The following is a 54,140-nucleotide window of genomic DNA, read 5'->3' as shown; positions in this document are numbered from 1 at the left end:
GCGGTAGCGGTCTTTCGACGCTTGGAAAAACGTCTTGCCGATGCGGCCGCAGGCGCCGGTGAGTAGTACGTTGAGTCCGTTCATTGGGTAGTCCTTGTTTTTAGTTGTGGCCGTTGAGGGCGAAGGTTTTGAAGCCGGGGCGTTGGCTGAGGGTTTCGTAGTAGGCGCTGACCGCCGGGTAGGACGGATGCTCCATGGGCGTCATCCACCAGCGGTGCACCGACAGGCCGATGAGGATGTCGGCGAGTGTGAAGTCGTTACCGGCGACGTAGGCGCCCGTTTTGATCAGTTGCTCTTCAAGCAGGCCCATCTTGTCGTTCCAGCTTTTTACCCCGGCTTTGATGCGTTGCGGGTCCTGGTAGTCCGGGTTCTTGCGTACCAGAGCGTGGAAGGCGTAGCCCCACGACGGGTTGAGTTCGGTGGCTTGCCAGTCCATCCATTGCTCGACCCTCGCACGGGCGACCGGCTCGGTGGGCAACAGGTCGTGGCGTTGGTGCAGGCCCACGAGGTAGCGGCAGATGGTATTGGATTCCCACAGCACGCCGTTGTCGTCGATGATCACCGGGACTTGGGCGTTGGGGTTCAGGGCCAGGAATTCGGGGGACTGGGTGGAGGCGAAGCCGATGCCCCAGTCTTCGCGGTCGTAGGGGATATCCAGTTCCTGGCAGGTCCACAGGACTTTTCGCACGTTGATGGAAGAAGTGCGACCGAGGATTTTCAGCGAATGGCCCATGGTGCTTTCCTGACGAGGGTGAGAAGGCAGGGGGCAATTTAGCAGGGGCCAGAAGGCACGGCGAGGTTGTTAAGTGGGCAGGATCAAAAATGTGGGAGCGGGCTTGCTCGCGAATGCGGTGTATCAGTGATGGAAAGCTCGGCTGACACACCGCATTCGCGAGCAAGCCCGCTCCCACAGTTTGACCGCGTGCGGTCTGTTAGATCAGTGGTGATTCCAGGTCCATCAGCTTGCCCATCAGCAATACGCCCAACTCACTCAACTGGTGAATCGCCAATGCGGTGTCGCGGTCTTTGCCGGTGAGTTCATCAGACAGGTCGAGCAATAATGTGCTGACCGAGGAAAACGTCTCGTAGCTGTTGGCGATCAGGCTTTCGCTGCTGGCGTCGGGGCTGACGGTGAATAAGGAAGGAGGATTGGGAGTAACTTTGAACATAAGCGTGACCTCTATCTGGGCCATCACCTGATCGCTACTAAACGAAAGGGTGGCGGCTGCACGCAGGTTAGTAGACCGGCAAAGTCACACAAAAATCCGGCGCGCCACAAGGGCGCCCTGCGCACAGCCACCATCAAGCACAGACACGTAAGTCTGATAGATGAAGCTCATGCTCATTCTGTATGACTGTCCAGGCTACTAAACCCGATCACTGAGAAATTCAGCGACCGGGCAACCTTAGAGAGCCCTACCCAGGCGCACAAGCCGGCGGATTCTGACGTACCTGTAGGTAACGGAGCAAGGCGCTGCCAGCAACACCAGCCACTTCCTACAGCTACCGCCTAGGTACTCTCGCGCACCTTCAACTCAAACCCCATGTCCACCACCGGCCGGGCGATCTTGTTGCCGGCCATCACCGTCAGCAAATGCTCTGCCGCGCGCCGGCCAATGGCTTCACGCGGCGTACTGATGCTGCTCAGTCGCGGCACCATGAACGAGGAGGAGGGCAGGTCGTTGAAGCCCAGCACCGAGATCTGCTCCGGCACCTTGATGCCATGGCGCAGCGCTTCCAGCAGCGCACCTTGAGCCAGGTCGTCGTTGCCAAAGAAGATCGCGTCCACATCCGGATGGCTGGCCAGCAACTGCAGGAACAATTCACCACCCAGGCCCAGCGACGATGGCCTTGGCGTCAGCACTTCGAGTGCCGGGTCGTACAACCCCGCCTGCTGCAACGCCCGGCGAAAGCCTTCGCCGCGCAGCAAAGTCCGCTGGTCCAATTGCGCGCCAATGTAGGCCAACCGCTTGCGCCCCCGTGAGATCAAATGCGCCGCCGCTGTTTCCCCGGCGTTCAATTGCGAAAATCCTACGCAGTTCAGTCCGGCGCCCGGGTCCAGGTCCATCATGTACACACACGGCACATTGCTCGATTCCACCATGCGCCGGGCGCTTTCCGTACGGTCAAACCCGGTCAGCAGCAACCCCCGTGGCTGGTAGGCCATGTAGTTGCGCAGCAGGTCTTCTTCTTCGTCACGGGAATAGTGGGTGTTGCCGATCAGCACTTCAAAGCCCTTGGGCCGCAGCACCTGGTGGATGGCTTCCAGGGTTTCGATAAACAGCAGGTTGGACAGCGACGGCACCAACACCACCACCGACTGGCTCTGGGCAGATGCCAGGGCACGGGCGGCCGGGTTGACCACGTAGCTCAGTTCGGCGGCGGCTTTTTGCACTTTTTCCACCAGTTCGGTGGCCACGGTGCTGATGCCACGCAAGGCCCGGGAGGCGGTAATCGGGCTGACGCCAGCCAGGCGGGCCACTTCATTGAGGGTAGGGCGGCCCGTGGTGCGGGTATTTTTATCGTTCTTGGGAGTCATCAGGCGGCTTGCCAAACAAAAATCGAGGCACTAAGGTAGCGCTGTCTCCAAGACCCTGCAAATTCTTGAACGTCGGGATGCCTGTTCCCGTGCAAACCTTTGGAGCAGATGCACGCGTCACTCCATAAAAATGACAAGACGGCGCGGGAAAAGCCTGTTTTTGCACTAGCCTTACAGCGTGCAAAGGTAGCGCTATCTGCGTCTTGAGGTGTTTCATGAGTCAACCTGTTACTGCCCTCGTGATCATGGGTGTTTCCGGCTGTGGCAAGTCCAGCGTCAGCGAGGCCCTGTGCCTGCTGAACGGCGCCACCGCCATCGAAGGCGACAGCTTTCACCCCGCCGCGAACATCGAGAAGATGAGCGCCGGCCATCCCCTTAACGACGAAGACCGCGCCGGCTGGCTCGACATCCTGTGCGATGAGCTGCGCCGCTCGCTCAAGGCCGGCGAGCATCCGGTGCTCACCTGTTCGGCCCTGAAGAAGAAATACCGCGACCACCTGCGCGAAGCCGCGCCGGGCCTGGGGTTTGTGTTTCTGGAGCTGACCCGCGAAGTCGCCGCCGACCGTGTATCCCATCGCCCCGGCCATTTCATGCCGGCCAGCCTCATAGACAGCCAGTTCGCCACCCTTGAATCGCCGGTGGGCGAGCCGTTGACCCTGGCGCTGAACGCCAGTGAAGACAGCGTTGAAGAACTGGCCGAGCAAACCAATGCCTGGTGGCTCGAACACGGCTTTGAACCAAACAAATAATTTTTTGCCGGACAAGATAGCGCTGTCCGCCTGCACTGAATTTTTTACCGGCTTTAATAACAACAACAAACAGGAGAGACCCCCATGTTTGGCTTGTCCCACGATACCTATCTGCTGCTCGATGCAGTGGTGACCATCATCGGCCTGATCGTGTTGATCACCCGGTTCAAAGTCCACCCGTTCATTGCGCTGATCATCGCCGCAGGCTTTCTCGGCCTGACCTCGGGCATGCCCGTGGACAAGATCATCAAGGCCTTCCAGGACGGCTTCGGCGGGGTGCTCGGCTTTGTCGGGATTATCCTCGCGCTGGGTACGATGCTCGGCAAGATGATGGCCGATTCCGGCGGTGCCGATCAGATCGCGCAAACCCTGGTGCGGGCCTTCGGCAAGGAGAAGGTGCAGTGGGCAATGATGTTCGCCGCGTTCCTGGTGGGCATTCCGCTGTTCTTCGAGATCGGTTTTGTGTTGCTGATCCCGCTGGTGTTTATCGTTGCGCGCCGTACCGGTGTGTCGCTGATCAAGATCGGCATCCCGCTGCTGGCGGGCCTGTCGGCGGTGCACGGCCTGGTGCCACCGCACCCGGGCCCTCTGCTGGCGATCGGCGTGTTCGGTGCCGACATCGGCAAGACCATTCTCTACGGCCTGATCGTCGCGCTGCCTACGGCGATCATCGCCGGCCCGCTCTACGGTTCGTTTATCGCCAAGTACATTCCGGGCAACCCGTCCCAGGAACTGGTAGACCAACTGGCCAGTGAGCAACCGGAATCCAAGACCCTGCCGAGCTTCAGCATCACCCTGATCACCGTGCTGTTGCCGGTGTTCCTGATGCTGCTGAAAACCTTCGCCGACGTCGCCCTGCCGGACGGCCATGTGATCCGCAACTGGATGGACATGATCGGTCACCCGATCACCGCCTTGCTGCTGGCTTTGCTGCTGTCGTTGTACACCTTTGGTCATCGCCAGGGCATCGGCTCCAAGCAAATCCTCAAGCTGCTCGACGCCAGCCTGGCGCCGACGGCAGCGATCATCCTGATCATCGGTGCCGGTGGTGGTTTCAAGCAGATGCTGGTGACCAGCGGCGTAGGTGATGTGATCGGCCATATGGCGGTGACCGCGCAGATCAACCCGATCCTGCTGGCCTGGCTGGTGGCGGCGGTGATTCGTGTGGCTACCGGTTCTGCGACGGTGGCGACCATTACCGGTGCCGGCATTGTAGTGCCGGTGGTGGGGATGATTCCGGGGGTGAACCGCGAGTTGCTGGTATTGGCGACGGGGGCGGGCTCGCTGGTGCTGTCTCACGTCAACGATGCGGGGTTCTGGCTGGTGAAGCAGTACTTCAATATGACCGTGGCCGAGACGTTCAAGACCTGGACGGCGATGGAGACCATCCTGTCGGTGGTGGCGTTGGGCTTTATCATGTTGCTGTCGCTGGTGGTCTAACAGGCACACCGCAAAACAAAATGTGGGAGCGGGCTTGCTCGCGAAGGCGGTGAATCAGTCGACATATGAGTTGACTGAACCACCGCCTTCGCGAGCAAGCCCGCTCCCACATTGATTGGGTTCCTGCCGTTGGATCGGGTCAGGCGTCAGCTTTCTTGACCAGCCCATCCGCCCGGAACATCGCCCGGATGCCCCGCACCGCCTGGCGAATCCGGTCCTGGTTTTCGATCAGTGCAAAGCGCACGTGGTCGTCGCCATACTCACCAAAGCCAATCCCCGGCGACACACACACCTTCGCCTCAAGCAGCAGCTTCTTGGCAAACTCCAGCGAACCCATTGCGGCGTACGCCTCGGGAATCTTCGCCCAGACGTACATCGACGCCTTCGGGTTCTCGACCATCCAGCCCAGCTCATGCAGGCCTTTCACCAGCACGTTACGGCGTTGACGGTACTGCTCGGCAATGTCTTTCACGCACTGCTGATCGCCTTCCAGCGCCGCAATCGCCGCCACTTGCAGCGGGGTGAAGGTGCCGTAGTCGTGGTAACTCTTGATCCGCGCCAGGGCGTTGACCAGTTCCGGGTTGCCCACCATGAAACCAATGCGCCAGCCGGCCATGTTGTAGCTCTTGGACAGGGTGAAAAACTCCACCGCGATGTCCTTGGCGCCCGGCACTTGCATGATCGACGGAGCTTTCCAGCCGTCGTAGACGATGTCGGCGTAGGCCAAATCATGCACCACCAGCACGTCGTACTGCTTGGCCAGGGCGATCACCCGTTCGAAGAAGTCCAGCTCCACGCACTGCGCGGTGGGGTTGGACGGGAAGCCGAGGATCATCATCTTCGGCTTGGGGATCGAGCCACGAATCGCACGTTCCAGTTCAGCGAAGAAGTCCACCCCCGGAATCAGCGGCACCGAACGCACCTGGGCGCCGGCAATCACGGCACCGTAGATGTGAATCGGGTAGCTGGGGTTGGGCACCAGCACCGTGTCGCCCTGGTCCAGGGTGGCCAGCATCAAGTGCGCCAGGCCTTCCTTGGAACCGATGGTCACGATGGCTTCTGTTTCCGGGTCGATGTCCACTTCGTAGCGGTCTTTGTACCAGCGCGAAATCGCCCGGCGCAGCCGCGGAATGCCTTTGGAAGTGGAGTAACCGTGGGTGTCTTCGCGTTGGGCGACGGTGACCATTTTTTCCACGATGTGCGGTGGCGTGGCGCCGTCCGGGTTACCCATGCTCAAGTCGATGATGTCTTCGCCGCGCCGACGCGCAGCCATCTTCAGCTCGGCAGTGATATTGAACACGTAAGGGGGGAGTCGATCTATGCGCGCAAAGCGGCGCGGCGAACGGGGTTCGGCCATTGTTGCCTCGAAATACGTAAGCGCCCGGAACCGTCCGAGCGACGTCGGCCACTGCGGTGGCCTGCGGGGCAGACAATACGGTCGATGATGGCCAATTGTCCAGATGCTGCAGGAAAAATTTCTGTTTGGAGTGCGACGGGGATATGCCCCTATACTCGACGCGGGTTTGTTCCCTCATAAGAAGGAGACTGTTCAGATGGATCAACAGACAAAACTGCCGTTACAGCCGCGCATGGAAGAGGGCAAGGCCCTGGTGATCGCGGGTGTGCAAGGGCGTTATTCAAAGGCCACGATTGGCGATATTCCCAAGTTGTGGGAGCTGTTCGACAGCTGCTTCACAGAGATCAAAAAACGCGTCGGCGGCGTGACCTATGGCGTGTGCTACAACGCCAAACACGATGAATTTGACTACCTGGCCGGCGTTGAAGTCCCGGCCAAGGGCGATGTACCGAGCAACTTCCAGTCGATTGAAATCCCGGCCCATCGCTATGCCGTGTTCCCGCATTTTGGCCCGGTGCAGGCGCTGGCGCAGACCTATGAACGCATCATGTTCGAATGGCTGCCGGCCTCCGGGTACAAGGTGGTCGGGGCTGATTTTGAGCGCTACAGCGCCGATTTCGATGTGGGTAAAGGCACGGGGTCCGTGGAAATCTGGATCCCGATCAACGCCGAATCCGCCTGACCGCGCCACTGGCAGGAGCGAGCACGTTCGCTCCTGCAATGGCCTCTCAATACAGCGTGGCCTTGACCCGCTCCGGCATCTCGCGGTCATAGGCTTCGGCGTCGAACGCCCCATCATTCAAGCGCTTGTGAAACGCCCCGGCGGAGGGCAGTGCCGAGCGATCCAGATGCTTTTCCGGGTTCCAGCAATCGGAGCGCACAAAGGCTTTGGAGCAATGAAAATATGCCGCCTCCACCTGCACCAGAATCACCGAACGGGCCGCTTTGCCATTTACCGCAAAGCTCTCCAGCAACTCAGGCTCGATGGAAATCTGCGCCCGGCCATTGACCCGCAACGTCTCGCCAATGCCCGGGATGATGAACAGCAACGCTATACGCGGGTCCACCACCAGATTACGCAGGGTGTCGAGGCGGTTATTCCCCGGCCGATCCGGAATCGCCAACGTGCGCTCGTCGATGATTCGTACAAAACCTGGCACATCGCCACGGGGCGAACCGTCGATGCCGTCCGGGCCGGATGAACTCACCACCACCAAGGGTGACGCGCGGACCATGGCCTGGTAATCCTCGTTGAGAAACGGGATTTCCTTGCGCACGGCCCGTTCGTGGGGCCGGCCGTAGAGGGATTCGAGTTGTTCCAGGGTTGTTAGCATCTTCACCAGCTCCTTATTGTTTAAAACACCCACGCCAACCGGCGCTCATACCCAATCCGCCCCTTATACGCCTCCCCGCTGTCCACCCAGCCCTGCTGCAAATACAGCCCCATCGCCGCCACATTATCCGTGTCCACCGACAGCTCCAGCGCCTTGATCTGCGGCCAAACCAGGCGCGCGGCGGCGGGGAGGGCTTGCAGGCAGGCTTTGCCAAACCCCAGGCCTTGCTGATGGCGATCGACTTGCAACGCGTGCAGCGTGGCGCTGTGTTCATCCGCCCAATGGGGCAGGCAGGGTGGGCGTTTGAGCAGCAGGAAGGCCACGGGAATCTCGTCGGCGAGTAACGCAAAGCCTGCCACGCCGGGATTCGGATTGACCAGCAGGGTGTTCAGCGCACAGTAGATATCGCCGGAAAAACCCAGTTGTTCGGGATGCACTTCCAGGGCGTTGAGTTGCTGTTGTTGCAGGGCAGTCAACGTCTGATAGGCGACGAGGCGGGTTTCCATCGGCGTAGCATCCGAAATCCTACAAAGAAGCGCGGATTCTAGCGGGTTTGCGGTAGTCGCAATTATTTTTTGCGGGACTGTCGATTGGCCTGGGGCTCAGTCGACTAAGGGTGTCTTCCGTGATTTTTCCCGCAAGGAGTATCGCCATGAGCACCGCAATCAGCAGCTTGATCGAACAATGGAAACAGGCGGTCACCGCCAAGGATGTCGAGAAAATAGTCAGCTTTTACGCAGACGATATCGTCGCGTTCGACGCCGTTAGCGCCCTGCAGTTCAAGGGCAAGGCCGCCTATCAGGCGCACTGGAAGGCGTGCATGGAGTTCTGCCCGGGCCCTGGGGTCTTTGACTTCCATGAGATGCGTATCGTCGCCGGCGATAACAGCGCCTTTGCCCACTGGCTCGCGCACTGTGGCGGCACCGGGCCCGACGGCGTACTCAAGACCTGCTGGATGCGCGTCAGCGCCGGCTACCAGCGCGTTGGCGGCGAGTGGAAAGTGGTGCATGAACATTGGTCGGCACCGTTCGACATGGAAACCGGCGCCGGTCTGTTCGACCTGAAACCTTGAGCGCCGCGAACTATAGTCAGTTGTCCGAAAACGGAGAATCCCATGAAATACCTCTGCCTGATCTATAGCAACGAACAGGTGCTGCACGATTCGCCCGACAGCCCCAAGGACCCGGAATGTTTCGCCTATGGCCAGTCCGTGCAGGCCAGCGGGCGCATGCTCGCCGCCGAGCCGCTGGAGTCGGTGAGCACCGCCACCACCGTGCGCATGCGCAACGGCAAGTTGTCGATCACCGACGGACCGTTTGCCGAAACCAAGGAGCAGCTCGCCGGGTTTTACCTGATCGAAGCCAAGGACCTGAATGAAGCGATCCAGGTGGCCGGCGGCATACCGGCGGCCCGGGTCGGCAGTGTGGAAGTGCGCCCCGTGCGTGAATTGAATCTCTGATCACAACAATAAAACCCAGGAGGTTTCCCATGAGCATTCAACCCAAACCCGCCGAATTTGAACTGTCCATCAGTCGCTTGATCGATGCCCCTCGCAGCCGCGTGTTCCGCGCCTGGACCGAGCCGGCCTTGTTGCAGCAGTGGTGGGGCCCACACGGGATGACCACTCCCGAGTGCGAAATGGACCTTTGGGTGGGTGGGCAATTTCGCACGCTGATGCGCGCGCCGGACGGCAGCGAATACCCGACCCAGGGCGTATTCCTGGAGATTACCGCCCCCAGTCGGCTGGTGTTTACCGACGCCTTCACCCCCGGCTGGATCCCTTCGGGCCAGCCATTCATGACCGCAGAAGTTACCTTTGAAGACGTCGACGGCAAAACCCTCTATACCGCCCGCGCCATGCACTGGAGCGCCGAAACCAAGCAGGCCCACGAAGCCATGGGCTTTCACGAGGGCTGGGGACAGAGCCTCGACCGGCTGGTGACGCTGGTGACCGAAGGCCTGCGCGATTGACGGTGCAGGCCCGGGTTGAAGCGGTTTATCGCAGCGAATCGCGGCGCATCCTGGCGACCCTGATTCGCTTGCTTGGCGATTTCGACCTGGCTGAAGAAGCCTTGCACGAGGCGTTCTTCGTCGCAGTCGAGCGCTGGGGGCAGGACGGTGTGCCGGATAACCCCCGGGCCTGGCTGGTCTCGACCGGGCGCTTCAAGGCCATCGACCGTTTACGTCGCCAGGCGCGTTTTACCCCGTTGTTGCAGGCGCAAGCTGATGCGCTGGAAGCGGCAGACTGGAGCGTTGAAGACGTGGAAGACGACCGCTTGCGCCTGATCTTCACCTGCTGCCACCCGGCGCTGGCGGCGGATGCCCAGGCGGCGCTGACCTTGCGTGAGATCTGCGACCTCACCACCGAGGAAATCGCCCGGGCGTTTCTCGCCACGCCCACTAGCATCGCCCAGCGCATCGTGCGGGCCAAGGGCAAGATCCGCGAAGCGAAGATCCCCTATCAGGTGCCATCCCTGGCGGAGTTGCCCGAGCGCCTGGACAGTGTGCTGCGGGTGATTTACCTGGTGTTCAACGAAGGCTATTCGGCGTCAATGGGCGCCGACCTGACCCGTGAAGACCTGACCCGCGAAGCGATTCGCCTGGGCCGCTTGCTGATGGAGTTGTTGCCGGAGCCGGAAGTGATGGGCTTGCTGGCGCTGATGTTGCTCCACCAATCCCGGCGCCCGGCACGCACTTCGGCCGGCGGTGAGTTGGTGTTGCTGGATGAGCAGGACCGTTCGCTGTGGGATGCGTCGTTGATTGCTGAAGGATGCGCCCTGGTGGAGAAATCCCTGACCACACGCCGCTTCGGGCCCTACAGCCTGCAGGCAGCGATTGCGGCGGTACACGCTGAAGCCGTGAGCGCCGATGAGACTGATTGGCCGCAGATCGTCGGGCTGTATGACGTGTTGCTTGGAGCGATGCCATCGCCGGTGATCGAGCTGAATCGCGCGGTGGCCGTTGCGATGCGCGATGGGGCGCAGGCCGGTTTGCAATTGGTGGACGGCATTCTGGCGCGGGGGGAGTTGGTGGACTATCACCTGGCGTACTCGGCGCGTGGCGAGTTTTGTCGGCGATTGGGGCGAGTGGAGGACGCGCGGCGAGCGTTTGAACGGGCGCTGGCATTGACCCAGCAAGTGCCCGAAAAGCGCTTTATCGAGCGGCGTTTGGCCGAACTCAAATAGTGCAGGCGCCGGAGATCCAAATGTGGGAGCGGGCTTGCTCGCGAATGCGGTGTGTCAGTCAACATTTCAGTGACTGATCCACCGCGTTCGCGAGCAAGCCCGCTCCCACATTTGTTCGATGTTGTCTTGATGAATGAGTTACGGCTGCTGACGCGTCGCCGCCAACACGATCTCGCGAATGCACACATGCTGCGGCTGCTGGTAGGCATAGGCAATCGCCGAAGCCACATCATCGGCGCTCAGCACGGTGCCGCCCATGTCCTGTTTCCACGCCTGGTAGCCGGTCTTGATGGCTTCGTCGGTGGTGTGGCTCAGCAGTTCGGTTTCCACCGCGCCCGGCGCAATGGTGATCACACGCACATTGTGAGGCGACATTTCTTCCCGCAGGTTTTCCGAAATTCCATGCACGGCGAACTTGGTGCCTACATAGGCGACGTGGTTGGGGAAGGTCTTGCGCCCGGCCACCGAGCTGACGTTGATGATGGTGCCGCCCTTGCGCTTGACCATGCTGCCAGCCACCGCATGGATGCCGTTCAGCAGGCCTTTCACGTTGACGTCGAGCATCTGCTCCCACTGTGCCGGGTCCTGTTCGCTGACCGCGCCCAGCAGCATCACGCCGGCATTGTTGATGAGTGCATCGGCCGGGCCGAATTGCGCTTCAGCTTCCTTCACCGCCGCCACCAGCGCAGCGCGATCGGTGATGTCGACACCGCGACACAAGGTGTTCGGCAACTCCAGCGCATTCAGCCGGTCGATGCGGCGGGCCAGCAGCAACAGCGGGTGGCCGGCGGCCGACAGCAAGCGCGCAGTCGCTTCGCCAATGCCCGAACTGGCACCGGTGATGATGATCAATGGCTTGCTCATGGTGGAACTCCTGAAATAAGAAAAACAAATAACTGAACGTGGAGCGCAGTATATTTAGCCCTCGGCTGGCTGAAAAATGCCTTATTCCTCTGTCTGTCATCGGTATTAACTATGGATGTGCGTCATCTCAAGGCGTTTCTCGCGGTATTCGAGGAACGCAATATCACCGCCGCCGCCCAGCGCCTGTTCATCAGCCAGCCGACGTTGTCGGTGACCATCAAGCAACTGGAAGAAGAACTGGGCGTGGCGCTGTTTCTGCGCCAGCCTCGTGGGGTCGAGGTCAGTGACGAGGCGCGGGTGCTGTACCCGCAAGCCCGGCGCATGGTGGCCGAGGCCGATGCGTTGAGCCGCTTGTTTCGCGGGCGCGAAAACCGCATCGCCCTGGAACTGGGTGTGGAAGGCGATATTGCCGACAGCCAGATCGAAACCTTCCTGCGCATGGCGCACCAGGGCCTGCCGGGTTTGCTGCTGACCTTGCAGGAAGGCTGCGAAGGAGAGGGGCGCCTGGCGGTAGAGGAAATGTGCTGCGAGGACGAATTATTCCTGCCGCTTTGGGAAGAGTCCTACGTGATGGCACTGCCGATTGCGCACCCGATGGCGGCGGGCGGCAAGGAGCAGGCCTGGGCGCCGATCGAAGACTGGATCACCTGCCCGCAGCATGATTCCCACCAACGGCTGATGGCCTTGTACGGCCGCTCGCCCCAGGCGGTGGCCGGGCATGCCGGTTCGTTGACCCAGGCATTGCACATGGTGGCGGCCGGTGTCGGCGTGGCGATGTTGCCGCAGTCGCTGGCGGCGGAGCGGGCCGGGGTGGTGATTCGCCCTTGGCACCTGCCGGCACCGACGCGCCGGGTGGGGTTGTGCTTTGCCGCCCAGGCCCTGGAGTTGCCGGCGTTGCGGGCCTTGCATGAGTATTTCCAGAACAACCGCCCGCCGCAGATTGAAGCCGCCTGACGGCGCCTTTGAATTCACCGCAAATTCAATGTGGGAGCTGGCTTGCCTGCGATAGCGGTGGTGACTGACACACCGCTATCGCAGGCAAGCCAGCTCCCACATTTGATCTTCATTGTTGCGAATAGTGTGTTTCGGCGTTATTCCAGCATCTTGCCCAGCAACCAACTGCCGGCCGGGCCGGGCGGATGCTGGCGTGACCACAACGCGTCCACCGCCACCGAGCGCGGCCAGCCCCGGGCCTTGATTTCACACAGGTGGTCGCCGCCAAACCGCTCCACCAGCCAGCGCGGCAGCGGTGCCCAGCCAAAACTCAGCTGCGCCATTTCCATCAGCATCAGGTAACTGGGCGCTGACCACACTCGGCCCAGGCCGCGGGTTTCATTCGGGTTGATGATGCTCGCCAGGCGCAGTTCGCGGTGTTGTTCCAGGGTTTGCTGGTCGATGTCCGCAAGGTTCGCCAGCGGATGTCTGGGTGAGACAAACAGCGCGATTTCCGTGCGCTCTTCCACGGTGGTGCTGGTGAGGTCCGGCGGGTAAACCTCCTGCATCTCGATAAACGCAATCTGCGCCCGGCCACTTTGCACCAAGGCGATCAAGTCTTCGCATTCGGCGATCAGGCATTCCAGCTCCAGGTCCGGGTAGCGCTGCTCGAAGGCGCTGAGGGCGGTTTCGAAACGGTCCGACTGGTACGTATCGGACATCGCGATACTCAACTTCGGCTCCAACCCCTGGGACAACTGGCTGGCCGCCAACTCCAGGCGGCTGCTGGCTTCCAGCACCTGCTCGGCGCGTTGCAGCAGCACGTGCCCGGCCGGGGTCAGCGTGGGCTTGCGGCTGCTGCGATCAAACAGCACCACATCCAGGTCAATCTCCAGGCTGGCCACCGCCGCGCTGACGGTGGACTGGCTCTTGCCCAGCTTGCGCGCCGCCGCTGAAAACGAACCGTGGGTCGCCGCCTGCACAAACGCCTGAAGCACTTCGTGGGATGCCATGACTATCGCCTTGATCGATGGTTACTGGTTATGAAGTATCGAGTCAAAGGGTAATGATGGCAACCATCGTCACTCACGGAGAACGGGTCATGACACCCACCAAGTCGATTACTGAACGCGTTTGGCAGGCCATTGGTTTTGAAGGTTTGGCCTTGTTGATCTGTACACCGCTGCTGGCGTGGATCATGGATAAACCGGCCCTGGAGATGGGCGTCGTGACCTTGGCCATCAGCCTTATGGCACTGGCCTGGAACGTGATTTTCAACGGCCTGTTCGACCGTCTCAAGGCGCGCCTGCAACTGTCTGGCGGGGTGTGGACCCGCGTGCTGCATGCGTTGATGTTTGAAGGCGGGCTGGTGGCGATCTGTGTGCCGTTGATTGCCTGGTGGCTGAACATCAGCCTGATGCAGGCGTTTATCCTCGACATCGGCGTGTTGCTGTTTTTCCTGCCGTACACCTATGTGTATCACTGGGCGTATGACGCCGCGCGGGAGCGGATCCTGCAGAAACGGATGCGCACCGCGTAGGAGTCCGGCTTGCCGGCGATGGCGATTTTGGATACGTCATCGCCGGCAAGCCAGCTCCTACAGGGGTTGTAGGGCGGCCACAAAATCGAGGAACGCCCGCACCTTGGCCGCTGGCAAGTGCCGCGACGGGTAGAAGGCATACAACGGGAAGCGCTCGTCGGGCCAGTCGGGAAACAACTCGATCAACGCGCCGGATTCCAGCGCCGGTGCCAGCCCAAGGTCGAGCATTTGCGCCACGGCATGGCCGTGTTCGCACACGCTGTACAAGGTCCCTGCATCGTTGACCACCAGCCGCCCGCTGGTGGCGATGTTGACCTGCTCGCCCGGTCGGTGGAATTCCCAGCCAAACGGCCGGCCGGTCTGGGAGTCGCGAAAGTCGATGCACACGTGCTGGCCGTCTTCCAGGTCCTTGGGGTGTGAAGGGCGACCATGCCGCTCGAGATAAGCTGGCGAGGCCAACGTCAGCACCCGCACTTCCATCAACTTGCGGGCGATCAGCGAGGACGATTGCGGAATGCCAAAACGGATGGCCAAATCAAAGCCATCCGCCACCAGGTCCCCGAGTTGATCCCGTGTGTGCAGGTCCAACTGCAGCTGCGGGTATTGGCTCATGAATTCACCCAGCACCGGCCCCAGCACCAGCCGCGAAAAGTACGGGTCGATGTTCACCCGCAACCGCCCGCGAACCGTCAGGGCGCTGTCGCCCGCCGAGCTGGCGGCTTCTTCCAGGCCGGCCAGCAGGGGGGCGATTTCCTGGTAGAAACGCCGGCCCTCGTCGGTCAATTGCACCGAGCGGGTAGTGCGGTCGAACAGGCGGATGCCCAAGCGTTTTTCCAGCCGCGAAATAGCCCGGCTGACCCCCGAAGGCGTCATCTCCAGGCTGTCGGCGGCGCGGGCGAAACTGCCGCTGTCGACCACGGCGGCCAGTACGCCCATGCCGCCGGCCAGTCCAGGATCAAAACTCATGGATGATTGCCTGTCAGGTATCCGAAAGCATTGATGCTAGCGGAGAATCCGAGCGCGTTACAGAAACATCCCGCCCGAGGCCTCGACCCGTTGCCCGGTGATCCAGTTGCTGCCGTCGGCCAGCAGGGTGGAAATCGCTCCGCCAATGTCATCCGGCAAGCCCGCGCGACCGAGGGCGGTGTTGTTGGCGACCATCGCGTTCACGTCCGGATTGTCGCGCACCACGCCGCCGCTGAAGTCGGTGGCAATCGCGCCGGGGGCCAGGGTGTTCACGGTGATGCCACGGGCACCCAGTTCCTTGGCCTGGTAGCGGGTCAGCACTTCCACCGCGCCTTTCATCGAGGCGTAGGCCGAATAACCCGGCAGGCTGAAGCGCGCGAGGCCGCTTGAGATATTGATGATGCGGCCACCGTCACTGATCAGCGGCAGCAGTTTCTGGGTCAGGAAAAACGGGCCCTTGAAGTGGATCGCCACCAGTTGGTCGAACTGCGCTTCGGTGGTGTCGGCGAAGCTGGCGTGGGCGCCGATCCCGGCGTTGTTGATCAGGAAGTTGAAGTGCGCCTGGCCGAACACGTCTTTCAATACCGAGCCGACCTGAGCGGTGAACGCCTCGAAGGTGGAACTCTGGCTGACGTCCAGTTGCAGCATGGCCGCCTTGCCGCCCAGCGCTTCGACTTGGGCGACCACGGCCTGGGCTTCGTCCGCCGCGCTGTTGTAGGTACCGATAATGTCGACGCCTTGTGCCGCCAGGTGCAGCGCAGCGCTTTTGCCCAGGCCGCGGCTGGCGCCGGTGATGAGTGCGATTTTACGGGTCATGGTGAAGTCCTCGGGGCGTGTGATGGTTCGTGGGACTGAGTGTATTTGTCCGGCCATAACGTGATAAACAGAGCTATACCGGAATCACTGGCCGGATAAGGCGAACAATCCCATGAACAAACTAGAGTTGCTGCGTACCTTCGTGCGCGTTGCCGAACTGTCGAGTTTCACCCAGGCGGGCGAGAGCCTGGGCTTGCCGCGCTCCACGGTTTCCGAGCATGTGCAGGCACTGGAAGAGTTGCTGGGCGCGCGCCTGTTGCAGCGCACCACGCGCAAGGTCCAGGCGACCCAGGACGGGCGCGTGCTGTATGAGCGCAGCAAGGATTTGCTGTCGCACATGGAAGAGCTGGAAGGCTTGTTTCGCCAGGATGAAGCGCAGCTGGCGGGGCGCATTCGGGTGGACATGCCCAATGTCATGGCCCGGGAATTGATCCTGCCGCGCCTGCCGGAGTTCATGGACCTGCACCCGCTGATCGAGCTGGAAATCAGCAGCACCGACCGCCAGGTTGATTTGCTGGCGGAAGGTTTCGACTGCGTCTTGCGCGTCGGTGCGCAGCCGGACCAGTCGGTGGTAGCCCGATTGTTGTGCAGCATGCCGATGATCAACTGCGCCAGTGCTGCGTACCTGAAGCGCCACGGCGTACCCAGGACGCTCGCTGATTTGGCTCACCATCAACTGGTGCATTACGTACGCCCGCTGGGCTCACGTTCCCCAGGGTTTGAATACGTACAAGGCAACAAGGTGCAGCGGATTCCCATGGCCGGGCGCGTCACGGTCAACAGCACCGACGCTTACCGGGCGGCGTGCATCGGTGGCTTTGGCCTGACCCAAGTGCCCGCCCTGGGCATTCACGATCAACTGGCCAGCGGCGAGTTGGTGGCGGTGCTGCCGGACTATCCGGCGCCGGCACTGGACGTGTCACTGCTGTACGCCGGCCAACGGCATTTGCCGCTGCGGGTGCGGGTGTTCATGGATTGGCTGGCCGCCACCTTGCAGGCTGCTTTCAACGCCGGGCAGACAACTGCTGCGGCGCCAGGAATGCATCATGGAAGTAATCCCGAAACGCCTGCATCGCCGGCGTGAAATCGCGCTCGCGGTGCCAGGCCAGGCCGACGCTCATGGGCGTGACCTTGTCGGTGACGCTCACGGTTTCGATGCGTTTGCCTTCCAGTGACCACGGGCGATGCACCAGGTCTGACAAGATCGCCACGCCGCTGCCGTTGGCGACCATGCTGCGCACTGCCTCCACCGAACTGGTGCGCAGCCGCACCGTGGGGGTTTGCCCGGCCTGTTCCCAGTAGCGCATGGCGCTTTGTTCGGCTTCGTCGACGGTGAGGAAAATGTACGGCTCCCTGGCCACATCGGCGAGGCTCACGGCGGGGCGTTCGCACAACGGGTGATGGCTGGGCAGCCACAGGCGGCGTTCGGAGTTGAAGAGGATTTCCGAGACGATGTCCGCGTGGGTGAGGTTGGCGGTGAGCACCACGGCCATGTCGAACTGGCCGTTGAGCAGGCCGTGTTCGATGGCCTGGCGTTCCTGTTCGAAGACCTCGATGGTCACGTCCGGGTGCCAGTGTTCCATGCGCTGCAAGTGGTGCGGCAGGAAGTAACCGAGCACGGTGTAGCTGGCGGCCACCCGCAATACGCCGCTGGCGCGGTAGTCCGGCAGCGGGCTGTTCAGGGCATCGTCGACGCTGCGCACAATCACATACGCCCGGTTGAGGAAATGCCGCCCGGCGTCGGTCAGGCTCATGCCCTGGGCCGAGCGCACGAATAGCTGCGCGCCGAGCATCGCTTCCAGCTCCTTGATCGCGGTGGTCACCGCCGATTGGGAGATGTTCAGGTGAATCGCTGCCTGGGAGATCTGGCCGATTTCGGCGGTGGCGACGAAGTAGCGGATTTGGCGCAGGGTCAGGGACATTGGTTTCTCCGCTCGTTCCCACGCTCTGCGTGGGAACGCATCCTGTGACGCTCCGCGTCACGATTTTAAAAGCGGACGCAGAGCGTCCAGGGCGGCATTCCCGCGCGGAGCGTGGGAACGATCAGTATCGTGTATCTGATTTTCAGAAGATGGGCCATCTGATAATAGATCTTCCCAAGGGGTCAAGGGGCAGCCTAATTTCCATCGCAAGAACTTCAACGGAGCGACCCCGATGCAGGCAGTGGATTTCAATTCGGACATGGGCGAAGGCTTCGGCCCCTGGACCATCGGCGACGGCGTCGACAGCGAACTGATGGCCTACATCAGCTCGGCCAACATCGCCACCGGCTTTCACGCCGGCGACCCGGGCACCATGCGCCGTACCGTCGAACGCGCCAAGCAGTTGGGCGTGGCGATTGGCGCGCACCCGGGTTTTCGCGACCTCGTAGGTTTCGGCCGACGCCATATCAACGCCCCGGCCCAGGAGCTGGTGGACGACATGCTCTATCAACTCGGCGCCCTGCGGGAAATCGCCCGGGTGCAGGGCCTGACGCTGCAACACATCAAGCCCCACGGCGCGCTGTACATGCATCTGGCGCGGGACGAAGAAGCGGCGCGGCTGTTGGTGGAAAACCTGCAACGGCTGGAGCCCACGCTGTTGCTGTACTGCATGCCCAACTCGGTGATCTGGCGCATTGCCAAAGAACTCGGCCAGCCGGTGGTGCGGGAGTTTTATGCCGACCGTGAGTACGATCTCACGGGCTCCATCGTGTTTACCCGCAATGTGCGGGCGCTGGATCCGGCAACGGTTGCGGCGCGTGTCCTGCGTGCCTGCCAGACCGGCCTGGTGCGCACGGTTGAAGGCGAAGACCTGTTTATCGAATTTGATTCCATTTGCCTGCACAGCGACACCCCCGGCGCCCTTGAACTGGTGGAAGCCACCCGTGAAGCGCTGGATCAGGCGGGCATCGAAGTACGCACACCCCGCTGACCGACACCGGTGCCCAGACACCGGGTCTGACTGATTTTTTGCCTGCCTTTCTACAATGATTCCAAGAGGAACAGACATGGCTGAATCTTCCCCGATCCGCTACAGCTTTGGCGGTGATGAACACCTGTTTGCCGAGGTCAGCGAGAGCATGTCCCTGGAGGCTTTCTTCAAGGGCATGGCCGTCACCCGTGCGGTGGAACGCCTGGCCCTGGACGGTGTGCTGGACGTCTGCCTGGCAAATGCCTCGTTCCAGATTCGTTTCGACCCGGACCGCATCGCGCCCCACGTGTTGCTCGACGCGGTACAAAGCGCCGAAGCCCAGGCCGTGGCCGAACGCACCTTGCACACCCGCATCATCGAAATCCCGGTGCTGTACAACGACCCCTGGACCCATGAAACCCTGATGCGCTTTCGCGACCGTCATCAGGACCCGACCGGTACCGACCTGGAATACGCAGCGCGGATCAACGGCCTGGCGGATGTGGACGCGTTTATCGCGGCCCACAGTGGCGCGCCGTGGTTTGTCTCGATGGTGGGGTTTGTGGCGGGCTTGCCATTCATGTTCCAGATGGTGGAGCGCGAGCGGCAGTTGCAGGTGCCCAAGTACCTGCGCCCACGCACCGACACGCCGAAATTGACCCTCGGCCATGGCGGCTGCTTTGGCTGTATCTATTCGGTACGCGGCGCCGGCGGTTACCAGATGTTCGGCGTCACCCCGGCGCCGATCTACGACCCGCAACAGCAACTGGCTTACCTGAAAGAGCACATGGTGTTCTTCCGCCCCGGCGACATCGTGCAGTTCAAACCCATGGACCGCGACGCCTATGACCTGGCCGTGGCAGAAGTGGACGCAGGGCGCTTCGACCTGCGCATCCGCCCGGTGGAGTTTTCCCTCGACGCCTTTCTCGCCGACCCCATCGGCTACCCGAAAACCTTGCAGGAGGCGCTGGCATGATCAAGGTACTCAAACCCGGCCTCGCCACCTCCGTGCAGGATCTTGGCCGCGAAGGTTATTACCACCTCGGCATCCCGCCATCCGGCGCCCTGGACCAATACGCGTTGAGCGCGGCCAACCACCTGGTGGGCAACCCCATCGGCGCTGCCGGGCTGGAATGCACGTTGATCGGGCCGGAGCTGGAGTTTCAGCAGGATGCCCTGGTGGCGTTGTGCGGGGCGCTGATGTCGCCGCGCCTGGACGGCGTAGTGGTGCATCAGGACACCGCGTTTGAAGTGCGGGCCGGGCAAGTGCTGCGCTTTGAATTTCCCAGGGCCGGCGCGCGGACTTACCTGGCGGTGGCCGGTGGCATCGATGTGCCGCTGGTGTTGGGCAGTCGCTCGACTTACACCCTCGGCGCATTGGGCGGGTTTCAGGGGCGGCGGCTGGTGGAGGGTGATGAACTGCCCGTGGGCGAAGCCAGCGGCAAAGGCCGGGCGGGGAACAGTTTGCCCATGGCGTTGCGCCAATCGGTGGGTGGGGACGTGACCCTGCGGGTGGTGCCGGGGCTGTATTACGAGCGACTGACGCCCGCCGCCAAAAGCAGCTTTTTTGCCGAGCCCTGGACGGTGGGGTCGGAGGCCGACCGCATCGGCTATCGCTTCAAGGGCGGCAATGCCTTGAGCTTTCAGCCACGCGAACAACCGTTTGGCGCCGGGTCCGATCCGTCGAACATCGTCGACAGTTGCTACCCCATCGGCTCGATCCAGGTGCCGGCGGGCCTGGAGCCTATTGTGCTGCACCGGGACGCGGTGTCGGGCGGGGGCTACGCGATGATTGGCACGGTGATCAGTGCCGACCTGGATCTGATCGGGCAGATGCAACCGAACCAGCGGGCGGGGTTTGTGGCGGTGACGCTGGAGGAAGCGTTGGAGGCGCGGCGGGTGTACAAGAAGCGGTTGAAGCTGATGGGCGGGTTGTTTAGCACCTGAACTCACCACTGAACCCAATGTGGGAGCGGGCTTGCTCGCGAAAGCGGAGTGTCAGTCAATAAGTCTGTGACTGAGCCACCGCATTCGCGAGCAAGCCCGCTCCCACATTTTTATCGGGTTGTGTCAGAACAATTGGGTGAATAGCCAGTACAGGCTACCCGATAACAGAATCGCCGCCGGCAAGGTCAGCACCCAGGCCATCAGCAAGTTGCGGATGGTCTTCATCTGCAAGCCACCGCCGTTCGCCACCATGGTCCCGGCCACACCCGACGACAACACATGGGTGGTGGACACCGGCAAGCCATACATGTCTGCCGCGCCGATGGTCAGCATCGCCACCATCTCGGCGGATGCGCCCTGGGCGTAGGTCAGGTGGGTCTTGCCGATCTTCTCGCCCACGGTCACCACGATACGTTTCCAGCCGACCATGGTGCCGAGCCCGAGGGCGATGGCCACGGCGATCTTGACCCACAGCGGGATAAACCGTGTGGCGTTGTCGATCTGTTGCTTGAACAGTTGCAGCTTGTTCTGGGTGTCGGCATCGAAGTTGCCGACCTTGCCCTTGTCCATCAGGCGGATGGTTTCGCTGGTCAGGTACATGTCGTTACGCACGTTGCCCACGGCCTCGGCCGGAACGGCGGCGAGGGAGCCGTAGCTCTTCACTTCCTCACCGATATGCCCGGTGATGGCGGCCAGGGCGGGCACCAGTTCCGGGGTGACTTCCTTGGTGCGTACGTAGGTCGACAAGGTGCCGCGAGAGTCGGCGGGGGCCAGTTGCGGCGCCGCTTTTACCAGGGCGGCCTGGGTGACTTCGGCCACCGCGGCAAACTGCAACGACTCACCGGCCGGCATGGTGCGGTTCAACGCGTAGGCCATCGGCAGGGTGCCCACCAGGATCAACATGATCAGGCCCATGCCCTTCTGGCCATCGTTGGAACCATGGGCGAACGACACGCCGGTGCAGGTGGCGATCAGCATGCCGCGAATCCACCACGGCGGCGGGGTGTCGCCTTTCGGCGCTTTGTACAGCGAGCGATTTTTCACGAAGGCCCGCAGCGCCAGCAACAGCAGGGCGGCGAAGGCGAAGCCGATCAGCGGCGACAGCAGCAACGCATAACCGATCTTGATCGCCTGGCCCCAGTCCACACCGCTGGTGCCGTCGCGGCCATGCATCAGTGCGTTGGCCACGCCCACGCCGATGATCGAGCCGATCAAGGTGTGGGACGACGACGCCGGCAACCCCAGCCACCAGGTGCCGAGGTTCCACAGGATCGCGGCGATCAACAGCGCGAAGATCATCGCAAAGCCGGCGGAGGAGCCGACCTGCAAAATCAGCTCTACCGGCAGCAGGGCGATGATGCCGAACGCCACCGCGCCGCTGGATAGCAGCACGCCGAGGAAGTTGAAAAAGCCCGACCACACCACCGCGAAATGCGGTGGCAATGAGTTGGTGTAAATCACCGTGGCCACCGCGTTGGCGGTGTCGTGGAAGCCGTTGACGAACTCGAAGCCCAGGGCGATCAACAGCGCCACGCCCAGCAGCAGGAACGGCGTCCAGGTGGTGACCACCGTGCCCAGCTCGTGCATGTCGTGCATCAGGCTGTAGGCGGTGAACAACAGGCCCATGGCGAGTACGGCGAAGAAAATGATCACCGTCACCAGGCCGGGTTTTTTGTCCAGGCGCGGTTTGGGATCGTTGGAGACGGAGGCGGTGGAGGCGGTCAGCGAAGGGGTTGCCATGCCGGAACATCCAGTGTTGAGGGAGGATATCCGTCATGATCGTTGCAGAATGTTACAGAGATGCTGCGGCAAATCAGTGTTTAGGGAATTGAAGTTGCCGCTGGTCTATAAAACACCGTCGATCAAATGTGGAGCTGGCTTGCCTGCGATAGCGGTGTATCAGTCACCACCACTATCGCAGGCAAGCCAGCTCCCACACTTGATCGCATTTCAAATTCAATAATCCTTGCGCTTGCGAAACGCCCAGCGTCCGGCAATCAGGGTAAACGTTGCCACCAGCGCCACCAGAATCCAGAAGCCTTCCGGGTCTGTGGAGAGCGGTACGCCACCAACGTTCATGCCAAAAAAACCGGCAATGATGTTGATCGGCAACGCCAGCACCGTGACCACGGTCAGGGTGAACAACGTGCGGTTGCTCTGTTCGTTGAGGTTGGCGGCGATCTCTTCCTGCAGCAGCTTGATGCGCTCACCCAACGCCATCAGGTCGTTGATGATCAGCGCAAACTCCTCGGTGGATTTGCGCAGCTCTTTCACGTCTTCCTTCTGCAGCCACTGAGGCGGACGATTGAGCAGCCGCAGCAACGAGCCCGGCTCCAGCGCCAGCAACCGTTGCAGGCGCACCAGCACCCGGCGCGCGGCACCCAGTTCGGCGCGGTTGGTGGACAGGCGTGACGACAGCAACTGGTCCTCGATCTGGTCGACGCTGAGGCTGGTCTTGCGCACGATCTGTGTCAGCACCTCGCCCTGGTCTCGCAGCAAATGCACCAACAGTTCCAGCGGCGAGCGAAAGTGTTCACCGGCCTTAACCGACGAGCGCAGCTTGTCCACCGAATGCAGCGGTTGCAGGCGCGCGCTGATCAGCAGCCGACTGCGGGCGCACACCCATAAGGTGGAAATGTCTGAAGACACCATGCTGCTGAAGTTGAAGACCACGTCGTTGACCACCGCCAGCAAGGCCGAGTCCACGTGTTCGATGCGGGTGGAGCGTGAGCCTTCGTGCAAGGCTTCGAAGAATTCTTCCGGCAGGTTCAGGTGCGCCTGCATCCAGCGCTCACAGGCGGCGTGGGCCAGGTTCAAATGCAGCCAGAGAAATTCGTTGGGGTCTCCGGGTTGCTGCAAGGCCGCAAGGGCAGTGGCTGAATCTATCTGTTCGCCCTTTTCACCGGGGCGGAAACGAAAACCGTAGAGCAAGCCAAACAGGTCTGAGTCCTGGTGGCTGTGGTCGATGCTGTGGTTCATGGAGGCTCGCAGGGAAAGTGCCTGTAGGAAATTTCACAGGTTCACTTGAGCGCATCATGGCAACAGGATTTGACGGTTTTGTGACGGTTTGAGGTGGCCGTCAATCGCCTGCGGGCAAACTGAAGCTGAACACCGTGCCGCCCTGCTCGCTGGAAGACACTTCCAGCCGCCCGCCATGGGCGTCGGCAATCTGTTTGACGATGTACAACCCCAGGCCCAGCCCGGCCTGGGGCAAGGCGCCCGTCGGTCGGGAGTAGGGCTGGAACAGCAGCGGCATGGCTTGCTCACTGATTAGCCCAAGGTTTTTCACCGTTAACTCAAACGTGCCGGCGTTGACCTGTGCACTGACTTCAACCGGCCCTTGCGGATTGCCGTGGCTGATGGCGTTGGCGACCAGGTTGGAGAGCAATTGCGCGAGCCGCTCGCGGTCGCCTTTCACACCCTTGAGATTGCTGATGCGGGCGTGAATCAGCCGCTTTGGATGGACGTGCTGCACCTCTTCCACCACATGCTGCAAAGTGTCTTCAAGCCCAGTGCATTCACTGATGTTCACCGGGATGCCGCTGCCCATTCGCCCGCGGGCAAAGTCCAGTACGTCCTCCACCAGTTGCGAGGCGCGGCGACCGCTGGCCAGCATGTGCCGCACCAGGGTGTCGGTGGCCGGGTCCGGGTGTTTGCGCAGCAGGCGTTCGGCGCCGACGTTGATGGCGAACAGCGGGTTGCGCAGGTCGTGGCCGAGCACGGCGATGAATTGTTCGCGCAGTTCGGCGGTTTCCCGCTCCTGCTGCAGGTCGGCTTCGGTCTGCTGGAGGCTTTCTTCGGCTTCGATCTGCAGCGACAGCACCCGGGCAAACGACTCCATGGTCGACTGGATGGTGCTGCTGCGCAGTTGCGCCGGGTTCGGGTCCAGGGCACAGATGGTGCCGAAGAAACGCCCGTCGGTGCGGAACACCGGCACCGAGATGTAGCTTTCAAAGTGGTAGATGCGCGGCGTGTGGTGGTCGCGATACAGCGGGTCTTCGCTGGCTTTGTCGATCACGATCGAGACGTGGGAGTCGCGTATTTCGTGGCACAGGGTGGTGGTCAGGTCCAGCTCGCCACCCACGGGCAGGCCAAAGTCCAGTTGGTCGCGCACGGCGCAGGCGGTCCAGGAATCGTCGGTGACCCGGGCCACGGCCGCAAAACGCAAGCCGGTCATCTCGCTGACTACCTGGAGAATCGCCGGGACGGCGCTGATTCTGCCAATGGTGGCAATGTCGACGGCTTTTTGCCCCATGGCGAACGGTTCCGGTCCTGATGCTGCTGGCGTTGTGCCTTGGCTGATGGTTGGGATTCTAGCGAGCTTGGCGGCGTAAGGTACAAATTCGTTCACGCTAATTAGACTAATTGCTCTTCTGGGCGACGAGCGCGCATAAAAAAGCCGCGCGGCCCGAAGGCGGCGCGGCGTTTTTGCGGTTCAACTCAAGTGTCTTGCTTGTTTTCCAGGACTTCGCCGGTCTTGGCATCCAGCTTCACGTCCCACTTCACGTTGCTGGTGTCACGCAGTTCGGTCTCGTAGACCAGGCGGCCGGCTTTGTCTTCCAGTTCGGTGTCAACGATGGTGGCGCCTTTGTGCTGGGCCACGGCCTTGGCGTTGAGCTTTTCAAAATCCATCACGGCACCGGACTTGAGCAGGCTCGGAATCTGGTCCGGGCGAACATCGGCCTGGGCCAAACCGGCGGTAAGGGTCAAGGCGGCAGCAGCGAACAGAGCGGTCAGGTTTTTCATGGTGTGATCCTTTGGGGTGAGCTGTTTAAGTGGGATCAGGTTAACCAGCGCAACTTAACTCACCCTTAAGATTGCGCCGTTTGTTCAATCGGCGGCGAGTGCGGGGTTTCATGCTGGCGTCTCACTTACGGGAGGCACAGATGAAACAGTTAATGGCCTGGGTGTATGCGCCCTTGTTCTGGGCGGGGTTTATCGGGTGGGCGCTGTGGCTGGTGCAGAGGGATGCGCTGCAGTGGCTGGGGCTGGTATTTGTTCTGGCGGTGGCGGTGTCGTTTATCGCCGAGTGGTGGTTGCCCTATGAGCCGCAGTGGAATCGCAACCAGGGTGATCGTCGTCGCGACTTGATTCACGCGTTGGTCAATGAGGGCCTCAATGCGGCGGGCTTGTTGATCTTGCCGGTGCTGACCGCGCTGTTGGCCGTCGACGGTGTATGGCCGCGGGCGTGGCCGCTCTGGGCGCAATTGCTGCTGGCGATCTTCATTGCCGATGCGGGCATCACCCTGATGCATTACGCCAGCCACCGAGTCGCTGCCTTGTGGCGCCTGCACGCGGTGCACCACAGCGTGCAACGGCTGTATGGCTTCAATGGCTTGATGAAGCATCCGTTGCACCAGATGCTGGAAGCCACGGCCGGGTTGGCGCCGTTGATCCTGCTGGGCATTCCCACGGAGGTGGCGCTGCTGCTGGCCCTGGCGATTGCCGTGCAGCTGCTGTTGCAGCATTCCAATGTCGACATGCGCCTGGGGCCGCTGCGCTGGGTGTTCGCCTGGGCGCCGGTGCATCGTTTTCATCACATGAAATATGGCCGGGCTGGGGATGTGAATTTCGGCTTGTTTTTCAATCTGTGGGATTGGCTGTTGGGCACGGCGTTTTACAGCCATGACTATCGAATGGGGCAGGGCGACTTGGGGATTGGCAGCCGGCCGGATTTTCCGCGGGAGTATGTGGCGCAGTTGCGCGATCCGTTCAGGACGGTGCAATTGAGCAAGGAGCCGCCGGTTCCCGCGGGTCTAGTCCAGGATTCGTACGTGCAGGTTGCGCAACGACGCCCCGGCCGTGACGCCGAATAGTTGTTTCATGGTCCGGGAAAAATGCGCCGAATCGGCGAACCCGGCGCCATGGGCAGCCTCGGTCAGGGTGCTGCCGCCGAGCGCCAGTCCCAGCGCCACTCGCAAGCGCCGCCACAACACCAGGCGACGTACCGGCAAACCCAGTTGGTTGGCGAACAAACGTTCCAGCTGGCTTAACGAAACGTGCGCCGCCTGTGCCAGGGCTTGGGCCGAGACCTTGCCACTCAGTTGCTGATCCAGCGCCGACAGCGCGCGCTCCACCCTGGCATCTTCCAGTGCGCGTCTCGGCAATTGGCGCAGCGTGCGCTCGAGTGCTTCCAGGGACCGTTCACTGTCGGCCAGGGCGGCCTGCAAGGGGGCGATATCAAAGGCGCCGGGTTCGGCATACACCATCAATACCTCACCATGGGTTTGGAGGATGGCGTGGGGCATTCTGGACGGGATAAACAGGCGATGGGCCGTGATGGCACGGCCATCGAGGCTGGCCGTGACCGGCCCGCCCGCGGAGAACATCAGCTGATGGGCATAGTGTGCATGGGGCGCGGTGCGCCCCGGTGTGCCCTGGATCAGCCCGTAGTCAGGCCCCAGCCACAGGCGACCTGACCATTCGGGGCTCACTCAGTAACCGTTGTCCTGCAGCAGGTCGGCCACACTCGAGGACGGCCAGCGCTTGTAGTACTTCAGCAGTTCGGCAGCGCGGTTGGTGAAGATGCCATCGACGCCGGCTTTCATGACCTTGTCGAAGTCCACCGGCTCATCCACGGTGTACACGTGCACCAGCAAGCCCTTGTCGTGGGTCAACTGGTTCATCTCGGGTTTGACCAGGTCGGAGTAGCTCTGGTCGCCCAGGTTGGTCAGCTGTGCCGAAGGGCCGGTACCGATGGCGCCCAGGCTCTTGGCCTCGTCGATCCATTTTTCGAACTCGGCGGCGTCCTTCGGCTCCTGCTTGGCGTAGTAGGCGGCTTTGCTCGGCTCGCCGGACTCGGCGAAGGGCACCTTGGATTTCGGTTCGATGCTGCCTTCACCTATCCACAACAGCAGGATTTTCGGGGTGTTGGGCATCTCTTTTTGCAGTTCTTTCAGGCTGTCTTTCTCAAAGGTTTGCAGCACCACGCGGCCCTTGCCCTGGCCGACGCCGATGTTTTTCTGGGCCTGGTTGGAGCCGGTGGAACTCAACCAGCCTTTATCCAGCAGCTTGTTCTTCAGGTCGGCCTCGATGCCCGGGAATTGCTTCGGCTCCTTGGTTTCGATGTACAGGCCGGGTTTGTGCTGCGGGTTGCCTTCGGCGATCTTGATGATTTCGTCCAGGCTGAGGATTTTCAGGCCGACGAAGCCCGGGCGGGCACGGTCCGGGTAGGCGGCGTTGAACCAGCTGCCGGCGTCCAGGGTTTTAAGCTCGGCCCAGGTGAATTCGTTGGCCGGGCTGTCCTTGCGCTCCGGGAACTTGGTGGCGACGTCGGTGGTGCGTTGCAGGTTGTTGTCATGCAGGGCGAATAGCACGCCGTCCTTGCTGCGCTGCAGGTCCATTTCCAAGTAGTCGGCACCCAGGTCGCGCGCGACTTTGTAGGCGGCGGCGGTGGATTCCGGTGCATCGAAGGAGGCGCCACGGTGGGCAATCACGGCGGGGTGCGGAATGCCTTCGTTGGTGGCCAATTCGATAGGGCTGATCGGGCTTGCCGCCTGTGCGTGGCCAAGGCCCAGCATCAGGGCCAGCAGCAGGGCACTCTTGGTAAACGTGACAGGCATATGCGAAGTCCTTTCGTGGAGGTAACTTTGAGAAGGGCTCCTTTTTAACAATTGCTTGCGAATGGCGCTATCACCAAACCGACATTAACGTGTTCACCGGCCATTTTTCTGCACTTTTGTGCGGTGCGATGCAGTACTCTTGCCTTGAATTGCCCCATCAGAGGGCAGATTTTCCTGCCACGCGTGTAAACCATCTTTCCAGTCCAAGTAGGACTTTTCAGTGAGGTTTACCATGCGCATCACCTCCGAGCTTATCTGCCAGGCCGCCGACCAACTCCAGGGTTTTGTCGGCCTGAACCGCAAGACTGGCCAGTACATCGTCCGTTTCAGCGAAGACTCCTTCGGCATGGACGTGGCCGATGACGGCATCATCCCAACCGCCGAGTTTGTCTGGCTGCCGGTCGACGGGCAGGCCATGACCTTGTCCCGCGAGCGGATCCAGTTGTTGCTGGACCAGAACATCGACGATCGCATCAACATCACGGAACCGCTGCGGGTGTACATGCGTCGGGTGGAGATTCCACAGATCAGTGCGGTGCGCAGTCTGGTCAGTTGAGTGCCGCATAGCCCTGCGGCTGGAGCGCTTTTTGTGGCTTGGGAGCTTGCTGTGGCTTGGGAGCTTGCTCCCGCTGGAGTGCGCAGCGCTCCCAAGATTTTGGGGCCGCTTCGCAGCCCAGCGGGAGCAAGCTCCCTCACTACAGCAAGCGCCCTCACCACAGAGCCTCCCTTGTCCACATTAAGTGTTTTACACGGGCTGAGGTTTCAGCGCTCGAACGCGTAAGACCGCTCCACCTTGCACACCCGCGTATGGCACGCCAAGTACCAGGTGGCGCGGCCCTGTTCGCGCACCTCAGTGTGTTCGGCGTGCTGCTTCCAGGCCAGGATCTCCGCTTCGCTGCTCCAGTAGGACACCGTGATGCCCAGCCCGTCGTCCCCGCGCGCCGATTCCACGCCAAGAAACCCGGGTTGTTGCCGGGCCAGTTCCAGCATGCGGTCGGCGGCTTGTCCGTAACCGTTGTCACCTTCAGTGCGCAATGAACTGAACACCACGGCGTAGTACGGCGGTTTGGGTGTCTTGGCGATCATGCGCAGGCCTTCAGCAGCGCAATGGCCAACGGCGGGGTGACGCCTTTAAGCGCCGCACGTTCCGGCTGGAACAGGGTGGCGACAAAAAACGGATGGCCCAGCAACTCCACCGCCCGCAGGTCGCCCGCCGAGTCATGGCCGCTGGCAATCAGGTCGGCTTCCAGCAATGCGCTTTCGAACGCTGGATTGATGCCATAGCGGCAACGGTAGCCTTCATGGATATCGAGGGTGGCGTAGGCCTCGGCGATGCGGGTATAGGCCATCAAGCGGATGGTGTCGGTCGCTTCCACCAGCGCACAGGTCAGGGGCGTGAGTACTGCACGGGGCGAATCGGGAGCCAGTTCGCCGTGTTCTGCGTCGGCCCAGCCCGGCACGTTGCGGGCATATTCCAGCACCGCGTGTTGAAAACCGCCGCAGGTGCCGAGGAAAGGGCGCCGCTGTTCACGGGCATAACGGATGGCCAGCAGGGCGCCGTCCAGATCACGGTAAGGGCTGGCGGGGACGCACCAGAAGCCGTCGTAGTGCTGCAGTTGTTCGGTGGATTTGATCGTGTCGGTGGCCAGCCAGTCGAACCGCACCGTCAGGCCCAGCGCCGCGCCGGCCTGTTGCAACGCCAGGGGAATGGCCTGGTGGGCGGTGACCTGTGCATCGTAGTCGCCGATCAGGGCCAGGTGCAGGGTGGTTTTATTCATCGAGGGTATCCGTGGCTTGTTGAGTCCTGGCGCTCACTATAGATTGGCGCTCACGCAATCAATATTGGCGTTAACACACATGTTCAATGCAGCGGTGCACTATCAGATCGACTACCCCGACCTTTCCCTGATCCTCGCCCTGGTGCGCGGCGGCACGCTCGCGCGGGCGGCGGCGTTGCTGCGGGTGGATGTGTCTACGGTGTTTCGCGCGGTGCGGCGGCTGGAGACGGCGCTGGGCCAGACGCTGTTCGAAAAGAGCCGCGCCGGCTACCTGCCCACCACCTTGGCCACCACCCTCGCCGAGCAGGCCGAACGTGCCGAACAGGCGCTGGAGGCAGCACGTGTGGGAGTGGAGCAGGGCGGTGAAGTGATCAGCGGCACGGTGCGCCTGACGTGCACGGACTCGGTATTGCAGTCACTGTTGCTGCCGGCCCTGGCGCAGTTCATGCCGGGCTACCCGGCGTTGACCCTGGAGCTGAGCACGTCCAATGACTTCGCCAACCTCAGTCGCCGCGATGCGGATATCGCCCTGCGCCTGACCAAGGCACCGCCCGAGCATCTGGTAGGACGTTGCCTGGGCACGGTGTCGTATCGGGTGTGCGCCAGTGCCGACTATGCCCGCCAGCATGCGGGGGAGGAACTGGCGGCCCTGAACTGGATCGCGCCGGATGACTTCCTGCCGGATCACCCCACCGTCACCTGGCGGCGCCAGCACTTGCCGGGAGTGATGCCGGCCTATCGATGCAACAGCATGGTTTCGGTAACCGAGCTGGTGCGCGCGGGACTCGGCGTGGCCGCGTTGCCGGATTACCTGCTGGGCGCGGACCTGCAACCGTTGAGCCCGCCGCTGGTGGGGCACGACACCGCCCTGTGGCTGCTGACGCGCCCCGATTGCCGGGCCTTGCGCTCGGTGGTGACGTTATTTGATCAGTTGGGCCAGCATGTGCGCTTGCCGGTGAGATAACTGTGGGAGCTGGCTTGCCTGCGATACAGGCGCTGTGGTGCATCAGGCATACCGCAGTGATGCAATCGCAGGCAAGCCAGCTCCCACACGGGATGTGTGGCAGGGTCAGGTCTTGCGCACGAATTGGTCGTGCATTTCGCTGGTCAGCCCTTCGATGCGTTCGGTCAGTTGTTTGGTCATCTCGGTGAGCTTGGTGTTCTGCTCCAACAGTTCCAGCAGTTGCTTGGTGGTCTGCGCCGCCTGGGCCTGGCGTTCGGTGTTGGCCACGGCCAGGGCTTCGCGGTGCTGGGCGTCGGCGTCGGATTGGGCCTTGTCCCGTGCGGCCTGGCGGGTCTGGGCGAGCAAAATCAAGGGGGCGGCATAGGCCGATTGCAGGCTGAACGCCAGGTTCAAGAGGATGAACGGGTAGACGTCAAAGTGCGTGATGCCGGTCATGTTGAGCACGACCCACAGAATCACGATTGCCGTTTGCGCCCCCAGGAACGTCGGGGTGCCAAAGAAGCGCGCGAAGGCTTCGGCTTTCAACGCAAAGGTGTCGTTGCCAAAGGTCGGCGCGAGATGGGCGTGTTTACGATGAAAGCGCAGGTGGTCAACGTTGGCTTCAGGTTTATCCGGGGTCATGGCGGGCTCGAATCCGTGGCGTAAGACAAGCCACCACTATAGACCGAGCCCTCGGCCTGGCACATGAAGAAGCCTGTCGCTTACCTGTTGCCCCGTTCATTGGCAAACGCACTCACAGCCTGCACCGCCTCGCTGGCGCCTTCGCGAATCTGCAGGATCACCGTGCCGGCCTGGTTGGCCAGGTCCACGCCCTGGGCGGCGCGGTCGCGGGTACCGTCCATGCTGTCGATGGCCTGGCGGGTTTCGGTCTGGATCATCTCGATCATCGACGAAATCTCGGCCGTTGAACCGCTGGTGCGCGCCGCCAATTGCCGCACTTCATCGGCCACCACCGCAAAGCCACGCCCTTGTTCGCCGGCGCGTGCGGCTTCGATGGCAGCGTTCAATGCCAGCAGGTTGGTCTGGTCGGCAATCCCGCGAATGGTGTTGACGATGGCGGTGATCTGCTGCGAACGCTCGCCCAGCTTGGCGATCAGCGCGGAAGAACCGTCGATATTGGCGGCAATCTCACGCATGCCGGTGGCGGTCTGCTGGATCACCTCGGCGCCTTTTTCGGCGATGTCCCGGGTTTGCAGCGAGATGTGATAAGCCTGGGTGGCGCTTTGCGCGTCGGCCGCGTGTTTCTCCACCATGGCCGTGACGTCGGAGGCGTATTTCACCACCTTGCACAGGCGCCCGCTGGCGTCGTACACCGGGTTGTAGTTGGCTTCCAGCCACACCACCTGGCCGTTTTTGTCGATGCGTTCGAACTGGCCGTTGAACAGCTCACCCTGGTTCAGCCGTCGCCAGAAATCGCTGTAGGCGCTGCTGTTGGCCAGCTCCGGTGTGCAGAACATGCGGTGATGCTTGCCCTGCACCTGCGCCAGGTTGTAGCCCATGCGCTGCAGGAAATTCTGGTTGGCGCTGATGATGGTGCCGTCGAGGTTGAACTCGATCACCGCCATGGCGCGGTCGATGGCCTGCAACTTGGCGTTGGCTTCACTCTCGGCCTGCATTTTCGGGGTGACGTCCATGGCGTACTTCACCACTTTCACCACGCTGCCGGACTCGTCGCGCACCGGGTTGTAGCTGGCCTCCAGCCAGATCGGCTGGCCGCCGCTGGTCACCCGTTCGAAGGTCCCGGACTGGAATTGGCCGTTGCGCAATTGCGTCCACAGTTGGCCGTACTCGGCGCTGCGGGCAAAGGCCGGGGTGCAGAACAGGCGGTGGGACTGGCCCACGACTTGGTCGGCGGTGTAGCCCATGGCCTTGAGGAAATTCTCGTTGGCCCGCAGGACTGTGCCTTGCAGATCAAATTCAATCACCGCCATGGAGCGGTCGATGGCGTCGAGAAGGCTGGCTTGCTGGGCAAGGGTGGCTTGCAGGGTACTGATGGTTTTTTTATGGGCGTTGAATAGCATGGTCGTGTGCTCGGGGGAAGCAAGCGTCAGGGGTATCCATGGGGGCGCCTGCCACCGTAAGGCCTGGCCATACGGCAAACGTGCTCATTGCCAGCTTCCTTGTGCTGGCAGCGGGGTGGAACAGCGGGTTCTGAGTCGTATGGCCGGCAAGAAGTTCTATGCCAGTCGACCAATGGCGGCATTATGCTATCGGTCGGCGACGGGCGCGTTTAATTCAGACGAGATGCAGAGGGCGGGATTCAGGCGGAATGGGCGACCACGTAGTCGCTGATATTGACTCGGTTACGGCCGGTGTCCTTGGCCGCGTACAGCGCGCGGTCCGCTGCGTTGAGCCACATGGCCGCGTCGGTGAAGGTGCTCTGGAAAGACGCCAGGCCAATGCTCAGGCTGACCCGCAGTTCGGGGATTTCCGGGTTGCGGTAATTGCTGAACACCTCGCGCATGCGTTCCATGACTTGCGCGGCCTGTTCCATGGGCATGTCAGGAAGAATCACACAGAACTCGTCGCCGCCGTATCGCCCGGCCAGGTCGTTTGCCCGCAGGTTGCGTCGAAGTTCCAGGCTTAGTTGGCGCAGAACCTGGTCACCGATGATGTGCCCATAGCTGTCGTTGATCTGCTTGAAATGGTCGATGTCGATCAGTGCGATGGTGGCGTTCCCATGTTGTTGCTGGCACTTGTGAAACTTCAGGTGCAGCAGGTCTTTCCACGAACCGTGGTTGAGCAGGCCGGTGAGGCTGTCGGTGCGGCTCAAGGCGCTCAGGGCGCGTTTGTGTTCCGACAATTTGATCGCCAGGCGGTAGCAGACCATGCCCAGCGCCATGGGATACAGGGTCAGCATCGGCAGGCAGGCGTAGACCTGGACCAGGCTGACGTCGGGATTGAAGTGGATGCCAAACAGCAACCAGGACACGCCGATACCCGCCAGTTGCGCCACGACGCCGTGGAGGAACAGGCGTTTGCCGCCGGCGGCGACGTTGTTCATGGTCATCATCGACAGGATGGTCACGGCCGTCAGTGGCGTGAACTGTGTAGTCGCCGCCCAGAACCCGCCGAGCAGTGAGTCGTAGAGCAGGTTTCGCCGTTCCGCCTTGTAGGGGAAATCGGAGCGGGTCGAAAGTTGATAGGCCAGGTGCGCCCAGCCAAAACCATTGAACAGCAGCAACGCCCAGACCCAGCCTGGCATTTGCAGTGGGTAGAGCGCGGCGATGACGCTGATGCAGCCGATGCCCAGGCCGATGATCCTTGGCCTGTAGATACGTCTGGCAAATGACAGCCCTTTGCCTCGTTGGTTTTCCATAGATTCCTGGGTCGATTCTTTTTTTGCAGGTACGACGGCACACGTGATCGGGAAAACCACTGGTCGGATAATACGTGTGAATATTGTCAGTTATTCGCGTGGGAATAATCAGTGTCCTTCCAGGCCATTTGCAAAGGACACGCGGCGAATCAGATAAAAACGACCTTGGATGTCGTTCCTGCAACAGGTCAGTGCTGCGGCACGACCTCATAGCCTGCGAGGAACAGGTCGATGGCCGACTCGATGACGTTCGCTTGAGCGTCGGCGTCCAGGGTCGGCTGGCCGAGGGTGATCTGTGGCCAGAAGGCAAAGGCCTTGAGCAGGCTTTGCACCTGGTGGGCGGCGAAGCATGGGTCGGTGCAGCTCAGCCGGCCGTCTTCCTGGGCGGCGCGTACCCATTGGGTGAAGCCTTCTTCACGCTTGCTCAGGCGGTTGACCATGTCCTGGGCACGTTCCGGCGAGTGGATGGTGGCGGCAATCGCGACCCGGGCCAGGTCGAGGAAGTTGGCGTCCGACATCATCGTCATCTTGGCCTGCAGCAACCCGCGCAGTTGCTCCCGCAGCGGGCGGTCGCTGGCGTAGCTGACGTCCAGTTGCGCAACACTGCTGGCCCACAGTTGATGCAGGATCTCGGCGAACAGCTCTTCCTTGCTCGGGAAGTGGTTGTACACCGTGCGCTTGGAAACCCCCGCCGTGGCGGCAATCTTGTCCATGCTGGTGACCTCGAACCCGTTGTCACGAAACTCGGCAATGGCGGCTGCCACGATGGCTTCGCGTTTACGGTCGGTGAGGCGCAGGGGTACAGTCATGGTGGGAGTTCGGCTCTGAAGGGAAACTTACACTCGGTAGTTTACTTGCTCCCGGTTTTGTTGCAATCTAGAAACTACACTGTGCAGTGTAATTTTTAGAGCAGTCTGCAGGAGTTCCTCGGTAATGGCCACGATCTCAACCCGTCTCGACAGTTCTTCTACAGCGCCCAAGTCTTCCGAACAGCATCAAGGTCACTTCACCAATCAGAAGCCCATCCAGCATGGCGGCTTGGGCAAGACCCTGGGCATCATGTGGAAGATGCTCTTCCAGAAGCCCCGTAGCACGCGCCCGGTGGGTGAGATCCCGGTGCAGCCGCTGACTCGCGAGCAACTGTTTGCCGCCCCGGACCATAGCGTTTTCCGCCTCGGCCATTCCACCGTGCTGCTGAAAATGCGCGGCAAGTTCTGGCTGACCGACCCGGTGTTCGCCGAGCGTGCTTCGCCGTTCAGTTGGGCGGGCCCCAAGCGTTTCCATCAGCCGCCGATCAGCCTTGAGGACCTGCCGCCGATCGAGGCGGTGATTCTTTCCCACAACCACTACGACCATCTGGACCACAAGGCGGTGGTGCAACTGGCGGACAAGACCCGCTATTTCCTCGCGCCGCTGGGTGTGGGCGATACGCTGGTCAAGTGGGGCGTGGATGCCAGCAAGGTGCGGCAGCTGGATTGGTGGCAGGGCACTGAAGTGGACGGGATTCGTTTTGTGTCCACGCCGGCCCAGCACTTTTCCGGGCGCGGCCTGTTCGATGGCAACCAGACGCTGTGGTGTTCGTGGGTGATGATCGACGGCTCACGGCGAATTTTCTTCAGCGGTGATACCGGCTATTTCGAGGGCTTCAAGCGTATCGGCGAGCAGTACGGCCCGTTTGACCTGACCCTGATGGAGACGGGGGCCTACAACGTCGACTGGCCCCACGTGCACATGCAACCGGAAGAAACCCTGCAGGCGCACATCGACTTGAAGGGCCGCTGGCTGCTGCCGATCCATAACGGCACGTTCGACCTGGCGTTTCATGCATGGCACGAACCCTTCGACCGCATCATGGCGCTGGCATGGGAGCGTAACGTGTCGATCACCACACCGGCGATGGGGCAGGCGTTCATGCTCAACCAGCCGGAGCGCGGGCAGGCCTGGTGGCTGGAAGTCGAGCATCAGGGCAGTGAAGCGCACGTCAGCGGATAATCACCGTCTGATCGCGCGCTCAGGGATTTTGAACGAGCCATAACCAGCCATTTCCGACAGACATCCACCTCGCTGAAGGGATGCAATCACGCCTCGAAACTTTATTCCGGGGCGTGGGAGTGTATGGACGATAAGAGTAGGAAGGTCACGGGGCCGGGCGTGCGCTGCCTGTTCAAGCCTTCAGGATCGGGGGACAGTTGTACTCCCCAGCCTTGCGCCCCCACTGCCAGCCAGGGTGTTGTGTTTGGCAGTCATGCGGCCGGTACGATCGTCAATTCGGCCACTCACCAGGGCGGCCTGGAGTTTGGCTCCACGGGCGGTTACGGCCCCAGGCTCGACCTCCCTGGCCCCATGATGCACAGCGTGCGCGATCCCGCGTTATCACTGATTGCCCTCAGCGGTGTCGACCCCGAGGGGCGGGTGATGGTGGAGATTCCACCCGTCGCTGATCCGGGTCATCTGATCAACACACCGCCCCTGGCTGGCAGCCGTATTGGTTTTGCCAGCGAGTACGTTACCGGTGATGTGCGCAAACCCGCCAAACACAGCTCGCACTTTGCCCGGGTACTGGACGTACTGCGTGCAGCCGGTGCGCAATTGGTGCCTGTGACGGCGCGGGTGACCGATGACACACGTCACTTCACCCTGGACCCCGGCAATGAGATTAACGACCGGGTCACGGAAAACCGCCTGGATGGGGTGGTGGCGGATGCGCAAGGTGTTGCTTTCCACAAAGCAGCGACTGCCGATAACCCACGCTTCAGCGTGCCCGCGGGCACCGACGTCGACGGGGTGTCGAGGGTCGTCTGGTTCTATGGTGCGCACTGGTCCAGAGATCGTCTGGCGGCGTTGGTGCGAGGTTGTCAGCAGGTTCTAGGGCGGCTTTAAGGGCCTACGCCATGGGGAGAGTGATCGTACGCCGCGGTAAGAGTTGCCCCCGAGTCATCGAGTATTTCGCTTCTTAGACTGAGGCAGGGATATCGAACGGTATTCCCAACATTCAGGCAGGCGGGGAGTATTTATGATCGGACCAGGTTTGGGCGCGGGATGGGCAGCGGGGCTTTTCGATGCAGTGGTGAACCCGCCACAGGCCTACAGGAGTGCCGACGATTTGGCAGCGGCCATGACCCGGCCCAATGGGGCCAGTTCCGATTCGGTGGTGAGGGATTCGCTGAAGCTGATCGCCAACATGGACAAGGGCTTGCAGGGCGGCAATGCGTTCATTGAAATCAATCCTGACGCTCGTGTGAAAGCCCGTGCGCTGGATCTGGAACGGGCCGAAGGCAAAGTGCGCGGGCCTTTGCATGGCGTTCCGATAGCGCTCAAGGATGTGTTCGAAACCGGCGACAAGATGCAGACCAGCGGTGGCTCCATGGCGTTGGTGGGCAGGCCCGCTTCAAGGAACGCCAAGGTGGTGGACAACCTGCTGAAGGCTGGCGTGGTGATTATTGGAAAAACCAACATGAGCGAATTGTCCAATTTTCGCTCTGAGGCGCCGGTTGATGGCTGGAGCTCCAGGGGCGGCCTGACCCTCAACCCGCATCGGCTGGATGGCCAGGCGGCGGGATCGAGTACGGGCTCTGCGGTAGCCGTTGCTCAAGGGATTGTGCCCTTGGCATTGGGGGTCGAAACCAATGGTTCAATCATTACGCCGGCGGCTTACAACGGTGTTATTGGTTTCAAACCGACCGAAGGATTAGTGAGTACCGAAGGGGTGATGACCAGTTCCCGCCAGGACACGGTGGGCACCTTCACCCGTAACGTGCGTGATGCGGCGCAAGCACTGGATGCGATGACGGATACCAACCGCTACACCCAGGGAATCAAGCCTGACGCCTTGGTGGGCAAGCGCATCGGCTATACGCCGTTGCCTAAGTTATCAGCAGAAGATGCCAACGACCCGGCGAAAAAAGCCGACAGGCAGCACTTCGAGGATGCCATTACGTTGCTGCGAGGCAAGGGCGCGACATTGGTACCCGTGGGTCAACTGGGTGAGGGCGTCCCGTACGAAACCCATGAACAATATAACGACGCGTTGTTATCGGACGTTAAACACCAGCTTGAAGCCTACCTGGCCGGACGGGCAGGCTTGCCGGTGAAGTCGCTGGCTGAGCTGATTGAATTCAACGAGCGCAACAGCGGTCCGGGTGTGCCGGATCAACAGATGCTCACCATGATCAACGGGATGGATATCAGTGATGAGGCGCGCAATGAGTTATGGGCTGCCATCGGCCCGATTTTCAAAAGCACCATCGATAAGCCACTGGCCGAGCATAAGCTTGATGCAATAGTGTCCAATTTTCACTCGTACAGTTACTACTACTCGGCAGTGGCCGGTTATCCCGGTATCTCCATGCCATCGGGAATGGACGATGAAGGGATGCCAACGGCCGTTCACTTTTATGGGGCAAATTTGAGCGAAGCCACGTTGCTGTCGGTCGCCTACGGGTATGAGCAGGCCTCCCATGCAATCAGGAAGCCTGCGTTTACACCCGGCCTGCGCTAGTCCGGATTACTTCAACCCATAACGAGCGGCGGGTTCACGGTGCGACAGGTTCGGGCCCAGGGCGAGGCGTGCGCTTTCGTAGGTGTCCCAATCGGCGCTGTCCGGCAGGGACGGAATCGTCACGGCTTCGCCTTGGGCGAGGCCTGCCAGGGCGGCGTCCACCAGGTTTTCGGTGGTCATCACCATGGCTTCCGGCAGGTTGTTCACAGGCAGGCCGGCGATGTCCCAGAACTCCGTGGCGGTAGCGCCTGGCAGCACCACCTGGACCACTACGCCCTTGTCACTCAGCTCATGCTGCAGCGATTCGCTGAACGCCTGCACGAACGCTTTGGTACCGCCATACACGCCGTTCAGCACTTTGGGAGCGAGAGCGACAATCGAGCCGATATTGATAATCGTGCCACGCCCTTGGGCGACAAAGTTGGTTGCCGCGGCTTTGGCCAGGCGGGTCAGCGCCAGCACGTTCAGCAGAATCATCGCGTCCATTTTGTCGGCATCCGACTCCAGCAGCGAAGCCGTGGCGCCCACACCGGCGTTATTCACCAGCAGGCTGATACGGCTGTCTTCGTGCGCGATCCGGGCGATTCGCGCCAAGTCGGCTGGCAGATTGAGATCGGCCGCTATCACTTGCACGTCACGCTGGGTATTGGCTTTCAAGCGTGTTGCCAACTGCTCCAGACGTTGCTGGTTGCGGGCCACCAGAATCAGATCGTAGCCGGCACGGGCCAGGCGGTCGGCATACACCGCGCCTATTCCTGACGAGGCACCGGTAATCAGGGCATAACCTTTGTGTTGCGACATGGCAGTTGCTCCAAATGGGCCGGGGAGGGGATCGGCCTTGTTGGAACCAAGATTATGGGTGTAATGTGGTGGCTGCAATGTCATATATCCCTCCTTTAGAGACATGAGGTTTGGCCATGGTGTCCGTCGGTATCCTGCTTTTTCCCGGTTTCCAGGTGCTCAGCCTGTCCACCAGCAGCGTGTTCGAATTTGCCAACTTCGTGGTGGGGCGACCGTTCTACCGCGTGGACTTGTTGTCGGAGCATGGCGGGCCGATAAAAAGCTCCATGGGCTTTGCCATTGATAGCCTGGCGTTCGGGCAGCAGGTCTACGACACGATCCTGGTGCTGGGGGACAACGAACTACTTGAGCCCACTCCCGGCATGGTGGAGTACCTGCAAGCGTCATTGACGGCGTCGCGCCGGGTTACGTCGGCCTGCACCGGGTCGTTCCACCTGGCGGCGGCCGGCCTGTTGGAAGGGCGCAAGGCAACCACCCACTGGTACCACGCCATGACGTTTCGCCAGCGCTACCCCAACGTGAAGCTGGAGGAAGACCGGATCTTCACCGTCGATGGCCCGCTCTGGACTTCTGCCGGGATGACCGCCTGCATCGACCTGGCCCTGGCCCTGGTCGAGCACGATTTGGGCGTGGAAGTGGCCCGCGACGTGGCGAAAAAACTGGTGGTTTACCATCGCCGTGCCGGTGGCCAGTCACAGTTCTCGGCGTTGCTGGAACTGGACCCAAAGTCCGACCGCGTACAAACCGCCCTGGCGTGGGCCAAAGGGCACTTGCACGAGGACCTCTCGGTAGAACAACTGGCGCAAGCGGCACACCTCAGCCCGCGTCAGTTCAGCCGACTGTTCCGCGCCGAAACCGGGCAATCGCCGGCCAAGGCGGTAGAACACCTGCGCATTGAAGCCGCCCGGTTGATGCTCGAATCCGGCAGCCACTCCATCGACGTCGTCGCCCGGGAGACGGGCTTCGGTGACCCGGAGCGCATGCGTCGAGCCTTCCTGCGAGCGTTTGGCCAACCGCCACAAATGATCCGTCGGGCGTTGCAGTTGCAGGCGTGAGTTGATGGCCTTGCGCGCTATGCACCATTGGGCTGAGGTGTTGTTGGGTCAATGGACGCCGCTGTTGAATCCAGAAACCTTGAGATGATCCCTTTGGCGGCCGGTTGTGCCGGAGTGCTGGCGCGGCCCCGCACATTCATCCCCCAACCCGGCGCAAAGCCCGGGAAAAACACCAACCCTTCAGCCTCCAGGCGAAACGCCACACTCAGGCGGACAGCATCGTCCACGTCGCCATGGCTTTCAAAACGTTGAAGGGCGTCCACTTCCACATCCGCTTCCCGGGCCAGGTCTTCCCGGCTCCAGCCCAGCATCAGGCGGGCCTGGACGCTGTGCCGTGGGGTGAATTGATGAAGGACGATCTGCTGTTCTACAGTGCTGCTCATTGCCAGAGAGGACATGGACTTTCTCCAGGTTCGACGGGGGAAGGCAAACTATACTGTGTTTTTGTACAGTTGTTTTGACCGCTCATCAACTGGATTTTCCGATAGCGCTGCCGCCGCTCTATTTCGCCCCTTCCAGGTAGGTGCTCGGTGACTGCCCAAGCACCCGGCGGAACATGCTGGAAAATGCCGCCGGGTTTTCATAGCCCAGGTCCAGGGCGATCCGGGTGACGCTTTCACCGCTGGCCAACCGCGCCAAGGCCTGCACAACACAGGCTCGCTGGCGCCACTGCACGAAGCTCAGGCCGGTTTGTTGGCGGAAATGCCGGCTGAAGGTGCGCAGGCTCAGGTGCGATTGTTGCGCCCATTGAACCGGTGACTGGTGCACGTCCGGCCGCTGCAGAAACGTCAGGCACAGCTCAAGCAGCCGTGGTTCCTCCGGCAGCGGGATATGCAGGGGCAAGTGCGTGGCGCGTGCCAGTTCATACAACAGCAGGCTGACCAGCGCACCGTCGCGCCCGGCCTCGTCGTATTCCAGCGGCAGCTCCACCGCCTCCATCAGCAGCTGGCGCATCAGGGGGGAAACGTTGATGACGTGGCAGTCGGTGCCCAAGTCGGTGACGGCGTGCGGTTCGATATACAGGCTGCGCGTCGACACGCCGAGCATCAGCACTTCATGGGGCACTTGGGCGGGAATCCACACCGCGCGCTGGGGCGGCACAACCCAGTTGCCTTGCTGGGTGCTGACTTGCATCACCCCGGTGGCGCCATACAACAACTGGCCGCGCCGATGGCTGTGGCGCTTGAGCAGATAGCCGTGGGGATAGTCGGTGCCGATTGCCACGACCGTTCGCGGGGTCAGGTCGAGCTGAGCGATGGAAACGTTGCGCATGGAGCTGATTCCGGAAGTGGCAATATCTCGCACATTATTGGCCGACATGCGCAAGCGGGCCAAGCCTTGAGTCTCTATCGTCGACAGCTCTCCCTGATACTGAAGGCGATTCTCGATGTTCTATCTATTACTGGCACTGTTCGGCTGCATGACCGGCGTAACCGCTGTGCTGTTCGGCTTCGGTGGCGGGTTCGTGGTGGTGCCGTTGCTGTACGGCATGCTCAAGCTCAGCCACGACGCGGGCGTGAGTGGATCAGCGATGCATATCGCGGTCGCCACCTCGACCTGCGTGATGATCGTCAACGCGCTGATCGCCACTGGAAAACACCGTCGCAAAGGTAATCTGATTCGCCACTACCTGTGGCCGTTGGGCGGGTACATCGGGGTTGGCGCCGTGCTGGGGGCAGGGGCTGCAATGTTCGCCAGCGGCGATTTCATGCGGTACGCCTTTATCGCCTACCTGGCCATCACCATCGTCGATTGTCTGTTGCGCAGGGGCTTTCTCAGCCAGGACGACACACTCCAGCCACGACGCCTGAGCGGCATGGAAGTGACGGGCGGCGGCATCGCCATTGGCCTGATCGCGACCTTCCTGGGGGTGGGCGGCAGCGTGATGACCGTGCCGCTGTTGCGCCGTTGTGGCTTGAGCATGTCCCAGTCCACGTCCATGGCTAATCCGCTGAGCGTGCCGGTGGCGCTGGCCGGTACATTTACCTACATGCTCATGGCGGGATTCGCCAAGGTGCAATTGGGCGCGTGGTTTGTCGGCTATGTCGATTTGCTGGCGTTCGCCATCCTCACCCTGGGCTCGCTGCTGGGCATTCGCCTGGCCACGCCGTGGATCGGTCGCATCCCGGATGCACTGCATGCGCGGGTGTATATCGGGTTGTTGGGCGTGGTGATGGTGAGCATGCTGGTCTGACGCAAGTGGATTTTGCGTTCTTTTAGCCGCAGGCTAGGGTTACTTCTCTATTCAAAAGAAAGTGACCGGGGGAATGTCATGTCCATTTCCGAAAGCGATTGGCAGAAGTTCAAAGTCCTCAGGGCATTGGCGCTTGAACGCTTTTACCTAGGCGTACTGGCTGATGCAAAGACCATCAGCGAGCGCGAAACGCTTTCTGCCGAGGCTCGGTACAGGACGCTGTATAGCCTCACCAGGGATCGCGATAACGATGTCGTCCGAATGTTTGATCTCTACAGTCGTTCGAAAGCCCGCGAGAGCCTTGCGCAAATGATCAGGCATGATTTGTTGAGTGATTCAGAGTTGTCGGTATTAAGCGAAGAGACATTGAGCGCTATCGGCTACGCGGTCAGGCAGCGTTACGAAATCGAGTGGGTTGCTGCACACGTACAAGGCGACTGAGTCTTGTCTTAGACTTCAGTCAGAATGTTCAGGAAATATCTTGATGCTTAGTTTTAATTGTACGCAGGCGGCTGGTAATTTTTTTAGCCGGGTTCACAAAGGCAAAAAAATTACCCCGGTTCAAAAACTGCCGACACAAGAGCGCCAGGGCGATGACCTGTACGCCGACCCTCATCAGTGGCTGGTCCATGCCGCGACGGTGCAACGTAAACATGTGCTGTTGGCGATACATCTGAAAACCCGCTATTGCATGCTGTTTTTTGATATGAAAAAAGCCGACGCCGATGGCTTCGTGCGCACCTTTATTAATCGGTGGATGAGTGGTGTTTTGGATCTCGCCTTGAAGTCTGATGTTTTGGATTTGGTTGATCCGTCTGTGCCTGAGCAGCAATTTGTCAGTTTGGTCGAGTCGTACTCTCTACAGCAGCGGGGTGATCGGAGTGCGCAGACTCAAATCAACGAAATATTGCGGAGTTTTGAGATGGACGCAGAAGGCGTGGATCTTGTTGCAATGCCTTGGAGCGCTCTGCATTACGACGCTCGAATCAACCATACGCCTCGAAGCTTGAAAGATGTGAAGGGGCTTCATTTACCGGATGAGGAAATGCTGATTCACTGGTTGGTCACGGTAGGCGGCTTGGACCCTGCGGGCGCCGCACTTGCACGTGAAAAGTACCGTTTATTCAGCCGAAGGGCCTGACCTGGAATCGCATTACCGTTCTCCCAACCCCGGCGCCTCGCGAATAATCAGGTGATCCAGGTTCTCGATATTGGCACTGAATACCCCGAACGTCTGCTCGGGGTTTTTCTTGCTTGGCACCTGTTTCAGCTCCGGCGTCACCCCGTAGAAGAAGCAATACAACGGCCGATCACTGTCCACCGCGGCCTTGATCTGCTCCAGGAACGCCTTGCGCTTGCGGTAGTCCTCGATCAGTTTTTTGCTCAGGTAAACGTTGATGGAATAGGGCTTCTTGTCGAGCCAGGCTTTCTTTTCGAAGTCGATGCGAAAGCTGCTGGTGTAGTCCTTGATCTCCTTGATCTTGCCCCAGTAGATCAGGCCTTTATTGTCTTGCAGGTATTCGATCTTCTTGAAAAACGTCCAGTAGGTCGCGGTGTGCTCGCCGATCTTCAAGGGCATGCTTTTGAGCTTGTCCTTGTCGCCGATATTGGACACGTAGCATTCCACCGGGTGGGCAAAGACGCTGGTCTTGTCCGGGGTGGTGTCGCTTGAGCTGTGAGACAAGGCGTTGCGGGTTGCCGGCGTTTTCGGCGGCTCTTGTGCGGTGCCACCCTCAGCACCGATGACCGGCGTTTTGCGTTCGTACTGGCGCCGCGTCAGGACAAATTCCGACGGGAAGTTTTCCTCCGGCCCATCCTCAGATTCGCCTTTTCCGGCAGGGCGACTGGCGTAACGGCAACCCTCGATATGCCGGGTGCTGGGGATGTTCTTGAAGTGGGGCGTACGCAGGTAATTGACGTTTTTCGCATTGAACGTCCCCAGCACATTGCCCGCCGCAAACGCCGCCCGGCATTCGTCGTTGGGGCACAGGAAACTGTCCTTGTCGGAATCGAAGGCGGCGGTTTCGTCGAAATTCAGGTCGCGCACGTCATAGATCGACAGCTTGTCGTCGAGACTCAGGCTGTAGGCCGTGTCGAATTTCATGGGGCTCGGGTCCGTGAGAGATTTCGCTATTAATAGCGGGATATCGAGCAAATATCAGTAGAAATTACGCACGGACCACCACACGCCGGCCACTCAGGAAACACAAGGTGCCACCCACTGCCGTCAGCCCGCTGAGTACATAGAACATCGAGGCGGGGGATGCATTGATCAGCAGGTAGCCGCAGATTACCGGGCTCAAGGCGCCGCCAAATGCCGCCAGGTTTTGTGCGCCGTAATAACTGCCGCGCAGGGCGTCCGGGGCGATGGTGTCGATAAACAGGAACTCGGACGGGTAGATGATCATCTCCCCGAGGGTGAACACAAACATCGCGACACACCACGACACCAGGCCGTCCGCCATGCTGAAGCCGATCAACCCGGCAATAAACAGTGAGGTGCCGAGCACGATCCAGTAGCGCAGTTGTTCACGCTTGAGGAAGCGGCCGATCTGGTACTGCATCAGGATCACCGTGATGGCGTTGCACGCCAGCACCGCAGAGAGAATTTTCAGCGCGTTCTCCGGCTTGTAGGCCACCAGCAGAAATTGCGACAGATAGAGGGTGTAGCGCCCGTGGACAATGGTGCTCAACAGGCTGCCGCTGGTGAACAGGATCAAGGTGCGATCGCTGCGCAGCGTCCTCAGGGTGCTGAGAAAACTTAAGGGTTTGTTGCTGTCGTCGCGCTGGGTCGGTGGGATGCCGATCATCAGGAACAGGCTGCCAAAGGCAATCGCGCTGGCGATCAGGAACGGTGCCAGGGGCATCTGCCCGGCAATCACCACGCCGAGCATCGGGCCGGTGGCGTAGCCGACATTGGTCAGGGTGTAGCGCAGGGAAAACACCTTGGCCCGCTGGCCCACCGGCAGGTTCTCGCTGATGATCGCCTTGGAGCCGATCAGGAACAGCGCCGAAGCGGCTTCGGTGATCACCAGGGTCAGGGTGGTCAGGTACAGGTTGCTGGCAAAGGTCAGCAACAGAAAACCGATGGAGCTGGAAAGCATCGCCAGGATCAGCAGCTTGCGCTTTTCCAGGCGGTCGATGATGTAGCCACCGTAGAGGCCCAGCAGGGTGGCGATGAACACGGCGATGCCCATCAGCAAGCCGATGTCTTGCTGGTTGAGGCCCAGGCGGGTGCTCAGCAACAGGGCGAGCAATGGGCTGGTCATGGCGCGGCTGACGACGATGGTCACCGAGCAGATCATCAGGCGGCGGATTACCAGGGAGTACGTGGCCACGGTGGGGCGGATGTCCTTATTCTTTTTTCAAGACGATGAAGATCCAGTGTGGGAGCGGGCTTGCTCGCGAATGCGGTGTGTCAGTGCCAACTGTACTGGCTGATCCACCGCATTCGCGAGCAAGCCCGCTCCCACGTTTAGATCGAGTTACTGGCCGGCATTGATGCTGATTTTTTCCACCGCACCCTGCTCCAGATCCCACTTCTTCAGAATCTTGCCATACGTCCCATCATCAATCATGCCCTGCAACGCCTCACTGATGGCCGTGACCAACTCGGTATTGCTCTTCTCAATCCCAAGCCCGGTGAACTGCTTGGAAATCGCCAAGCCCACTGGCTTGTACTTACCCTTGTCCAGCGACATTAGGTAAGGAATGGTTTCACTGCCCTGCATCGCCGCATCCAGACGGTTCTGCTGCAACTGAGCCCGCGCATCCGCCGAGCCCTCGGTACCAATCACCACGATGGCTGACTTACCGGCCTTTTCGCAGTTTTCCTTGCTCCACGCGGCAATTTCCGACGGCCAGGTGGTACGTCGGCTGGTGCCGACTTTTTTACCGCACAGGTCAGTCAATTCCTTGAGGTCTTCACGCTTGGCCAGGGTGTACAGCTGCGGGCCGCTGGTGAAGTAGTCGATAAAGGTCACCGCCTTCTGACGCTCGGCAGTGTCGGTCATGCCCGACAGCACAATGTCCACGCGCTTGGTGGTCAGGCCGCTGAGCATTTGTTCGAAGCCGGTTTCCTGCCACTTGATCTTCACCCCCAAACGCTCGGCCAGGGCGTTGCCCAGGTCAAAGTCCAGGCCGGTGAGCTTGTTGGTGGCGGTGTCCTTGAAATCCATCGGCGGGTAGTTCGGCACGATGGCCGCGCTGATCTCACCCTTGTCCTTGATCGCTGCCGGCAATGCCGCCAAAACCGAAGTGGAGGCCATCAGGCCTACGAGCAAACTTGGAAGAAACAGATTTTTCATGGGGGCGTTCTCGTTAGTTTTTTAGTTAAGTGCGAACGGCAGAAATAAAGCTTTGGGTACGCGGGTTTTGTGGGCTTATTAGAATTTCTTCCGGGCTGCCGGCTTCCACAATCTGGCCGGCATCCATAAACACCATGCGGTTGGACACTTCGCGGGCGAAGCCCAACTCATGGGTGACCACAATCATGGTCATGCCGGTGGTGGCCAAATCGCGCATCACCGACAGCACTTCTCCTACCAGCTCCGGGTCGAGGGCTGACGTGGGTTCGTCAAACAACATCAGCTTGGGGCGCATCGCCAGCGCACGGGCAATTGCCACACGTTGTTGCTGGCCGCCGGACAACTCCACCGGGTAGGCATTGCGCTTGTCCGCCAGGCCGACGCGGGCCAGCAACTCCAACGCGTCCTCGGTGGCTTCCTTGGGCGAGCGCTTGAGCACCTGGCACGGGCCTTCGATGATGTTCTGCAACACGGTCATGTGCGGGAACAGATTGAAGCGCTGAAACACCATGCCGGTGGCCAGGCGCTGACGAGCAATCTGTGATTCATTCAACTCATGCAGCTTGTTGCCGACGACCCGGTAGCCCACCAGTTCGCCATCGACCCACAGGCCGCCCTTGTCGATTTTTTCCAGCTGATTGACGCAGCGCAGCAGGGTACTTTTGCCGGAACCGGACGGGCCGATGATGCACAGCACTTCGCCTTGTTCGACTTCCAGGTTGATGTCCTGCAACGCGTGATACTGGTCGTAATACTTGTTCAGGTTCACGGCCTTGACGATGCTTCTCATGGGGCAAATCTCCTCAGTCAGGGCTTACGAGCGCTTGCCGGCGCCGCGGGCAAAACGACGCTCGAGGCGGCTCTGACCGAATGAAAGAACAGTCACCACCGCCAGGTACCAGATGCCGGCAACAATCAGCAGCTCCATGACCCGGGCGTTGGCGTAGTAGATGTTTTGCGCGTTGTGCAGCAGCTCCGAGTACTGGATCACACTCGCCAGGCTGGTCATTTTCACCATGCTGATGAACTCGTTGCCCACAGGCGGAATAATCACCCGCATCGCCTGGGGCAGAATCACCCTACGCAGCGCCTGAAGGCTCGGCATGCCGATCGACTTGGCGGCTTCGTACTGACCGGTGTCCACCGACAACAGGCCGGCGCGCACCACTTCAGCGGTGTAGGCACCCTGGTTGATGCTCAGGCCGAGGAGGGCGGCCACGAACGGCGTCATCAGGTCCACGGTGTCGATGCTGAACAGGCCGGGAATCGCGATCACCGGGAAAATCAGCGCCAGGTTGAACCACAACAGCAGTTGCAGAATCAGCGGCGTACCCCGGAACAGCCAGGTGTAGGTGATGGCCACGTAACGCAGGATCGGGTTGGCCGACATGCGCATGATCGCCGTGATCACCCCGATCACCACCCCCAGCGCCATGGCCAGGATCGACATGATGATGGTGTTCACCAGGCCCCAGATGATCGCCTCGGACGTGAGGAACTGACCGATGTAGGACCATTCGATCTGGCCGTTGGCGAATGCACGCAGCAAGGCAGCCAGTGCGATCACGATCAACGTGGCAAAAAACATCCGCCCGTAATAGCGACGCGGCACGTGCTCGTACTGGGTGATATCGAACTGGTTCTCGGTCTGCTGGCGCTCGGCTTGCAAGCGCTCTGCCGGGGTTTGTTTCATGGTGACTCTCCAAAACAACTGAATACACTGATGATCGTTCCCACGCAGAGCGTGGGAACGATCTTTAACCCTGTAGAGCGAGCTTGCTCGCGATGGTCGTGAACGATAACGCTGGAAACCTGACACCCAGCGGCGTTCTTGAGTTTTTCGCGAGCAAGCTCGCTCCTACAAGTGAAGCTGTCTCAAATCCGAAAACCGGTGTAACTCTGTGCCCACTCTTGCTGCACAGCCAACGCAGTCTTCAACCGCCCAATCTGCTCCCTTACCCGCTCCGGTGCCGTCCCACCCCAACCACTGCGCGCCGCAATCGCCGCTTCCAGGGTCAGGCACTCACGCACTTGCGGCGTCAGCCGCGTATCCACCTCTGCCAACAACGCCGGCGAGGCTTCCCACAATTCAATTTCATGCTTCTCACAGGCCTGCACCAAGGCACCGGTAATCTCATGGGCCTCCTTGAACGGCACACCACGAGTGGCCAGCCAATCCGCCACCTCAGTTGCCAATGTGAAACCCATCGGCGCCTGACGCCGCAGCTCTTCCACCTGCACCTTCATCGTCGCGACCATCCCGGCCATCGCCGGCAGCACCAGCAGCAACGTATCCACGCTGTCCAACACACTGTGCTTGTCTTCACTCAAATCGCGGTTGTACGACAGCGGCAACGACTTGAGCGTGGACATCAGCCCGGTCAGGTTGCCAATCAACCGCCCCGCTTTACCCCGCGCCAATTCGGCAATGTCCGGGTTCTTCTTCTGCGGCATGATCGAGCTACCGGTGGCGTAGGCATCGTCCAACTGCACCCAGCGAAACTGCCGCGACGACCACAGGCAAAACTCCTCCGACAGCCGCGAAATATTCACCCCGAGCATGCCTGCCACAAACAGAAACTCCGCCACGTGGTCGCGACTGGCTACAGCGTCGATAGAGTTTTCGCACGGCCCGGTGTAACCCATCTCCTTGGCCGAATGCTCCGGCTGGCGAGCAATTGCCGAGCCCGCCATCGCCGCGGCACCCAACGGCGACAACGCCGTACGCGCATCCCAGTCCACCAGGCGCTGCACATCCCGCAGCATCGATTGCGCATGAGCCAACAAGTGATGGGCGAACACAATCGGCTGCGCCTGCTGCAAATGGGTGAAGCCCGGGCAGATGCTCTCGATATGCTGCTCGGCCTGGTCCACCAGCGCCTGCTGCAAGCCCAACACCTCGGTGGTGATGGTGCGCGCGTGGTCTCGCAGGAACAGGCGCAAATCGTTGGCCGTCTGGTCATTGCGCGAACGCCCGGCGCGCAGCTTGCCGCCCAGGGCGCCCAAACGCTCGGTCAACACCCGCTCGATGAAGGTGTGCACATCCTCGTCATCCAGCGTCGGGTGCAGTCGGCCAGCGGCAAAGTCCTCACCAATCCGGTCCAGCGCTTCCAGGGTGCGCAAGGTTTCCGACTCATCCAGCAACCCGGCGCGCTGCAACTCACGGGCATGGGCCCGGGAGCCGGCCAGGTCGTAGGGCGTCAGGCGAAAATAGCGCTCGGGGCAACGGGACAGCGCCGCCAAAGCAGCAGACGGGCCGGACTTGAAACGAGCACCCCAGAGGCGATCGGTGGGCTGAGACATGGTGTTCCTCACGCTTGTTTTTAGAAGTGACAAGCCCGATGGACGTGGCTTGGCCTTATGGATTCGGAGGGCAGTAGCAAAACGAAAAGTCCTGATCGAAGTGTCAGGTTTTTATGGGCATTAAATCAGCCGGTAAAAGCTGTTCAACCCGCTATATTCAAGGTTGCCAAGGGCGGTTAAGTATGTTCATTATTGCCGCCCGGCGATGTTCATGGAGTAGGTCAAAGCCTGTTGAATATGGCACTTGAGGTCAACACGTATTATGGAAACCCCACTTTCCAATTCTGGAAACATACCGCCAAAACCCGGCACAAGACCGCCCCTGCAACTCAGCGGCCTGGATTTCAAATTGCTGCGGGTGTTCAAGGCTGTGGTCGAAGCGGGCGGCTTCAGCGCGGCGCAGAACGAGCTGAATGTGGGCCTGGCGGCGATCAGCAAGCAGATTTCCGACCTGGAAATTCGCATCGGCATGCGCCTGTGTACGCGAGGGCGGGAAGGGTTTGGCCTGACCGAAGAAGGCAAATTAGTCTATCAAGCGTCCATTGAATTATTTGCCTCGGTAGACAGTTTCAGAGACAAGCTTAGTTCGGCGCAGAATGAACTGATCGGCGACCTTAGTGTGGGCGTTATTGATAACACCGTCTCCGACGTTAATTCACCGCTGATTAATGCGCTGGGAAGATTACATACAGAGTCGCCAAAAATAAGATTACGCCTACATGCCTCGCAACTGGACGAAGTTGAACGGGGCGTGGTGGAAGGGCGGCTGATTGTCGGCATCGTCCCGGTGTACCAGCGGCGGGAAGAATTCGATTATTTCCCGCTATACGAAGAAAAGTCCCACGCGTACTGCGCCGTCGGGCATCCGCTGTTTGAAGCGAGTGATATCAACGCAGATGTGTTGCGCCAGCATGAAGTGGTCAACCATCGTTACGCGATCCACAGCGACAAGGCCAACTTCGTCAGCTACGACAGCCAGTCCGCCTCGGCCTCACAGGTAGAAGCCGTGGCCATCCTCATCCTCACCGGCCGCTTCCTGGGCTTCCTCCCCGAACACTACGCCGCGCCGCTGGTGAGAGAAGGGCGCCTGCGCGTGTTATGCCCGGAGCAGATCCACCTGAGCACACCGTTCAACCTTATCCTGCGCCACAACGCCCCACGAAGCCCGCTGGTCAAAGCCTTCGCAACGGCACTCGGCGTGGATCTCAAAGCGCCAATCTAACGAATTCACACCACCCTTAGAACCTACAGAGATCCCCTGTGGGAGCTGTCGAGCCCCAGCGAGGCTGCGATGGGATCAACTCGGTCTACTCGCAGACCCTATCCACCCGCATCACCGCCGCAACTTGCCCAACTTCTTCTTCGCATGAAAATGCGCCTCCTGCGCCGCCACCAACAGCTACCTGTTCGGCTACGCTTGTCGGGTAGCTGCTATAGAGCTATGCAATAGAGCATCTGCAAACTATCATTCTTACCTGTCTTCCCATGCCTTGAGAGGTGTTCCTTATGTCTACTGGAACGATCTTCACCAATAACCGTACACAAAATATCCGCATCCCTGCTGACATGCGTTTTCCCGCTGGGGTGAAAACTGTAGAGGTGCGTGCCGTGGGGCGCGAACTGATTATTTCGCCGGTTGAAAACACTTGGGACAGCTTTTTCCTTGCAAGCGAATCGGTATCTGATGATTTTATGGAGGAGCGCGCCGACCAAACCCAGCAAGAGCGAGAGTCCTTTGATGATTAAGTACATGCTTGATACGAACATCGTGATCTACATCATCAAGCGTCGGCCTATGGAAATACTGGAAAAATTCAATGCGAATGTAGGTCGTATGGTGATCTCTTCGATCACCCTTGCGGAATTGATGCACGGGGCCGAAAAAAGCCAGTTTGTTGAGAGAAATACTCGGGCGGTGGAGGACTTCGTCTCCCGGCTTGACGTCATTCACTACGATGACAAGGCCGCTTTTCACTACGGCTCGATCCGCTTCGATCTCGAAAAGAAGGGCACTCCAATCGGCGTAAATGACCTGCACATCGCGGGCCACGCCAGAAGCTCAGGATTGGTCTTGGTGACTAACAACGAAGGTGAGTTCAAGCGAGTGAATGGCTTGATCGTGGAAAACTGGATCGCCGCCTAAGGCAGTCAATCCAGCGCACACAGATAGGTCGTCCAGGCGATTCAGCGTTGCTTGATTCGTTTCTTCTTCGCATGAAAATGCCGAAAATGCGCATCCTGCGCCGCCGCCAACAACTCCCGATCCCCGCGCGTATCACCCCAGGCCCTGAGCCGATACTCCCCCAGATCCCCATAAACCGCCTCAAGCCGAAGCACCTTATTCTCACACCGGCAATTATTCCCTGTGAGCTTGCCCGTCAATACCCCGTCAACCACCTCAAGCTCAGTGCCGATCAACCGGATCCCAAGCCGATCCGCAAACGGCTGCAACACCAACGCCGGCGACGCCGAACACAGCGTCACCACCGCCCCGGACTTCACCTCATCGGCCACCGATTGCAGCCCGGTTGGCCGCATCAACTTGTTCCAATAGGCCTGGCAATACGCTTCCGCTTTCTGCTGAACCCACGCCTTATCCACGCCGGTCATAAAGGTGCGGATCAACTGCGCCTTGAGCTCATCACGGCTGATGACGCGCAACAGAAACTGCGCGCCAGGCACCGCCAGCTTCACCATCCTGCGCACGAACTCGCCTTTACCAAAGGCGAACTTCAGGAACGGCACGAAGCTGTCGTGGTGGGTCAGGGTGCCGTCGAAGTCAAAGACGGAGAGTACTTTGGCATCCAAGGGGCCGGATTCGAGCATGTCTGGGTTCACGGGCGGGTCTCGGTCCTATCTCGTAATTTTGGTAATACATCAGTTGTGACCACAGAAGTTTACTCTTCTTTCAATCTTTCGATTTTCGAGTAAAGCCCTTTGGTGAAGTCACCGCGGTCACTTGATCGGTGACAACGCTGATGGCAATTCGGGCACAAGGCTACAGCATTGGTGATGCGATCCGAACCCTTCTGGGCGAGGTGCTTGACGTGATGTACTTCAAGAAATGGCAAGCCATCCACTTCGAAGGGAGCGTTTGAACCGCAGCCTTCGCAAATGCCATTGGCCTCATTCAATACCCAAGCGCGTACTTTGGGATCGCGAACAAAAGCCGTACCGACAATGGACACTTTCTGTGGCTTCGCAATTCCGTCCGGCACCTTCTCGATGGGCTGCTGCAGTAGCTTGGATGCTCGGCGGACGAGGGTTTGTTCATCTGCAGTTTGCGCTGTTTCATCTGATTCAAATATACGAAGGGCAGTGAGGGCTTTGCGAATCTGTTGTTCTACTCCCGAGCCCACGTTATTTGCAGGTTTGTACCCCTTGATCCGATCCAGGCCCATTTGGACCAGAACCGCAGAGATATTCTGCATGCGAAACTCGATGGAGCCTTCTGTACGACCTGCGATTGGTCCCTGACGTAGCAATCGGTTTTCATGGGCTTTATTAAAGGGTTGGCCGTTCTTCTCCAACGCCAACATCTTCAAGTAGGTCTCGACTGCCGCGGCTAATTCCTCGTCGCTCCAGTCGATGCTGTCTTTTGTAATATCCATACAGTCGCCGAGGGTAGAAAGTCCTCGGACGATACTGAGTGGCCACTAGCACGTCTACGAAATTTCCTACGAGACTGTAGGATTTGGCACTCTGCAAATACAAAAAAGCCCTGAACAAGTCAGGGCTATTCAGTTGGCTAAGGAATCAATCCCAGCTAAGCGCACCACCAGTCTGATACTCGATCA

Annotated in this window: 61 protein-coding genes (1 of these 61 running past the window's edge); 26 read left to right on the top strand and 35 right to left on the bottom strand. The window is 60.5% G+C overall.

Annotated elements, in window-relative coordinates; all coding sequences use genetic code 11:
• The 4 genes from HX817_RS03520 to HX817_RS03505 all read right to left on the bottom strand — a co-directional run.
• On the bottom strand, positions 1–84 hold the 5' portion of the coding sequence (locus tag HX817_RS03520; protein WP_177039801.1) for an NAD(P)-dependent oxidoreductase. Its footprint begins 654 nt before the window's first position; the window shows 84 of its 738 coding nt (coding positions 1–84); it begins with the start codon at positions 82–84; its stop codon lies off the left edge, out of view.
• Between the two features lie 16 nt (positions 85–100).
• A complete protein-coding gene (locus tag HX817_RS03515; RefSeq protein WP_177039800.1) occupies positions 101–733 on the bottom strand; it encodes a glutathione S-transferase family protein in 633 nt (210 codons plus the stop codon).
• Positions 734–932: 199 nt separating this feature from the next.
• Positions 933–1,169 carry a DUF6124 family protein gene (locus HX817_RS03510; RefSeq protein WP_134327205.1) on the bottom strand — a complete coding sequence of 79 codons (237 nt, stop codon included), beginning with the start codon at positions 1,167–1,169 and terminating at the stop codon, positions 933–935.
• A 341-nt stretch (positions 1,170–1,510) separates the two neighbouring features.
• Complete coding sequence (locus tag HX817_RS03505) at positions 1,511–2,542, bottom strand: LacI family DNA-binding transcriptional regulator (RefSeq protein ID WP_167665540.1); 1,032 nt, start codon at positions 2,540–2,542, stop codon at positions 1,511–1,513.
• A gap of 212 nt (positions 2,543–2,754) precedes the next feature.
• Between HX817_RS03505 and HX817_RS03500 the strand changes: the two genes are divergently transcribed.
• Both HX817_RS03500 and HX817_RS03495 read left to right on the top strand, forming a co-directional pair.
• Complete coding sequence (locus HX817_RS03500; RefSeq protein ID WP_087693163.1) at positions 2,755–3,288, top strand: gluconokinase; 534 nt, start codon at positions 2,755–2,757, stop codon at positions 3,286–3,288.
• A gap of 84 nt (positions 3,289–3,372) precedes the next feature.
• Positions 3,373–4,728, top strand: a complete 1,356-nt coding sequence (locus tag HX817_RS03495) for a GntP family permease (protein ID WP_008431626.1) — start codon at positions 3,373–3,375, stop codon at positions 4,726–4,728.
• 139 nt (positions 4,729–4,867) lie between these two features.
• Here HX817_RS03495 and alaC read toward each other — a convergent pair whose 3' ends face one another.
• Positions 4,868–6,085 carry an alanine transaminase gene (alaC, locus tag HX817_RS03490; RefSeq protein ID WP_003213096.1) on the bottom strand — a complete coding sequence of 406 codons (1,218 nt, stop codon included), beginning with the start codon at positions 6,083–6,085 and terminating at the stop codon, positions 4,868–4,870.
• Positions 6,086–6,281: 196 nt separating this feature from the next.
• Here alaC and HX817_RS03485 point away from each other — a divergent pair, with 196 nt between their 5' ends.
• Positions 6,282–6,767, top strand: coding sequence for a GyrI-like domain-containing protein (locus tag HX817_RS03485; RefSeq protein WP_134327203.1), 486 nt, complete (start codon positions 6,282–6,284; stop codon positions 6,765–6,767).
• Between the two features lie 46 nt (positions 6,768–6,813).
• Here the strand turns inward: HX817_RS03485 and HX817_RS03480 are convergent, their stop codons facing one another.
• Entirely contained in the window at positions 6,814–7,419 is a 606-nt protein-coding gene (locus HX817_RS03480; RefSeq protein WP_177039799.1) for a pyridoxamine 5'-phosphate oxidase family protein, read from the bottom strand.
• 20 nt (positions 7,420–7,439) lie between these two features.
• Entirely contained in the window at positions 7,440–7,925 is a 486-nt protein-coding gene (locus HX817_RS03475) for an N-acetyltransferase (RefSeq protein WP_134327202.1), read from the bottom strand.
• A 146-nt stretch (positions 7,926–8,071) separates the two neighbouring features.
• Between HX817_RS03475 and HX817_RS03470 the strand changes: the two genes are divergently transcribed.
• The 4 genes from HX817_RS03470 to HX817_RS03455 are packed head-to-tail and all read left to right on the top strand — an operon-like array spanning position 8,072 to position 10,604.
• Positions 8,072–8,491 (top strand): nuclear transport factor 2 family protein, encoded by a 420-nt coding sequence (locus HX817_RS03470; RefSeq protein WP_003213104.1) that lies wholly within the window; start codon positions 8,072–8,074, stop codon positions 8,489–8,491.
• Positions 8,492–8,533: 42 nt separating this feature from the next.
• Positions 8,534–8,878, top strand: a complete 345-nt coding sequence (locus HX817_RS03465; RefSeq protein ID WP_003213107.1) for a YciI family protein — start codon at positions 8,534–8,536, stop codon at positions 8,876–8,878.
• 29 nt (positions 8,879–8,907) lie between these two features.
• Positions 8,908–9,390, top strand: coding sequence for an SRPBCC family protein (locus HX817_RS03460; RefSeq protein ID WP_003213108.1), 483 nt, complete (start codon positions 8,908–8,910; stop codon positions 9,388–9,390).
• A 2-nt stretch (positions 9,391–9,392) separates the two neighbouring features.
• Positions 9,393–10,604, top strand: coding sequence for an RNA polymerase sigma factor (locus tag HX817_RS03455; protein WP_102370297.1), 1,212 nt, complete (start codon positions 9,393–9,395; stop codon positions 10,602–10,604).
• Between the two features lie 138 nt (positions 10,605–10,742).
• Here the strand turns inward: HX817_RS03455 and HX817_RS03450 are convergent, their stop codons facing one another.
• On the bottom strand, positions 10,743–11,468 hold the full coding sequence (locus HX817_RS03450; protein ID WP_102369745.1) for an SDR family oxidoreductase: 726 nt from the start codon (positions 11,466–11,468) through the stop codon (positions 10,743–10,745).
• A gap of 111 nt (positions 11,469–11,579) precedes the next feature.
• On the opposite strand from HX817_RS03450, the gene HX817_RS03445 reads away from it, so the two are divergent.
• Positions 11,580–12,422, top strand: a complete 843-nt coding sequence (locus HX817_RS03445; protein ID WP_003211429.1) for a LysR family transcriptional regulator — start codon at positions 11,580–11,582, stop codon at positions 12,420–12,422.
• Positions 12,423–12,559: 137 nt separating this feature from the next.
• Here the strand turns inward: HX817_RS03445 and HX817_RS03440 are convergent, their stop codons facing one another.
• A complete protein-coding gene (locus tag HX817_RS03440) occupies positions 12,560–13,414 on the bottom strand; it encodes a LysR family transcriptional regulator (protein ID WP_177039798.1) in 855 nt (284 codons plus the stop codon).
• A gap of 89 nt (positions 13,415–13,503) precedes the next feature.
• Here HX817_RS03440 and HX817_RS03435 point away from each other — a divergent pair, with 89 nt between their 5' ends.
• The gene (locus HX817_RS03435; RefSeq protein ID WP_177039797.1) at positions 13,504–13,941 is read left to right on the top strand and encodes a multidrug/biocide efflux PACE transporter; all 438 of its coding nucleotides are present in this window, start codon (positions 13,504–13,506) and stop codon (positions 13,939–13,941) included.
• A gap of 57 nt (positions 13,942–13,998) precedes the next feature.
• Here HX817_RS03435 and HX817_RS03430 read toward each other — a convergent pair whose 3' ends face one another.
• Both HX817_RS03430 and HX817_RS03425 read right to left on the bottom strand, forming a co-directional pair.
• The gene (locus HX817_RS03430; RefSeq protein ID WP_177039796.1) at positions 13,999–14,907 is read right to left on the bottom strand and encodes a LysR family transcriptional regulator; all 909 of its coding nucleotides are present in this window, start codon (positions 14,905–14,907) and stop codon (positions 13,999–14,001) included.
• A 57-nt stretch (positions 14,908–14,964) separates the two neighbouring features.
• Positions 14,965–15,723, bottom strand: a complete 759-nt coding sequence (locus HX817_RS03425; RefSeq protein ID WP_003211435.1) for an SDR family NAD(P)-dependent oxidoreductase — start codon at positions 15,721–15,723, stop codon at positions 14,965–14,967.
• Positions 15,724–15,835: 112 nt separating this feature from the next.
• Here HX817_RS03425 and HX817_RS03420 point away from each other — a divergent pair, with 112 nt between their 5' ends.
• The gene (locus HX817_RS03420; protein WP_008432970.1) at positions 15,836–16,807 is read left to right on the top strand and encodes a LysR family transcriptional regulator; all 972 of its coding nucleotides are present in this window, start codon (positions 15,836–15,838) and stop codon (positions 16,805–16,807) included.
• On the opposite strand, the gene HX817_RS03415 is transcribed toward HX817_RS03420, so the two are convergent.
• Positions 16,728–17,645 (bottom strand): LysR family transcriptional regulator, encoded by a 918-nt coding sequence (locus tag HX817_RS03415; protein ID WP_177019369.1) that lies wholly within the window; start codon positions 17,643–17,645, stop codon positions 16,728–16,730. The two genes, HX817_RS03420 and HX817_RS03415, sit on opposite strands and share 80 nt — an antisense overlap.
• Before the next feature lie 232 nt (positions 17,646–17,877).
• Between HX817_RS03415 and HX817_RS03410 the strand changes: the two genes are divergently transcribed.
• The 3 genes from HX817_RS03410 (at position 17,878) to HX817_RS03400 (ending at position 20,562) form a co-directional block, all read left to right on the top strand.
• Complete coding sequence (locus tag HX817_RS03410) at positions 17,878–18,636, top strand: 5-oxoprolinase subunit PxpA (RefSeq protein WP_003211441.1); 759 nt, start codon at positions 17,878–17,880, stop codon at positions 18,634–18,636.
• A 76-nt stretch (positions 18,637–18,712) separates the two neighbouring features.
• Positions 18,713–19,591: an allophanate hydrolase subunit 1 gene (locus HX817_RS03405; protein ID WP_008432967.1), complete on the top strand. Its 879-nt coding sequence runs from the start codon at positions 18,713–18,715 to the stop codon at positions 19,589–19,591.
• A complete protein-coding gene (locus HX817_RS03400) occupies positions 19,588–20,562 on the top strand; it encodes a biotin-dependent carboxyltransferase family protein (protein ID WP_177022225.1) in 975 nt (324 codons plus the stop codon). The genes HX817_RS03405 and HX817_RS03400 overlap by 4 nt, the downstream gene beginning before the upstream one ends.
• Before the next feature lie 123 nt (positions 20,563–20,685).
• Here HX817_RS03400 and HX817_RS03395 read toward each other — a convergent pair whose 3' ends face one another.
• The 4 genes from HX817_RS03395 to HX817_RS03380 all read right to left on the bottom strand — a co-directional run bounded on the left by HX817_RS03395 (position 20,686) and on the right by HX817_RS03380 (position 25,308).
• Entirely contained in the window at positions 20,686–22,302 is a 1,617-nt protein-coding gene (locus tag HX817_RS03395; protein WP_177039795.1) for an inorganic phosphate transporter, read from the bottom strand.
• Between the two features lie 216 nt (positions 22,303–22,518).
• Positions 22,519–23,541, bottom strand: a complete 1,023-nt coding sequence (locus tag HX817_RS03390) for a transporter (RefSeq protein ID WP_102369741.1) — start codon at positions 23,539–23,541, stop codon at positions 22,519–22,521.
• Positions 23,542–23,641: 100 nt separating this feature from the next.
• On the bottom strand, positions 23,642–24,817 hold the full coding sequence (locus tag HX817_RS03385; RefSeq protein ID WP_177039794.1) for a GAF domain-containing sensor histidine kinase: 1,176 nt from the start codon (positions 24,815–24,817) through the stop codon (positions 23,642–23,644).
• A gap of 185 nt (positions 24,818–25,002) precedes the next feature.
• Positions 25,003–25,308 (bottom strand): PepSY domain-containing protein, encoded by a 306-nt coding sequence (locus tag HX817_RS03380; protein WP_003211453.1) that lies wholly within the window; start codon positions 25,306–25,308, stop codon positions 25,003–25,005.
• 140 nt (positions 25,309–25,448) lie between these two features.
• Here HX817_RS03380 and HX817_RS03375 point away from each other — a divergent pair, with 140 nt between their 5' ends.
• On the top strand, positions 25,449–26,378 hold the full coding sequence (locus HX817_RS03375; protein WP_177027665.1) for a sterol desaturase family protein: 930 nt from the start codon (positions 25,449–25,451) through the stop codon (positions 26,376–26,378).
• On the opposite strand, the gene HX817_RS03370 is transcribed toward HX817_RS03375, so the two are convergent.
• Both HX817_RS03370 and HX817_RS03365 read right to left on the bottom strand, forming a co-directional pair.
• The gene (locus tag HX817_RS03370) at positions 26,319–26,996 is read right to left on the bottom strand and encodes a helix-turn-helix domain-containing protein (RefSeq protein ID WP_177039793.1); all 678 of its coding nucleotides are present in this window, start codon (positions 26,994–26,996) and stop codon (positions 26,319–26,321) included. The genes HX817_RS03375 and HX817_RS03370 overlap by 60 nt on opposite strands.
• Complete coding sequence (locus tag HX817_RS03365) at positions 26,997–28,124, bottom strand: glycerophosphodiester phosphodiesterase (protein WP_177039792.1); 1,128 nt, start codon at positions 28,122–28,124, stop codon at positions 26,997–26,999.
• Positions 28,125–28,356: 232 nt separating this feature from the next.
• Between HX817_RS03365 and HX817_RS03360 the strand changes: the two genes are divergently transcribed.
• Positions 28,357–28,680, top strand: a complete 324-nt coding sequence (locus HX817_RS03360; RefSeq protein ID WP_008432956.1) for a DUF2025 family protein — start codon at positions 28,357–28,359, stop codon at positions 28,678–28,680.
• Between the two features lie 206 nt (positions 28,681–28,886).
• Here the strand turns inward: HX817_RS03360 and HX817_RS03355 are convergent, their stop codons facing one another.
• Positions 28,887–29,210 carry an antibiotic biosynthesis monooxygenase gene (locus tag HX817_RS03355; protein ID WP_134327189.1) on the bottom strand — a complete coding sequence of 108 codons (324 nt, stop codon included), beginning with the start codon at positions 29,208–29,210 and terminating at the stop codon, positions 28,887–28,889.
• Entirely contained in the window at positions 29,207–29,902 is a 696-nt protein-coding gene (locus HX817_RS03350) for a CTP synthase (protein WP_177039791.1), read from the bottom strand. The genes HX817_RS03355 and HX817_RS03350 overlap by 4 nt, the downstream gene beginning before the upstream one ends.
• Before the next feature lie 79 nt (positions 29,903–29,981).
• On the opposite strand from HX817_RS03350, the gene HX817_RS03345 reads away from it, so the two are divergent.
• Entirely contained in the window at positions 29,982–30,866 is an 885-nt protein-coding gene (locus tag HX817_RS03345; RefSeq protein WP_087693145.1) for a LysR family transcriptional regulator, read from the top strand.
• A 105-nt stretch (positions 30,867–30,971) separates the two neighbouring features.
• Here HX817_RS03345 and HX817_RS03340 read toward each other — a convergent pair whose 3' ends face one another.
• The 4 genes from HX817_RS03340 to HX817_RS03325 form a co-directional block, all read right to left on the bottom strand.
• Positions 30,972–31,487, bottom strand: coding sequence for a DUF1003 domain-containing protein (locus tag HX817_RS03340; RefSeq protein ID WP_003211469.1), 516 nt, complete (start codon positions 31,485–31,487; stop codon positions 30,972–30,974).
• An 80-nt stretch (positions 31,488–31,567) separates the two neighbouring features.
• Positions 31,568–32,887 (bottom strand): PAS domain-containing methyl-accepting chemotaxis protein, encoded by a 1,320-nt coding sequence (locus tag HX817_RS03335; protein WP_177008446.1) that lies wholly within the window; start codon positions 32,885–32,887, stop codon positions 31,568–31,570.
• A 239-nt stretch (positions 32,888–33,126) separates the two neighbouring features.
• Positions 33,127–34,185: a diguanylate cyclase gene (locus HX817_RS03330; RefSeq protein WP_177039790.1), complete on the bottom strand. Its 1,059-nt coding sequence runs from the start codon at positions 34,183–34,185 to the stop codon at positions 33,127–33,129.
• 188 nt (positions 34,186–34,373) lie between these two features.
• Positions 34,374–34,994: a TetR/AcrR family transcriptional regulator gene (locus HX817_RS03325; RefSeq protein ID WP_003211473.1), complete on the bottom strand. Its 621-nt coding sequence runs from the start codon at positions 34,992–34,994 to the stop codon at positions 34,374–34,376.
• Between the two features lie 124 nt (positions 34,995–35,118).
• On the opposite strand from HX817_RS03325, the gene HX817_RS03320 reads away from it, so the two are divergent.
• From HX817_RS03320 to HX817_RS03310, 3 genes are all read left to right on the top strand, one after another.
• A complete protein-coding gene (locus HX817_RS03320) occupies positions 35,119–36,177 on the top strand; it encodes an MBL fold metallo-hydrolase (RefSeq protein WP_003211475.1) in 1,059 nt (352 codons plus the stop codon).
• Positions 36,178–36,300: 123 nt separating this feature from the next.
• Entirely contained in the window at positions 36,301–37,065 is a 765-nt protein-coding gene (locus HX817_RS03315; RefSeq protein WP_177039789.1) for an amidase family protein, read from the top strand.
• 235 nt (positions 37,066–37,300) lie between these two features.
• Complete coding sequence (locus tag HX817_RS03310) at positions 37,301–38,683, top strand: amidase family protein (protein ID WP_256348642.1); 1,383 nt, start codon at positions 37,301–37,303, stop codon at positions 38,681–38,683.
• Between the two features lie 6 nt (positions 38,684–38,689).
• Here HX817_RS03310 and HX817_RS03305 read toward each other — a convergent pair whose 3' ends face one another.
• Positions 38,690–39,484, bottom strand: coding sequence for an SDR family oxidoreductase (locus tag HX817_RS03305; protein WP_008432939.1), 795 nt, complete (start codon positions 39,482–39,484; stop codon positions 38,690–38,692).
• A gap of 116 nt (positions 39,485–39,600) precedes the next feature.
• Here HX817_RS03305 and HX817_RS03300 point away from each other — a divergent pair, with 116 nt between their 5' ends.
• On the top strand, positions 39,601–40,539 hold the full coding sequence (locus HX817_RS03300) for a GlxA family transcriptional regulator (RefSeq protein ID WP_008432938.1): 939 nt from the start codon (positions 39,601–39,603) through the stop codon (positions 40,537–40,539).
• Between the two features lie 17 nt (positions 40,540–40,556).
• On the opposite strand, the gene HX817_RS03295 is transcribed toward HX817_RS03300, so the two are convergent.
• Entirely contained in the window at positions 40,557–40,937 is a 381-nt protein-coding gene (locus tag HX817_RS03295; protein WP_008432936.1) for a helix-turn-helix transcriptional regulator, read from the bottom strand.
• A 103-nt stretch (positions 40,938–41,040) separates the two neighbouring features.
• Entirely contained in the window at positions 41,041–41,811 is a 771-nt protein-coding gene (locus HX817_RS03290; RefSeq protein WP_177039788.1) for a helix-turn-helix transcriptional regulator, read from the bottom strand.
• Between the two features lie 115 nt (positions 41,812–41,926).
• Here HX817_RS03290 and HX817_RS03285 point away from each other — a divergent pair, with 115 nt between their 5' ends.
• The 3 genes from HX817_RS03285 to HX817_RS03275 all read left to right on the top strand — a co-directional run bounded on the left by HX817_RS03285 (position 41,927) and on the right by HX817_RS03275 (position 43,874).
• On the top strand, positions 41,927–42,733 hold the full coding sequence (locus HX817_RS03285; protein WP_177039787.1) for a sulfite exporter TauE/SafE family protein: 807 nt from the start codon (positions 41,927–41,929) through the stop codon (positions 42,731–42,733).
• Positions 42,734–42,811: 78 nt separating this feature from the next.
• Positions 42,812–43,174, top strand: coding sequence for a hypothetical protein (locus HX817_RS03280; protein ID WP_003211495.1), 363 nt, complete (start codon positions 42,812–42,814; stop codon positions 43,172–43,174).
• A gap of 43 nt (positions 43,175–43,217) precedes the next feature.
• Positions 43,218–43,874 (top strand): hypothetical protein, encoded by a 657-nt coding sequence (locus HX817_RS03275; RefSeq protein ID WP_102369730.1) that lies wholly within the window; start codon positions 43,218–43,220, stop codon positions 43,872–43,874.
• 12 nt (positions 43,875–43,886) lie between these two features.
• On the opposite strand, the gene HX817_RS03270 is transcribed toward HX817_RS03275, so the two are convergent.
• From HX817_RS03270 to argH, 6 genes are all read right to left on the bottom strand, one after another.
• A complete protein-coding gene (locus HX817_RS03270; protein WP_177039786.1) occupies positions 43,887–44,837 on the bottom strand; it encodes a hypothetical protein in 951 nt (316 codons plus the stop codon).
• Between the two features lie 64 nt (positions 44,838–44,901).
• Positions 44,902–46,071: an MFS transporter gene (locus HX817_RS03265; protein WP_003211499.1), complete on the bottom strand. Its 1,170-nt coding sequence runs from the start codon at positions 46,069–46,071 to the stop codon at positions 44,902–44,904.
• A gap of 147 nt (positions 46,072–46,218) precedes the next feature.
• The gene (locus HX817_RS03260; RefSeq protein ID WP_177039785.1) at positions 46,219–47,040 is read right to left on the bottom strand and encodes an ABC transporter substrate-binding protein; all 822 of its coding nucleotides are present in this window, start codon (positions 47,038–47,040) and stop codon (positions 46,219–46,221) included.
• A gap of 25 nt (positions 47,041–47,065) precedes the next feature.
• Positions 47,066–47,830 carry an amino acid ABC transporter ATP-binding protein gene (locus HX817_RS03255; RefSeq protein ID WP_003211502.1) on the bottom strand — a complete coding sequence of 255 codons (765 nt, stop codon included), beginning with the start codon at positions 47,828–47,830 and terminating at the stop codon, positions 47,066–47,068.
• A gap of 24 nt (positions 47,831–47,854) precedes the next feature.
• A complete protein-coding gene (locus tag HX817_RS03250) occupies positions 47,855–48,733 on the bottom strand; it encodes an amino acid ABC transporter permease (RefSeq protein WP_003211504.1) in 879 nt (292 codons plus the stop codon).
• Between the two features lie 182 nt (positions 48,734–48,915).
• A complete protein-coding gene (argH, locus tag HX817_RS03245) occupies positions 48,916–50,343 on the bottom strand; it encodes an argininosuccinate lyase (protein WP_177039784.1) in 1,428 nt (475 codons plus the stop codon).
• A gap of 262 nt (positions 50,344–50,605) precedes the next feature.
• Between argH and HX817_RS03240 the strand changes: the two genes are divergently transcribed.
• The 3 genes from HX817_RS03240 (at position 50,606) to HX817_RS03230 (ending at position 52,486) form a co-directional block, all read left to right on the top strand.
• The gene (locus tag HX817_RS03240) at positions 50,606–51,565 is read left to right on the top strand and encodes a LysR family transcriptional regulator (RefSeq protein WP_102369727.1); all 960 of its coding nucleotides are present in this window, start codon (positions 50,606–50,608) and stop codon (positions 51,563–51,565) included.
• A gap of 284 nt (positions 51,566–51,849) precedes the next feature.
• Positions 51,850–52,089 (top strand): type II toxin-antitoxin system VapB family antitoxin, encoded by a 240-nt coding sequence (gene vapB / locus HX817_RS03235; RefSeq protein WP_008432930.1) that lies wholly within the window; start codon positions 51,850–51,852, stop codon positions 52,087–52,089.
• Positions 52,082–52,486, top strand: coding sequence for a type II toxin-antitoxin system VapC family toxin (locus tag HX817_RS03230; protein ID WP_177039783.1), 405 nt, complete (start codon positions 52,082–52,084; stop codon positions 52,484–52,486). Before vapB ends, HX817_RS03230 begins: the two co-directional genes overlap by 8 nt.
• Before the next feature lie 41 nt (positions 52,487–52,527).
• Here the strand turns inward: HX817_RS03230 and HX817_RS03225 are convergent, their stop codons facing one another.
• Positions 52,528–53,169: an HAD-IB family hydrolase gene (locus tag HX817_RS03225; RefSeq protein WP_003211514.1), complete on the bottom strand. Its 642-nt coding sequence runs from the start codon at positions 53,167–53,169 to the stop codon at positions 52,528–52,530.
• 71 nt (positions 53,170–53,240) lie between these two features.
• Entirely contained in the window at positions 53,241–53,954 is a 714-nt protein-coding gene (locus HX817_RS03220) for an HNH endonuclease (RefSeq protein ID WP_177027675.1), read from the bottom strand.
• Positions 53,955–54,140 lie beyond the last annotated feature (186 nt).

The organism is Pseudomonas sp. C6002 (assembly GCF_013385805.1).
Taxonomy (GTDB): domain Bacteria; phylum Pseudomonadota; class Gammaproteobacteria; order Pseudomonadales; family Pseudomonadaceae; genus Aquipseudomonas.
The sequence above is the reverse complement of the archived record's forward strand: the minus strand, read 5'-3'. Positions and strand labels throughout refer to the sequence as shown.

Bases quoted from the DNA above. Each gene is read 5' to 3' on its own strand.
- HX817_RS03515 (WP_177039800.1), bottom strand. From the start codon at position 733: ATGGGCCATTCGCTGAAAATCCTCGGTCGCACTTCTTCCATCAACGTG.
- HX817_RS03510 (WP_134327205.1), bottom strand. From the start codon at position 1,169: ATGTTCAAAGTTACTCCCAATCCTCCTTCCTTATTCACCGTCAGCCCC.
- HX817_RS03500 (WP_087693163.1), top strand. From the start codon at position 2,755: ATGAGTCAACCTGTTACTGCCCTCGTGATCATGGGTGTTTCCGGCTGT.
- HX817_RS03495 (WP_008431626.1), top strand. From the start codon at position 3,373: ATGTTTGGCTTGTCCCACGATACCTATCTGCTGCTCGATGCAGTGGTG.
- alaC (WP_003213096.1), bottom strand. From the start codon at position 6,085: ATGGCCGAACCCCGTTCGCCGCGCCGCTTTGCGCGCATAGATCGACTC.
- HX817_RS03485 (WP_134327203.1), top strand. From the start codon at position 6,282: ATGGATCAACAGACAAAACTGCCGTTACAGCCGCGCATGGAAGAGGGC.
- HX817_RS03480 (WP_177039799.1), bottom strand. From the start codon at position 7,419: ATGCTAACAACCCTGGAACAACTCGAATCCCTCTACGGCCGGCCCCAC.
- HX817_RS03475 (WP_134327202.1), bottom strand. From the start codon at position 7,925: ATGGAAACCCGCCTCGTCGCCTATCAGACGTTGACTGCCCTGCAACAA.
- HX817_RS03470 (WP_003213104.1), top strand. From the start codon at position 8,072: ATGAGCACCGCAATCAGCAGCTTGATCGAACAATGGAAACAGGCGGTC.
- HX817_RS03465 (WP_003213107.1), top strand. From the start codon at position 8,534: ATGAAATACCTCTGCCTGATCTATAGCAACGAACAGGTGCTGCACGAT.
- HX817_RS03460 (WP_003213108.1), top strand. From the start codon at position 8,908: ATGAGCATTCAACCCAAACCCGCCGAATTTGAACTGTCCATCAGTCGC.
- HX817_RS03450 (WP_102369745.1), bottom strand. From the start codon at position 11,468: ATGAGCAAGCCATTGATCATCATCACCGGTGCCAGTTCGGGCATTGGC.
- HX817_RS03445 (WP_003211429.1), top strand. From the start codon at position 11,580: ATGGATGTGCGTCATCTCAAGGCGTTTCTCGCGGTATTCGAGGAACGC.
- HX817_RS03440 (WP_177039798.1), bottom strand. From the start codon at position 13,414: ATGGCATCCCACGAAGTGCTTCAGGCGTTTGTGCAGGCGGCGACCCAC.
- HX817_RS03435 (WP_177039797.1), top strand. From the start codon at position 13,504: ATGACACCCACCAAGTCGATTACTGAACGCGTTTGGCAGGCCATTGGT.
- HX817_RS03430 (WP_177039796.1), bottom strand. From the start codon at position 14,907: ATGAGTTTTGATCCTGGACTGGCCGGCGGCATGGGCGTACTGGCCGCC.
- HX817_RS03425 (WP_003211435.1), bottom strand. From the start codon at position 15,723: ATGACCCGTAAAATCGCACTCATCACCGGCGCCAGCCGCGGCCTGGGC.
- HX817_RS03420 (WP_008432970.1), top strand. From the start codon at position 15,836: ATGAACAAACTAGAGTTGCTGCGTACCTTCGTGCGCGTTGCCGAACTG.
- HX817_RS03415 (WP_177019369.1), bottom strand. From the start codon at position 17,645: ATGTCCCTGACCCTGCGCCAAATCCGCTACTTCGTCGCCACCGCCGAA.
- HX817_RS03410 (WP_003211441.1), top strand. From the start codon at position 17,878: ATGCAGGCAGTGGATTTCAATTCGGACATGGGCGAAGGCTTCGGCCCC.
- HX817_RS03405 (WP_008432967.1), top strand. From the start codon at position 18,713: ATGGCTGAATCTTCCCCGATCCGCTACAGCTTTGGCGGTGATGAACAC.
- HX817_RS03400 (WP_177022225.1), top strand. From the start codon at position 19,588: ATGATCAAGGTACTCAAACCCGGCCTCGCCACCTCCGTGCAGGATCTT.
- HX817_RS03395 (WP_177039795.1), bottom strand. From the start codon at position 22,302: ATGGCAACCCCTTCGCTGACCGCCTCCACCGCCTCCGTCTCCAACGAT.
- HX817_RS03390 (WP_102369741.1), bottom strand. From the start codon at position 23,541: ATGAACCACAGCATCGACCACAGCCACCAGGACTCAGACCTGTTTGGC.
- HX817_RS03385 (WP_177039794.1), bottom strand. From the start codon at position 24,817: ATGGGGCAAAAAGCCGTCGACATTGCCACCATTGGCAGAATCAGCGCC.
- HX817_RS03380 (WP_003211453.1), bottom strand. From the start codon at position 25,308: ATGAAAAACCTGACCGCTCTGTTCGCTGCTGCCGCCTTGACCCTTACC.
- HX817_RS03375 (WP_177027665.1), top strand. From the start codon at position 25,449: ATGAAACAGTTAATGGCCTGGGTGTATGCGCCCTTGTTCTGGGCGGGG.
- HX817_RS03365 (WP_177039792.1), bottom strand. From the start codon at position 28,124: ATGCCTGTCACGTTTACCAAGAGTGCCCTGCTGCTGGCCCTGATGCTG.
- HX817_RS03360 (WP_008432956.1), top strand. From the start codon at position 28,357: ATGCGCATCACCTCCGAGCTTATCTGCCAGGCCGCCGACCAACTCCAG.
- HX817_RS03355 (WP_134327189.1), bottom strand. From the start codon at position 29,210: ATGATCGCCAAGACACCCAAACCGCCGTACTACGCCGTGGTGTTCAGT.
- HX817_RS03350 (WP_177039791.1), bottom strand. From the start codon at position 29,902: ATGAATAAAACCACCCTGCACCTGGCCCTGATCGGCGACTACGATGCA.
- HX817_RS03345 (WP_087693145.1), top strand. From the start codon at position 29,982: ATGTTCAATGCAGCGGTGCACTATCAGATCGACTACCCCGACCTTTCC.
- HX817_RS03340 (WP_003211469.1), bottom strand. From the start codon at position 31,487: ATGACCCCGGATAAACCTGAAGCCAACGTTGACCACCTGCGCTTTCAT.
- HX817_RS03335 (WP_177008446.1), bottom strand. From the start codon at position 32,887: ATGCTATTCAACGCCCATAAAAAAACCATCAGTACCCTGCAAGCCACC.
- HX817_RS03330 (WP_177039790.1), bottom strand. From the start codon at position 34,185: ATGGAAAACCAACGAGGCAAAGGGCTGTCATTTGCCAGACGTATCTAC.
- HX817_RS03325 (WP_003211473.1), bottom strand. From the start codon at position 34,994: ATGACTGTACCCCTGCGCCTCACCGACCGTAAACGCGAAGCCATCGTG.
- HX817_RS03320 (WP_003211475.1), top strand. From the start codon at position 35,119: ATGGCCACGATCTCAACCCGTCTCGACAGTTCTTCTACAGCGCCCAAG.
- HX817_RS03315 (WP_177039789.1), top strand. From the start codon at position 36,301: ATGGACGATAAGAGTAGGAAGGTCACGGGGCCGGGCGTGCGCTGCCTG.
- HX817_RS03310 (WP_256348642.1), top strand. From the start codon at position 37,301: ATGACCCGGCCCAATGGGGCCAGTTCCGATTCGGTGGTGAGGGATTCG.
- HX817_RS03305 (WP_008432939.1), bottom strand. From the start codon at position 39,484: ATGTCGCAACACAAAGGTTATGCCCTGATTACCGGTGCCTCGTCAGGA.
- HX817_RS03300 (WP_008432938.1), top strand. From the start codon at position 39,601: ATGGTGTCCGTCGGTATCCTGCTTTTTCCCGGTTTCCAGGTGCTCAGC.
- HX817_RS03295 (WP_008432936.1), bottom strand. From the start codon at position 40,937: ATGTCCTCTCTGGCAATGAGCAGCACTGTAGAACAGCAGATCGTCCTT.
- HX817_RS03290 (WP_177039788.1), bottom strand. From the start codon at position 41,811: ATGCGCAACGTTTCCATCGCTCAGCTCGACCTGACCCCGCGAACGGTC.
- HX817_RS03285 (WP_177039787.1), top strand. From the start codon at position 41,927: ATGTTCTATCTATTACTGGCACTGTTCGGCTGCATGACCGGCGTAACC.
- HX817_RS03280 (WP_003211495.1), top strand. From the start codon at position 42,812: ATGTCCATTTCCGAAAGCGATTGGCAGAAGTTCAAAGTCCTCAGGGCA.
- HX817_RS03275 (WP_102369730.1), top strand. From the start codon at position 43,218: ATGCTTAGTTTTAATTGTACGCAGGCGGCTGGTAATTTTTTTAGCCGG.
- HX817_RS03270 (WP_177039786.1), bottom strand. From the start codon at position 44,837: ATGAAATTCGACACGGCCTACAGCCTGAGTCTCGACGACAAGCTGTCG.
- HX817_RS03260 (WP_177039785.1), bottom strand. From the start codon at position 47,040: ATGAAAAATCTGTTTCTTCCAAGTTTGCTCGTAGGCCTGATGGCCTCC.
- HX817_RS03255 (WP_003211502.1), bottom strand. From the start codon at position 47,830: ATGAGAAGCATCGTCAAGGCCGTGAACCTGAACAAGTATTACGACCAG.
- HX817_RS03250 (WP_003211504.1), bottom strand. From the start codon at position 48,733: ATGAAACAAACCCCGGCAGAGCGCTTGCAAGCCGAGCGCCAGCAGACC.
- argH (WP_177039784.1), bottom strand. From the start codon at position 50,343: ATGTCTCAGCCCACCGATCGCCTCTGGGGTGCTCGTTTCAAGTCCGGC.
- HX817_RS03240 (WP_102369727.1), top strand. From the start codon at position 50,606: ATGGAAACCCCACTTTCCAATTCTGGAAACATACCGCCAAAACCCGGC.
- vapB (WP_008432930.1), top strand. From the start codon at position 51,850: ATGTCTACTGGAACGATCTTCACCAATAACCGTACACAAAATATCCGC.
- HX817_RS03230 (WP_177039783.1), top strand. From the start codon at position 52,082: ATGATTAAGTACATGCTTGATACGAACATCGTGATCTACATCATCAAG.
- HX817_RS03225 (WP_003211514.1), bottom strand. From the start codon at position 53,169: ATGCTCGAATCCGGCCCCTTGGATGCCAAAGTACTCTCCGTCTTTGAC.
- HX817_RS03220 (WP_177027675.1), bottom strand. From the start codon at position 53,954: ATGGATATTACAAAAGACAGCATCGACTGGAGCGACGAGGAATTAGCC.